Source organism: Acinetobacter guillouiae CIP 63.46 (assembly GCF_000368145.1).
GTDB classification, from domain to species: Bacteria; Pseudomonadota; Gammaproteobacteria; order Pseudomonadales; family Moraxellaceae; genus Acinetobacter; species Acinetobacter guillouiae.
The window spans coordinates 525,246-582,916 of record NZ_KB849282.1; the positions used below are offsets into that span (position 1 = coordinate 525,246).

Annotated in this window: 56 protein-coding genes, 2 tRNA genes and 1 rRNA gene (1 of these 59 only partly in view); 28 read left to right on the forward strand and 31 right to left on the reverse strand. The window is 38.5% G+C overall.

Translation table 11 applies throughout. From position 1 onward, the window contains the following. From F981_RS04725 to F981_RS04745, 5 genes are all read right to left on the reverse strand, one after another. Window positions 1-76, reverse strand: a tRNA-Ala gene (locus tag F981_RS04725). A gap of 44 nt (window positions 77-120) precedes the next feature. Next, window positions 121-197, reverse strand: a tRNA-Ile gene (locus F981_RS04730). Window positions 198-256: 59 nt separating this feature from the next. Next, window positions 257-1,795, reverse strand: a 16S ribosomal RNA gene (locus F981_RS04735). A 424-nt stretch (window positions 1,796-2,219) separates the two neighbouring features. Then, window positions 2,220-2,786, reverse strand: coding sequence for a peptidylprolyl isomerase (locus F981_RS04740; RefSeq protein WP_004718908.1), 567 nt, complete (start codon window positions 2,784-2,786; stop codon window positions 2,220-2,222). Between the two features lie 301 nt (window positions 2,787-3,087). Beyond that, the gene (locus F981_RS04745; protein WP_004718910.1) at window positions 3,088-4,155 is read right to left on the reverse strand and encodes an alpha/beta hydrolase; all 1,068 of its coding nucleotides are present in this window, start codon (window positions 4,153-4,155) and stop codon (window positions 3,088-3,090) included. A gap of 202 nt (window positions 4,156-4,357) precedes the next feature. Here F981_RS04745 and F981_RS04750 point away from each other — a divergent pair, with 202 nt between their 5' ends. The 3 genes from F981_RS04750 (at window position 4,358) to erpA (ending at window position 6,662) form a co-directional block, all read left to right on the forward strand. Continuing rightward, window positions 4,358-4,822 (forward strand): hypothetical protein, encoded by a 465-nt coding sequence (locus F981_RS04750; RefSeq protein ID WP_004718911.1) that lies wholly within the window; start codon window positions 4,358-4,360, stop codon window positions 4,820-4,822. 370 nt (window positions 4,823-5,192) lie between these two features. Beyond that, window positions 5,193-6,197, forward strand: a complete 1,005-nt coding sequence (locus F981_RS04755) for a putative solute-binding protein (RefSeq protein ID WP_004718914.1) — start codon at window positions 5,193-5,195, stop codon at window positions 6,195-6,197. Window positions 6,198-6,326: 129 nt separating this feature from the next. Beyond that, on the forward strand, window positions 6,327-6,662 hold the full coding sequence (erpA, locus tag F981_RS04760; protein ID WP_004718915.1) for an iron-sulfur cluster insertion protein ErpA: 336 nt from the start codon (window positions 6,327-6,329) through the stop codon (window positions 6,660-6,662). Between the two features lie 70 nt (window positions 6,663-6,732). Here erpA and F981_RS04765 read toward each other — a convergent pair whose 3' ends face one another. Together F981_RS04765 and F981_RS04770 are read right to left on the reverse strand one after the other, a co-directional pair. Beyond that, on the reverse strand, window positions 6,733-7,575 hold the full coding sequence (locus tag F981_RS04765) for an alpha/beta fold hydrolase (RefSeq protein ID WP_004718916.1): 843 nt from the start codon (window positions 7,573-7,575) through the stop codon (window positions 6,733-6,735). A 192-nt stretch (window positions 7,576-7,767) separates the two neighbouring features. Next, window positions 7,768-8,895 carry an anhydro-N-acetylmuramic acid kinase gene (locus tag F981_RS04770; RefSeq protein ID WP_035370790.1) on the reverse strand — a complete coding sequence of 376 codons (1,128 nt, stop codon included), beginning with the start codon at window positions 8,893-8,895 and terminating at the stop codon, window positions 7,768-7,770. 82 nt (window positions 8,896-8,977) lie between these two features. Between F981_RS04770 and tyrS the strand changes: the two genes are divergently transcribed. After that, window positions 8,978-10,192: a tyrosine--tRNA ligase gene (gene tyrS, locus F981_RS04775; RefSeq protein WP_004718921.1), complete on the forward strand. Its 1,215-nt coding sequence runs from the start codon at window positions 8,978-8,980 to the stop codon at window positions 10,190-10,192. Between the two features lie 63 nt (window positions 10,193-10,255). Here the strand turns inward: tyrS and F981_RS04780 are convergent, their stop codons facing one another. Continuing rightward, complete coding sequence (locus F981_RS04780; protein WP_004718922.1) at window positions 10,256-11,260, reverse strand: putative solute-binding protein; 1,005 nt, start codon at window positions 11,258-11,260, stop codon at window positions 10,256-10,258. A 468-nt stretch (window positions 11,261-11,728) separates the two neighbouring features. Between F981_RS04780 and F981_RS04785 the strand changes: the two genes are divergently transcribed. Continuing rightward, window positions 11,729-13,663 carry an ATP-binding cassette domain-containing protein gene (locus F981_RS04785; protein ID WP_004718924.1) on the forward strand — a complete coding sequence of 645 codons (1,935 nt, stop codon included), beginning with the start codon at window positions 11,729-11,731 and terminating at the stop codon, window positions 13,661-13,663. A gap of 1,004 nt (window positions 13,664-14,667) precedes the next feature. Beyond that, on the forward strand, window positions 14,668-15,675 hold the full coding sequence (locus F981_RS04790) for a putative solute-binding protein (RefSeq protein ID WP_004718925.1): 1,008 nt from the start codon (window positions 14,668-14,670) through the stop codon (window positions 15,673-15,675). A gap of 162 nt (window positions 15,676-15,837) precedes the next feature. Here F981_RS04790 and gyrB read toward each other — a convergent pair whose 3' ends face one another. The 4 genes from gyrB to dnaA all read right to left on the reverse strand — a co-directional run bounded on the left by gyrB (window position 15,838) and on the right by dnaA (window position 22,116). Further along, on the reverse strand, window positions 15,838-18,306 hold the full coding sequence (gene gyrB / locus F981_RS04795; RefSeq protein ID WP_004718929.1) for a DNA topoisomerase (ATP-hydrolyzing) subunit B: 2,469 nt from the start codon (window positions 18,304-18,306) through the stop codon (window positions 15,838-15,840). 52 nt (window positions 18,307-18,358) lie between these two features. Then, a complete protein-coding gene (gene recF, locus F981_RS04800) occupies window positions 18,359-19,441 on the reverse strand; it encodes a DNA replication/repair protein RecF (protein WP_004718931.1) in 1,083 nt (360 codons plus the stop codon). Between the two features lie 24 nt (window positions 19,442-19,465). Next, window positions 19,466-20,614 (reverse strand): DNA polymerase III subunit beta, encoded by a 1,149-nt coding sequence (gene dnaN / locus F981_RS04805; RefSeq protein ID WP_004718933.1) that lies wholly within the window; start codon window positions 20,612-20,614, stop codon window positions 19,466-19,468. A gap of 110 nt (window positions 20,615-20,724) precedes the next feature. Continuing rightward, on the reverse strand, window positions 20,725-22,116 hold the full coding sequence (gene dnaA, locus F981_RS04810; RefSeq protein ID WP_004718936.1) for a chromosomal replication initiator protein DnaA: 1,392 nt from the start codon (window positions 22,114-22,116) through the stop codon (window positions 20,725-20,727). A 692-nt stretch (window positions 22,117-22,808) separates the two neighbouring features. Here dnaA and rpmH point away from each other — a divergent pair. The 6 genes from rpmH (at window position 22,809) to F981_RS04840 (ending at window position 27,417) form a co-directional block, all read left to right on the forward strand. After that, window positions 22,809-22,943 (forward strand): 50S ribosomal protein L34, encoded by a 135-nt coding sequence (rpmH, locus tag F981_RS04815; RefSeq protein WP_000831329.1) that lies wholly within the window; start codon window positions 22,809-22,811, stop codon window positions 22,941-22,943. Between the two features lie 33 nt (window positions 22,944-22,976). Then, window positions 22,977-23,369 (forward strand): ribonuclease P protein component, encoded by a 393-nt coding sequence (gene rnpA, locus F981_RS04820; protein ID WP_004718937.1) that lies wholly within the window; start codon window positions 22,977-22,979, stop codon window positions 23,367-23,369. Between the two features lie 9 nt (window positions 23,370-23,378). Next, the gene (gene yidD, locus F981_RS04825) at window positions 23,379-23,699 is read left to right on the forward strand and encodes a membrane protein insertion efficiency factor YidD (protein ID WP_004718939.1); all 321 of its coding nucleotides are present in this window, start codon (window positions 23,379-23,381) and stop codon (window positions 23,697-23,699) included. A 5-nt stretch (window positions 23,700-23,704) separates the two neighbouring features. Beyond that, the gene (gene yidC, locus F981_RS04830; protein ID WP_004718941.1) at window positions 23,705-25,444 is read left to right on the forward strand and encodes a membrane protein insertase YidC; all 1,740 of its coding nucleotides are present in this window, start codon (window positions 23,705-23,707) and stop codon (window positions 25,442-25,444) included. Between the two features lie 89 nt (window positions 25,445-25,533). Next, on the forward strand, window positions 25,534-26,898 hold the full coding sequence (gene mnmE, locus F981_RS04835) for a tRNA uridine-5-carboxymethylaminomethyl(34) synthesis GTPase MnmE (RefSeq protein WP_004718943.1): 1,365 nt from the start codon (window positions 25,534-25,536) through the stop codon (window positions 26,896-26,898). A gap of 156 nt (window positions 26,899-27,054) precedes the next feature. Beyond that, window positions 27,055-27,417, forward strand: a complete 363-nt coding sequence (locus F981_RS04840) for a NirD/YgiW/YdeI family stress tolerance protein (protein ID WP_004718945.1) — start codon at window positions 27,055-27,057, stop codon at window positions 27,415-27,417. A 32-nt stretch (window positions 27,418-27,449) separates the two neighbouring features. Here the strand turns inward: F981_RS04840 and F981_RS04845 are convergent, their stop codons facing one another. Beyond that, window positions 27,450-28,631: an MFS transporter gene (locus F981_RS04845; RefSeq protein ID WP_004718946.1), complete on the reverse strand. Its 1,182-nt coding sequence runs from the start codon at window positions 28,629-28,631 to the stop codon at window positions 27,450-27,452. A 161-nt stretch (window positions 28,632-28,792) separates the two neighbouring features. Then, window positions 28,793-29,059: a metal/formaldehyde-sensitive transcriptional repressor gene (locus tag F981_RS04850; protein ID WP_004718949.1), complete on the reverse strand. Its 267-nt coding sequence runs from the start codon at window positions 29,057-29,059 to the stop codon at window positions 28,793-28,795. Window positions 29,060-29,146: 87 nt separating this feature from the next. Between F981_RS04850 and dmeF the strand changes: the two genes are divergently transcribed. Then, complete coding sequence (dmeF, locus tag F981_RS04855; RefSeq protein WP_004718950.1) at window positions 29,147-30,151, forward strand: CDF family Co(II)/Ni(II) efflux transporter DmeF; 1,005 nt, start codon at window positions 29,147-29,149, stop codon at window positions 30,149-30,151. Between the two features lie 156 nt (window positions 30,152-30,307). Beyond that, entirely contained in the window at window positions 30,308-31,009 is a 702-nt protein-coding gene (locus tag F981_RS04860) for a DsbC family protein (protein ID WP_004718953.1), read from the forward strand. Between the two features lie 69 nt (window positions 31,010-31,078). Here F981_RS04860 and F981_RS04865 read toward each other — a convergent pair whose 3' ends face one another. The 3 genes from F981_RS04865 to guaD form a co-directional block, all read right to left on the reverse strand. After that, window positions 31,079-31,330 (reverse strand): GlsB/YeaQ/YmgE family stress response membrane protein, encoded by a 252-nt coding sequence (locus F981_RS04865; protein WP_004718955.1) that lies wholly within the window; start codon window positions 31,328-31,330, stop codon window positions 31,079-31,081. A gap of 198 nt (window positions 31,331-31,528) precedes the next feature. After that, on the reverse strand, window positions 31,529-32,056 hold the full coding sequence (gene hpt / locus F981_RS04870) for a hypoxanthine phosphoribosyltransferase (RefSeq protein ID WP_004718958.1): 528 nt from the start codon (window positions 32,054-32,056) through the stop codon (window positions 31,529-31,531). A gap of 232 nt (window positions 32,057-32,288) precedes the next feature. Further along, the gene (gene guaD, locus F981_RS04875; RefSeq protein ID WP_004718963.1) at window positions 32,289-33,620 is read right to left on the reverse strand and encodes a guanine deaminase; all 1,332 of its coding nucleotides are present in this window, start codon (window positions 33,618-33,620) and stop codon (window positions 32,289-32,291) included. 243 nt (window positions 33,621-33,863) lie between these two features. On the opposite strand from guaD, the gene F981_RS04880 reads away from it, so the two are divergent. Beyond that, window positions 33,864-34,430 (forward strand): nucleotidyltransferase family protein, encoded by a 567-nt coding sequence (locus tag F981_RS04880; protein ID WP_004718965.1) that lies wholly within the window; start codon window positions 33,864-33,866, stop codon window positions 34,428-34,430. Here F981_RS04880 and F981_RS04885 read toward each other — a convergent pair. The 4 genes from F981_RS04885 to F981_RS04900 form a co-directional block, all read right to left on the reverse strand. Further along, on the reverse strand, window positions 34,427-34,828 hold the full coding sequence (locus tag F981_RS04885; protein WP_004718966.1) for a hypothetical protein: 402 nt from the start codon (window positions 34,826-34,828) through the stop codon (window positions 34,427-34,429). The two genes, F981_RS04880 and F981_RS04885, sit on opposite strands and share 4 nt — an antisense overlap. Before the next feature lie 82 nt (window positions 34,829-34,910). Next, window positions 34,911-35,876 (reverse strand): TerC family protein, encoded by a 966-nt coding sequence (locus F981_RS04890; RefSeq protein ID WP_004718969.1) that lies wholly within the window; start codon window positions 35,874-35,876, stop codon window positions 34,911-34,913. A 291-nt stretch (window positions 35,877-36,167) separates the two neighbouring features. Then, window positions 36,168-36,707: a cysteine hydrolase family protein gene (locus F981_RS04895; protein ID WP_004718970.1), complete on the reverse strand. Its 540-nt coding sequence runs from the start codon at window positions 36,705-36,707 to the stop codon at window positions 36,168-36,170. Window positions 36,708-36,942: 235 nt separating this feature from the next. Then, window positions 36,943-38,151 (reverse strand): sugar transporter, encoded by a 1,209-nt coding sequence (locus F981_RS04900; protein ID WP_004718972.1) that lies wholly within the window; start codon window positions 38,149-38,151, stop codon window positions 36,943-36,945. 172 nt (window positions 38,152-38,323) lie between these two features. Between F981_RS04900 and F981_RS04905 the strand changes: the two genes are divergently transcribed. The 3 genes from F981_RS04905 to F981_RS04915 are packed head-to-tail and all read left to right on the forward strand — an operon-like array spanning window position 38,324 to window position 39,383. After that, on the forward strand, window positions 38,324-38,611 hold the full coding sequence (locus F981_RS04905; protein ID WP_004718974.1) for a GNAT family N-acetyltransferase: 288 nt from the start codon (window positions 38,324-38,326) through the stop codon (window positions 38,609-38,611). Between the two features lie 53 nt (window positions 38,612-38,664). Continuing rightward, entirely contained in the window at window positions 38,665-38,949 is a 285-nt protein-coding gene (locus F981_RS04910) for a GNAT family N-acetyltransferase (RefSeq protein WP_004718976.1), read from the forward strand. Window positions 38,950-39,005: 56 nt separating this feature from the next. Further along, a complete protein-coding gene (locus F981_RS04915) occupies window positions 39,006-39,383 on the forward strand; it encodes a hypothetical protein (protein WP_004718979.1) in 378 nt (125 codons plus the stop codon). 43 nt (window positions 39,384-39,426) lie between these two features. Here F981_RS04915 and mpl read toward each other — a convergent pair whose 3' ends face one another. Further along, window positions 39,427-40,794: a UDP-N-acetylmuramate:L-alanyl-gamma-D-glutamyl-meso-diaminopimelate ligase gene (gene mpl / locus F981_RS04920; protein ID WP_004718982.1), complete on the reverse strand. Its 1,368-nt coding sequence runs from the start codon at window positions 40,792-40,794 to the stop codon at window positions 39,427-39,429. Between the two features lie 224 nt (window positions 40,795-41,018). On the opposite strand from mpl, the gene F981_RS04925 reads away from it, so the two are divergent. From F981_RS04925 to F981_RS04950, 5 genes are all read left to right on the forward strand, one after another. Then, entirely contained in the window at window positions 41,019-41,405 is a 387-nt protein-coding gene (locus F981_RS04925; protein ID WP_004718985.1) for a hypothetical protein, read from the forward strand. Window positions 41,406-41,458: 53 nt separating this feature from the next. After that, window positions 41,459-41,803, forward strand: a complete 345-nt coding sequence (locus F981_RS04930; RefSeq protein ID WP_034613299.1) for a DMT family protein — start codon at window positions 41,459-41,461, stop codon at window positions 41,801-41,803. Window positions 41,804-42,085: 282 nt separating this feature from the next. Further along, window positions 42,086-42,598 carry a 5-(carboxyamino)imidazole ribonucleotide mutase gene (gene purE, locus F981_RS04935; RefSeq protein ID WP_004718991.1) on the forward strand — a complete coding sequence of 171 codons (513 nt, stop codon included), beginning with the start codon at window positions 42,086-42,088 and terminating at the stop codon, window positions 42,596-42,598. Window positions 42,599-42,614: 16 nt separating this feature from the next. Further along, window positions 42,615-43,736, forward strand: coding sequence for a 5-(carboxyamino)imidazole ribonucleotide synthase (locus F981_RS04940; RefSeq protein WP_004718994.1), 1,122 nt, complete (start codon window positions 42,615-42,617; stop codon window positions 43,734-43,736). 695 nt (window positions 43,737-44,431) lie between these two features. Further along, entirely contained in the window at window positions 44,432-45,721 is a 1,290-nt protein-coding gene (locus tag F981_RS04950) for a lytic murein transglycosylase (protein WP_004718995.1), read from the forward strand. 51 nt (window positions 45,722-45,772) lie between these two features. Here F981_RS04950 and F981_RS04955 read toward each other — a convergent pair whose 3' ends face one another. Further along, complete coding sequence (locus F981_RS04955) at window positions 45,773-46,156, reverse strand: hypothetical protein (RefSeq protein ID WP_154130490.1); 384 nt, start codon at window positions 46,154-46,156, stop codon at window positions 45,773-45,775. 111 nt (window positions 46,157-46,267) lie between these two features. Beyond that, on the reverse strand, window positions 46,268-47,188 hold the full coding sequence (locus F981_RS04960) for a matrixin family metalloprotease (protein ID WP_004719001.1): 921 nt from the start codon (window positions 47,186-47,188) through the stop codon (window positions 46,268-46,270). Between the two features lie 152 nt (window positions 47,189-47,340). Between F981_RS04960 and F981_RS04965 the strand changes: the two genes are divergently transcribed. Continuing rightward, a complete protein-coding gene (locus F981_RS04965; protein WP_004719002.1) occupies window positions 47,341-47,940 on the forward strand; it encodes a hypothetical protein in 600 nt (199 codons plus the stop codon). A 9-nt stretch (window positions 47,941-47,949) separates the two neighbouring features. Here F981_RS04965 and F981_RS04970 read toward each other — a convergent pair whose 3' ends face one another. The 6 genes from F981_RS04970 to grpE form a co-directional block, all read right to left on the reverse strand. After that, a complete protein-coding gene (locus F981_RS04970; RefSeq protein ID WP_004719004.1) occupies window positions 47,950-48,465 on the reverse strand; it encodes a hypothetical protein in 516 nt (171 codons plus the stop codon). A gap of 2 nt (window positions 48,466-48,467) precedes the next feature. Further along, window positions 48,468-48,884: a hypothetical protein gene (locus F981_RS04975; RefSeq protein ID WP_004719005.1), complete on the reverse strand. Its 417-nt coding sequence runs from the start codon at window positions 48,882-48,884 to the stop codon at window positions 48,468-48,470. A 108-nt stretch (window positions 48,885-48,992) separates the two neighbouring features. Next, window positions 48,993-49,289: a putative quinol monooxygenase gene (locus F981_RS04980; protein WP_004719007.1), complete on the reverse strand. Its 297-nt coding sequence runs from the start codon at window positions 49,287-49,289 to the stop codon at window positions 48,993-48,995. A 49-nt stretch (window positions 49,290-49,338) separates the two neighbouring features. After that, window positions 49,339-49,701 (reverse strand): MerR family transcriptional regulator, encoded by a 363-nt coding sequence (locus F981_RS04985; protein ID WP_004719010.1) that lies wholly within the window; start codon window positions 49,699-49,701, stop codon window positions 49,339-49,341. Window positions 49,702-49,810: 109 nt separating this feature from the next. Continuing rightward, on the reverse strand, window positions 49,811-51,754 hold the full coding sequence (gene dnaK / locus F981_RS04990; RefSeq protein ID WP_004719012.1) for a molecular chaperone DnaK: 1,944 nt from the start codon (window positions 51,752-51,754) through the stop codon (window positions 49,811-49,813). Window positions 51,755-51,920: 166 nt separating this feature from the next. Beyond that, window positions 51,921-52,460 carry a nucleotide exchange factor GrpE gene (gene grpE / locus F981_RS04995; protein WP_004719014.1) on the reverse strand — a complete coding sequence of 180 codons (540 nt, stop codon included), beginning with the start codon at window positions 52,458-52,460 and terminating at the stop codon, window positions 51,921-51,923. Between the two features lie 824 nt (window positions 52,461-53,284). On the opposite strand from grpE, the gene F981_RS05000 reads away from it, so the two are divergent. Then, window positions 53,285-53,551 (forward strand): hypothetical protein, encoded by a 267-nt coding sequence (locus F981_RS05000; RefSeq protein ID WP_004719017.1) that lies wholly within the window; start codon window positions 53,285-53,287, stop codon window positions 53,549-53,551. 76 nt (window positions 53,552-53,627) lie between these two features. Here the strand turns inward: F981_RS05000 and F981_RS05005 are convergent, their stop codons facing one another. Next, complete coding sequence (locus tag F981_RS05005) at window positions 53,628-54,635, reverse strand: putative solute-binding protein (protein WP_004719019.1); 1,008 nt, start codon at window positions 54,633-54,635, stop codon at window positions 53,628-53,630. 362 nt (window positions 54,636-54,997) lie between these two features. Here F981_RS05005 and tauA point away from each other — a divergent pair, with 362 nt between their 5' ends. The 3 genes in view from tauA to tauC are tightly spaced (at most 18 nt apart) and all read left to right on the forward strand, a layout consistent with a single transcriptional unit that may run on beyond the window. Further along, a complete protein-coding gene (gene tauA, locus F981_RS05010) occupies window positions 54,998-55,987 on the forward strand; it encodes a taurine ABC transporter substrate-binding protein (protein WP_004719020.1) in 990 nt (329 codons plus the stop codon). Between the two features lie 18 nt (window positions 55,988-56,005). Beyond that, complete coding sequence (gene tauB, locus F981_RS05015) at window positions 56,006-56,830, forward strand: taurine ABC transporter ATP-binding subunit (RefSeq protein WP_004719023.1); 825 nt, start codon at window positions 56,006-56,008, stop codon at window positions 56,828-56,830. Next, window positions 56,830-57,671 carry the 5' portion of a taurine ABC transporter permease TauC gene (gene tauC / locus F981_RS05020; RefSeq protein WP_004719024.1) on the forward strand. It continues 1 nt past the right edge of the window, so only the first 842 of its 843 coding nucleotides appear in the window; it begins with the start codon at window positions 56,830-56,832; its stop codon straddles the right edge of the window (only 2 of its three bases are visible, at window positions 57,670-57,671). The genes tauB and tauC overlap by 1 nt, the downstream gene beginning before the upstream one ends.

Here is a 57,671-nt window from a genome sequence, read left to right on the forward strand (position 1 = left end):
TGGTGGAGACTAACGGAGTCGAACCGTTGACCTCCTGCGTGCAAAGCAGGCGCTCTACCAACTAAGCTAAGTCCCCAGCTTAAGATCTTAATATATCTGCTCTTCTGTGTTCAGTAGACTTGGTGGGTCTGACAAGACTTGAACTTGTGACCCCACGCTTATCAAGCGTGTGCTCTAACCAACTGAGCTACAGACCCTCAGATACATCAATGAAGAACAACTTGTTGTGGATTCTTACCAATCGTCAATCTTTCGTTAAGGAGGTGATCCAGCCGCAGGTTCCCCTACGGCTACCTTGTTACGACTTCACCCCAGTCATCGGCCACACCGTGGTAAGCGTCCTCCTTACGGTTAGACTACCTACTTCTGGTGCAACAAACTCCCATGGTGTGACGGGCGGTGTGTACAAGGCCCGGGAACGTATTCACCGCGGCATTCTGATCCGCGATTACTAGCGATTCCGACTTCATGGAGTCGAGTTGCAGACTCCAATCCGGACTACGATCGGCTTTTTGAGATTAGCATCCTATCGCTAGGTAGCAACCCTTTGTACCGACCATTGTAGCACGTGTGTAGCCCTGGTCGTAAGGGCCATGATGACTTGACGTCGTCCCCGCCTTCCTCCAGTTTGTCACTGGCAGTATCCTTAAAGTTCCCACCCGAAGTGCTGGCAAATAAGGAAAAGGGTTGCGCTCGTTGCGGGACTTAACCCAACATCTCACGACACGAGCTGACGACAGCCATGCAGCACCTGTATGTAAGTTCCCGAAGGCACCAATCCATCTCTGGAAAGTTCTTACTATGTCAAGACCAGGTAAGGTTCTTCGCGTTGCATCGAATTAAACCACATGCTCCACCGCTTGTGCGGGCCCCCGTCAATTCATTTGAGTTTTAGTCTTGCGACCGTACTCCCCAGGCGGTCTACTTATCGCGTTAGCTGCGCCACTAAAGCCTCAAAGGCCCCAACGGCTAGTAGACATCGTTTACGGCATGGACTACCAGGGTATCTAATCCTGTTTGCTCCCCATGCTTTCGTACCTCAGCGTCAGTATTAGGCCAGATGGCTGCCTTCGCCATCGGTATTCCTCCAGATCTCTACGCATTTCACCGCTACACCTGGAATTCTACCATCCTCTCCCATACTCTAGCTTCCCAGTATCGAATGCAATTCCCAAGTTAAGCTCGGGGATTTCACATCCGACTTAAAAAGCCGCCTACGCACGCTTTACGCCCAGTAAATCCGATTAACGCTCGCACCCTCTGTATTACCGCGGCTGCTGGCACAGAGTTAGCCGGTGCTTATTCTGCGAGTAACGTCCACTCATCTTGGGTATTAACCAAGAGAGCCTCCTCCTCGCTTAAAGTGCTTTACAACCATAAGGCCTTCTTCACACACGCGGCATGGCTGGATCAGGGTTCCCCCCATTGTCCAATATTCCCCACTGCTGCCTCCCGTAGGAGTCTGGGCCGTGTCTCAGTCCCAGTGTGGCGGATCATCCTCTCAGACCCGCTACAGATCGTCGCCTTGGTAGGCCTTTACCCCACCAACTAGCTAATCCGACTTAGGCTCATCTATTAACGCAAGGTCACAAGTGATCCCCTGCTTTCCCCCGTAGGGCGTATGCGGTATTAGCATCCCTTTCGAGATGTTGTCCCCCATTAATAGGCAGATTCCTAAGTATTACTCACCCGTCCGCCGCTAGGTCAGTTACCGAAGCAACTTCCCCCGCTCGACTTGCATGTGTTAAGCCTGCCGCCAGCGTTCAATCTGAGCCATGATCAAACTCTTCAGTTAAAAATCATTAGTGACTTAAGGTCACAATTCTGGCTCATCAATGTACTGACAAATTCTCTCAAATAAACTTCGAGTAATTTAAACCAATCAATCAATGATAATATTTCGATCAATCAATCAGTAAAAATCCACACAAGTTGTTCTTCATATTCTCTTAATGATTAATTTATCACTTCGTCAGTGATAAATAAGACGCAATAAACATTTAACAACTTAACCCTCTAAGCTAAGTTCGTTTGCTGTATCGCGTCGGGATGAGCTCATTATAGGGCAATTTCTTACACACGCAAGTGCTTTTAACTGATTGTTTTATTGAGTGTTGTATTTTTATGCACTATTTTGGTTCATTTTTGGGCTTTTTGTCGCGTAAGCTTTTAATATTAAAGCAGAAATATGAACAAAATATTTCTGTTTTATTTTTTAACTATTTTTTCACATTTGTTTTTATTGTTTGAATACTGATGATTTTTACAGCTTGTTTAGGTACATCTTGGTGCATACCCACTGTTTGTGTTGGTGTCTGTACGATTTTATCGACGATATCCAGTCCTTGTGTCACCTTACCAAATACGGCGTACCCAGGGTTTCCAGCAGACTTATTTAAAAAGTCGTTATTTGCAACATTAATAAAGAATTGACTGGTTGCAGAGTTTGGCGCATTAGTCCGTGCCATAGCCAAAGTCCCACGAACGTTCTTTAAGCCATTGCTAGATTCATTCTGGATCGCTGGTTGAGTAGCCTTCTCTTTCATGTTGCTATCAAAGCCACCGCCTTGAATCATAAAACCAGGGATAACACGATGGAAAATGGTGCCGTTGTAAAATTGACTATTTACATAGCTCTTAAAATTTTTTACTGATATCGGTGCTTGATCATCATAAAGCTCTATATTGATGTTGCCTAAATTGGTTTTAATTTGCATATCTGTATTGGCGAACGCTTGATTCACCAAAACCACTAAAGCAAGACCGATGCCTATTTTTTTGATCATTCTCTTTTCCTTAAACATTTTAAATTAATAAGCCTCTCATAGTAGTCTGCTTTTATTCTGTTGAAAAATGACATTTAAACACGTTTACCAATACTCAACTGTATTCACGACTATATCTATATAGCTGTCATAAGCCTTACTGGTTGTTGAATATGTTGATGATGCTTTATCAACAAAAGAACTGTATGGATAAATCCGTGTGCTTAGCCTTTATAGAACAATTATTGTTATTTGATTATTTTTTAATCAATCACTTTTGTTCCACGTGAAACAAAAGTGACTTGTACAAGTGGATATTATGTTATTGCTTATCCCAGAATTTACGGAACTCTTTACTCATCTCTATAACGTATTTTTTAGCTTTACGTGAAACAGGGGTTAAGTTAATAAATCCGTGGGTTTGATCTTCATAATCCTGATAATGAACCTTTACGCCATTTTGACGTAACTTATAAGCATAGATTTTACCTTCATCATGCAAAAGATCATGTCCAGCCGTTACTACAAATGCAGGAGCAAGTTTCTTTAACTGCCCATTGGTCGGTGAAATGATTGGATCATCCAATGCCATATTAAAACGTGTTGCATAATAGTCGGTCACATAATCAATATCTGAGCCTGTCAACACCAAGCCATCTTTATAAGCAAAGAAAGATGGATGTCGACTCTTAAAATCAACAGCAGGATAAATCAAGAACTGGGCTTGAGGTGCAAACACTGTATTGACTGTGCGTTGTGCAACAACAGCGCTAATATTTCCGCCCGCGCTATCTCCTGCAACCGCAATACGATTTTTGAGAATTTTAAATTGACGGCGATTTTGATACACCCAAGCCAAAGCATCTTCACAAGATTGAATTAAGTCACGTGGGCCAACCTCAGGTGCGAGTGGATATTCAATACTTAAAACCTGAACTTTTGCATGAGCAGCAATTAAGCGACACACTTCATCATGGGTGTCTACACTACCTACCACAAAACCACCGCCATGATAAAATACAATCATTGGCAATTTTTTATTTGGTGCAGGATGGTAATGGCGTGCATAGACGCTGCCACTTTGTAGCGGAAGACGAATATCTTCAACAAATTGGATATGGGTCGGTTTGTTTATAATAGATTGCATTTGTGATTCAAATTGCTTTCTAGAGCGCTCTACATCTGCGCCAATAAAACCCACTTTGCCCTGTTTAAGTTGAGCTGCCATCAAACATTTGGTGAAACTATCCAATTGAGGAAACTGGTACGGGTAACCCAATAACTTGGTTAATGACTCTTGAGCGAATGTAGGCAAACGATCTAAAGCCCTACCTGCCGAACCCTGCCCTTTTTCGACTAAATCATGAATACTACGTTGAAAAGCAACCATTACGATTCTTCCTTAAATGTTCAAATTCTTCATATTGTCTACATGATCAGGCATCGACTGACTATAATCTTATACAAGTCTCATCATCGATATACAAATATAATTTTTAAATACGCTAATCTGAGTTAAATGACTTGTCATTGACTATTTTGCTATATCTGAATTTTTTTTTGCTATTTTGCTTGTTAAATGGAGACAACTTATGGCTATAAAAGCATTAATTGTTTCATTCATAACATCTATTATTGCTGTTGGTTGTGTTGCATTTCCTGAAGATGGTTATGACTCTCGCGGCTATGGGCAACCCGTATATCGAGATTATGGCTATGGACAACGCTATGATCCAAGATATGACCGAAACAATGATCGCCAACGTTGGGAACGCGAGCGAGCTTATCGTTTACAACAAATGCGCATTGAACAAGAACGGCGCCAAAACAACCGGGATAAACAACGTTGGCAATATGAACAAGCCAAACGTGATCAAATGAAAAAGCAGCAATGGGAACAACATAGAAAAGATTGGAACAATAAATCAAATCGTGACCATCGCTGGGACAATAGACCTGATCAAAAACAGTGGCAACAGCATGATCGTCAAAATCAACAACAGCAACGTGATAAAAGACGTGATGAGCGAAAAAACAGAGATCAAAACAAAGATTAATCTTCAAGAATTTGGGGCTAACCCAGATTCTTTTGTCTTTTTAGCAAACAATTTATTCATTTATAAAAGCAAAAGTAATGATTTTCCTCAGTAATTAATAGCTTCTGACATTTCTTCTTTGCTGAGGAAATTTTGTCATTTGGGTCATTGCGAACCGACTCATTTCAAGTAATGATTTCAATAACATCAATTCATCATTGAACTCGAACAATTGATTTGGAAAATCGATTGTTCAGAATAGATCATGTTGGGTTTAGCAATAAACGATTTTCTAAACTAGATACATTTTTGATGTCACAAAGTTCTATTGGTCGAAGCTCTTCGATTCAATTGAACATGAATAATATTGATCATGGAAAGGAAAAAAATAATGAAATGGTCTAATGCTCTCATTGCTGCTGCGGGTCTTTTGCTTGCAACATCTGTCACTCAAGCAAAACAAGTCATGTGTGTATTTGATTTAGTAGGCAAAAATGGTGATGTGTTTACCTTAATGAAAGATTATCAACTTGCAGCGAAAAACTGGGGTGCGGATCTGGAATTAAAAGTGAATTCAAATGAATCTGTTATTGCAGAAGATTTTAAAGCGGGTAAATGTGATGCTGTCAGTATCACAGGTATGCGTGGCCGCCAATTTAATAGTTTCACCGGTTCTTTAGATGCAATTGGTGCGATTCCAGATCTCAATCTCGCGGTAAAAGTCATGCAAGGCTTAGCAAATCCAAACTTTGCAAAATACATGACCAGCGGAAAATATGAAGTTGTTGGTGTTATTCCAGTAGGTGATGCTTTCCTGATGGTCAATGACCGCAATATCAATACCGTTGCAAAAGCAGCGGGTAAAAAAATTGCGGTACTCGACTATGATCAAGCACAAAAAATTATGGTTCAACAAATTGGTGCTCAAGCAGTTGCCGCGGATGTTACAAATTTTGGCAGTAAATTCAATAATGGTCAGGTTGATATTATTGGTGCACCTGCAGCGGTATTTAAACCTTTAGAGCTGCATAAGGGTTTAGGGACTAAAGGCGCTATTGTGAATTACCCACTGCTACAAGTCACAGGTAATATCATCATTCGTCCAGATAAATTCCCTGCTGGCTATGGTCAAAAATCTCGTGATTGGATTAAAACGCAATTGCCTCGTGCAAACACCATCATTGGAAAAATGAAAGCAGATATTCCAGCGAAATACTGGATGCAAGTTCCAGATGGTGATAAACCTGGTTATCAAAAACTCATGCGTGAATCTCGTATCAGCTTGACCAAACAAGGCGTTTATAACAAACAAATGATGAAAATCCTTTGGCAATTCCGTTGTAAAAACGATCCGAAAAACTTTGAATGTGCGCTACAAGATGAGAACTACAAATAATTCTAGATTAAATCCGATAAATTTAGTCTGAATTTACTTTAAAGTTCACTCACTGACCATATATTGAGTATGTTATACTGAATATATGGTCTTTTCATTTAAGCCATTTGAAATCTGAGGAACAATATCATGACCGCCCAAGCACTTGAGCTGACTGACAATGCTGCAAATAAAGTTCGCCAACTTCGTGATAGCGAAGGTAATCAAGATCTGATGTTACGTGTCTATGTAACGGGTGGCGGCTGTTCAGGATTTTCTTATGGTTTTAACTTTGCCGAAAGTATGAATGAAGATGATGCTGAATTCATAAATGGTGATGTAAAAATGTTGGTTGACTCGTTGAGTTATCAATATCTCGTCGGTTCTAAAGTTGACTATATTGAAGGCTTAGAAGGTTCACGTTTTATTGTAGAAAACCCGAATGCAACAACAACTTGTGGTTGTGGTTCATCATTCTCCATTTAATTCAAAGCATATTTTGAATCAAATCATGCCCTCTTCTTATGAGGGCATTTTTATGGTTAGGACATCAAGGTTAAATCGTTTCTAAAATATATTGGCTCAATTGTTTTGCATTCTGCACTGGTATCCAATGCGTCGCATCCATCACAATTTCTTTATAAGCTGCTTTTACATAATGATGATTTAAGGCGACGCTTTTAGAACCGATCGCTGAGTCATGTTTGCCCCAAATAAATAAAGTCGGCACACAAACTGGTTGGGTTAAATTTTTATTTGAACTAAATGGAAGTCCCCGATACCAATTTAATGCAGAACTTAGACGCTTTTCCACCACGATGTCTTGTTGGAAATCTTCGAGTTGTTTTGCGGTCATTCCTGAATCTTTTAATAAGCCCAGACCCAACTTTGGTAATTTCTCAAATAATAATTCTGGAATTTTGGGTAATTGGAATAAACCAATATAGTAAGATTTTAACAATTGATTACTGCTTAACATCGAACGCATAAATGCTGCTTTATGCGGTACAGAAATCGTAATCAAATGTTTTATTTTTTCAGGATAACGTTGTGCAACATCCCAAGCAACCACTGCCCCCCAATCATGTCCAACTAAATAAACCTGTTGTTGGATCATATCGATTAAAGCATTTACATCTTCAACCAAAGCAGAACTTCTATAATCACGGCGGTTTTGCGGTTGTGCACCTAAACTATAACCACGTTGATTGACAGCAAAAGTACGATAACCGTTTTGATTCAGAATCTCTGCAGTTTCTTGCCAGCTTTTATTGGTTTCAGGAAAACCATGTAACAAGACAAAAGGCTGCCCATCCAAAGGACCCGAATCTATCACATCAAAGCTAAAACCCTCTCTTTGAAATGATTCTATGCGCTGTTTCTGTATCGCTAAGTTCATTGTGATCTCAGTTTTAATTTTTATTGATAGTGGAAGCTTATGCGCTATTTTTTAACAGCAGTAAAGGACAATCTCAGCGCTAAACAGGTCGATCATTGTTCTACAAAATATCTCACACTGCTATACCGCACTTGTTCTTGTGTAAATATTGATTACTAAGGTGTATCACTCACCTTAGCAATCATTTTATTTTTAAACTGCTGTAATCGTGCCTAAGATACGATAGCCTTTTGCCCCCGTAACAGCAGGTAGGTTGCCACTTAACTGTTGGTCAAAGCGCATGGCGAGCCATGCAAATGCAGTTGCCTCTACCCATGTCGGTGCTAAGCCCAGTGCGGAAGTCGATTGTACAGACCAATTGTGCTTACGTAGACGCCAACGGAGTTGTTCAAGTAGATGTGAGTTATAAGCACCTCCACCGCAAACATAGACCTCACCCGTATCTAGAGGTGAACGATAAATAGCTTTCTTGATGGCACGTGTCGTGAGTTTCATCAACGTTGCCTGAATATTTTCAGGGGTATCTTCTAATTCATCATATTCTAAATCATTGCGCCAATCTAAAATCTGCTCATCTAACCATTCCAAGTTAAAGTCTTCACGCCCTGTACTTTTTGGCGGTTCTTTAGAGAAGTATTCATTTGCTTGAAGGCGATCTAACAATGAACGTATCGGTTGACCATAAGCTGCCCAATTGCCATTTTCGTCATAAGGTTGCCCAGTATAACGATGACACCACGCATCCATAAGAATATTGGCAGGACCTGTATCAAAACCATAAACATTCTGCTCATCACCAGCAGGCAGCATGCTGACATTGGCAATCCCCCCTAAATTGAGAATCACTCGATGAATGGTTGAATGTTGGAATAAAGCTTGATGAAACGCTGGAACTAGAGGAGCACCCTGCCCACCTGCCGCCATATCACGACGACGAAAATCTGAAATCACAGGAATTTGAGTAATTTCCGTAATAATATTTGGATCACCAATTTGTAAAGTAAACCCGTGTTCTGGACGATGCCGAATAGTTTGTCCATGACAACCAATCGCTTTAATTTGGCTTTTATCTAAATTATTTTCTTGTATGAGTTGGTTAATGCCATTGCCAATCATGGTTGCAAGAGCGACATCAGCCTTACCCATTCGATCGATTTCATTATCATCAGGTAAGGTCAATGCCATCAATTCATCGCGTAAATGAGGATCAAAAGCGACTGTAAGCGTGGCATGGATATGTAAAGGATCAAATGAAGCAGCAACAAAATCGACGCCATCCATGCTGGTTCCAGTCATTACGCCAATATAGATTGTTGTCATGAGATATTCTTCGCCTGCATTATGCTGAAAAAATGTTAGTATATCGCACAAATAGTCTAACTGAAGTATTTGGGTTTTTGTAATGTCAAATTTCCTGCCGGCTGAAGAACAACTTGCCCTCATTCGCCGAGGCACTCACGAAATTATTTCTGAAGAAGATCTTCTGAAGAAACTAAAAGAAAATCGTCCTTTAAAAATTAAAGCTGGATTTGATCCAACTGCCCCAGATTTACATTTGGGTCATACTGTTTTAATTAACAAATTAAAAGCGTTTCAAGATCTTGGTCATGATGTCACATTCTTGATTGGTGATTATACCGCCATGATTGGTGACCCAACAGGTAAGAGTGCGACTCGTCCACCACTATCGCGTGAACAAGTTTTAGAAAATGCCAAAACATATCAAGAACAAGTGTTTAAAATTCTTGATCCAAATAAAACCAAAGTTCGTTTTAACTCTGAGTGGTTTGCAACAAAAACCGCTGCTGATTTGATTCAATTGGCTTCGCAGCAAACTGTTGCGCGTATGCTAGAACGTGATGACTTTACTAAACGCTATAATAGCCATCAACCGATTGCTATTCATGAGTTTTTATATCCTTTGGTTCAAGGTTACGACTCTATCGCGCTTGAAGCCGATGTTGAGCTTGGTGGTACAGACCAGACCTTTAACTTACTTATGGGACGTACTCTTCAAGGTCGTTATGATCAAGAAGCTCAAGTATGTATTACCGTACCGATCCTAGAAGGATTGGATGGCGTCAATAAAATGTCGAAGTCTTTAGGCAACTATATTGGTGTATTTGATGCCCCTGGCGCAATGTACCAAAAAGTATTGTCTATGCCTGACAGCTTGATTGAACGCTATTTTGAATTACTCAGCTTTAAGTCTATGGACGAAATTGACGTTCTTCTCAAAGAAATGGCTGAAGGTCGTAATCCGCAAGACATTAAGAAAATTCTTGCACTTGAGTTGGTTGAACGCTTCCATGGCGCAGAAGCTGCTGAACATGCACATAAAGGTGCGGGTAACTTAATCACAGAAGGCGAGCTACCTGAAGGTACGCCTGAAGTGACTATTTCTCGTGGTGAATACAATGGAGAAATCTCGATTGTATCTATTTTACGTGCCGCAGGCTTAACCAAGAATTCAGCACAATCTAAAGATGCTGTTTCACGTGGAGCCGTAAAAGTAGATTGGGAAGTTGTGGATGCAAACTTCACTGTGAAAGAAAATGTTACTTTGGTTATTCAGGCAAGTAAAAAAGCCATTGCAAAAGTGACCTTTACCGATTAATCCCGTGTAAGCCAATAAAACCAGAAAAGCCATCAACATTGATGGCTTTTTTATTGAATAAATTTATTCACCTGCAAGTGAACATTCAAAGTTGGTGCGATCTACCGTACAGCGTGCTTTTTTCAGTACCGACATCATCACAGGATCGTACACCCCTCTTTTTGTTAACTCAATCCGCCCTTCTCGCAATAATTTCTGATAACGGAGTGCATCGTCCTTGGACACATTTAATTTATATTTTGCTGGGATCTCAGCTTCCATTTTTTCTATTTTCTTAAATGAACTTGGTAACTGCTTCACAGCCCACTCACGTGACTTAATACCAAAACCTTCTGGAAACTGCTCAGGTTTAATAATTAAATCGGCAGTCACATTCACTACGGGATAAGTAAACATTGCACCATTGCTACCTAAACCTTTATAAATTTCCAATGGTTTATAGGCATAGGCTGGCGAAGCAATCGCATCCACCTCACCATCATTAAATTTTTTCACAAAATTAAAAATATCAGAAGGAACCCCGATTGCCCCTACACGCTCAACGGCAACCTTTTGTGCAAGATCGTAATGCAGATAGGCAAACTTTTTACCTTTGCCCTTTTCCAAAGTATTCATTGCGCGATCTTTAACAAAGATATAAGCAATACCAATCGGGGTAATCATTGCCAATTCATATTTGACCCCATTTTTTTCAGAAACCAATCTTTTTGCATTGCGTTTATCCAAGGCATAATTGATCGCTCTTCTGGCAATTTCATTGTTGGGAATTCCTCCCAAAGCATCAATAGATCCACCAAATTTATTGTATTCACGTGAACGCATCGTGGTCATTGCAGCGGCATCACATTTATTGGTCTTAAAATTTTTATCCACGGCTTCTTCTGACTGATACACGGTTAAATTAATATCAGCGCCCCATGCTTTGGCTGCTAAAGCCCATTCTTCCATGAGTTTATAAGATTCACCCGCTTTACCCAGTAAATCAAACACACACACATTTTGTTTTGCCTGTAGCAGAGGTGAAAAAAAAACTGAAAAAACAATCGGTAAATATCCTATTTTATTCATCATCTGACGTCCATATTTTTATAAATAGATTTATCCTTGTAGATGTAAAAGCAATCCAAGTCTTTTACTTTAACTACACATTTTTAGGTGATACTGTGATTAATTCTACATAAATTGGATATTTTTTGTTAGTTTTTTAACCAACTTTTAGATAAGATAAAAAATTCAGGACAAATTTCTGATAAAAATAAGCGGCTGAGCTGATTTCATTGAGCTGTTTTTTATTGAGTGGTTGTAAAATTAAAATATTCTAATGATTGCTGTTGGTTTGGGAGATATACGCATTTTTTTATTGAAGCATTCACAATAAAGCATTGTTTGTTTTTTTGAATTGATCCTATTTACCCAATTTATTGTGCATTTCACTCAAGAAAAGACATTTTGTCACTTCTTTTATCAAATACATTTTTTGAACTCTACCATTTATCCTTTACTATACCGCATCCGATATTCAATAGTCAGTTTCCTATGATTCAGTTAGACCAACTTTCAATTCGCCGTGGTGGACGCATTTTATTCCAAAAAGCGTCTATGCAACTTCATCCTGGTTGGAAAATTGGTTTAACAGGTGTAAATGGTGCGGGTAAATCCACATTGTTCTCAGCACTTTTGGGTGGAATGGAGTCAGACAGCGGTAGCTTAACCCGTCCAAATATATGGACCGTTGCCCATATGGCTCAGGAAATCAAAGCCTTAGATATGAAAGCTATTGATTTTGTGTTATCTGGTGATGAAGAATATTGGCTGATACAAGACAAACTAAACCATTCTGAAGATTTGAGTAATGATGAGTTAGCGCATTTATATAGCCGTTTTGAAGAAATTCATGGCTATACAGCTGCATCTAAAGCATCTCAACTGATGGCTGGTTTAGGTTTTTTTGAGCATCAATCAGAACTCTTGGTTTCAAGTTTCTCTGGTGGGTGGCGGATGCGTTTAAATCTTGCTCGTACTCTGATGAGTCGCTCAGACTTACTATTACTCGATGAACCGACCAACCATTTAGACTTAGATGCAATTTTATGGTTAGAAGATTGGCTCAAGGCATATGAAGGCACGCTCATTTTAATTTCACATGACCGCGATTTCTTAGATGCAATCACAGATCATATTTTACATATCGAAAATCAAGTACTGACTTTATATACTGGTAACTATTCTACTTTTGAAACCACACGTGCTGAGCGATTAGCACAACAACAACAAGCGTTTGAAAAGCAACAAGAAGCTAAAGCACACTTACAAAAATTTATTGACCGTTTTAAAGCCAAAGCGACTAAAGCACGACAAGCGCAAAGCCGTATTAAACAACTTGAACGTATGCAAGAGCTTGCCCCTGCGCATGTCGATAATCCATTTACCTTTAGTTTCCGTGAACCAAGCAAAATGAGTTCACCGCTGCTCACACTCGAACATGCAGATATTGGCTATGGCGATAAATTAATTGTCACCAATGTAAATTTACAGATTACACCAAGCAGTCGTATCGGTTTACTGGGAATGAATGGTGCAGGTAAATCGACCCTAATTAAATCTTTAGTCGGTGATTTACCGCTGATTCAAGGTTTACGTAAAGATTCTGAGTTACTCAACATTGGTTATTTTGCCCAGCACCAAATGGATGCTTTAGATGGCAATGCCAGCCCGATGTTACAACTTTCTCGCATTGCTGACCCAAAGATCAGTGAAGCAGCATTACGCTCCTTTTTAGGAAGTTTTGGCTTTAGTGGTGAACGTATGGACACCCCAAGCGAAAGCTTCTCTGGCGGTGAACGTGCGCGTTTGGCTTTGGCTTTAATCGTCTGGCTGCGTCCAAATGTTTTAATTCTCGACGAACCGACTAACCATTTAGATTTAGATATGCGCCATGCACTTACGATGGCTTTACAGGATTTTGAAGGTGCTGTGGTTTTAGTTTCCCATGAACGTCAGCTGATCGCTTCAGTCTGTGATGAACTTATTTTGGTTCATGCAGGTCAAAGCAAGGAATTTGACGGGGATTTACAAGATTATGCAACGTGGTTACGTCAAGCACGTATCGATATGATCAAGAATGGACAACAGCCTAGTGCACCTGTTCAATCTCAGGTGATTGAAAAGCCAAGTATTTCAAAACTCGATAAAGAAGCACAACGTAAAGAAGCTGCTCGTCAACGTGAACTGAGCCGTCCTATTCGTAAAAATATCGAGAAAATTGAAAGTCAAATTGGAAAAATTCAACCTAGACTCGTAGACATTGAAGCATTACTTGCAGACACAGCCCTTTATGAGGCAAACCGTAAAGATGATTTACTCAAACTCATGAATGAACAGACAGAGTTAAAAGTAAAATTAGAACAAGCTGAAGAAAAAATGCTTGAACTGATGATGGAACTAGAAACATTAGAAAGCTCTTTCGATTAAAAAGTGCTTTTAAATACAGTAAGCCTCTCAAATTAGCTAGAAATAGGCAAATGCCTTTTCTAGCTTTTTAATAAAATATATTTAAAAATCAACAAGTTAATTTATAAAAACTATTTTATTTAAAGTTCTAAACGCAACTTCATCGCCTTAACAAAATTTAAAGCTCTATACCTCTTCTCATAAATCATCAGAAATTCAATACATAGCCACGCTATGCAAACACGCTCAAGTGTTGTTTCTCATTACTCTAGATTCCCCCAGATCAAAAAGAAGGCTTTTTAGCACAATAATCCAATAAAAATCATAAGCTTATTTTATTTAACACCCAAACCACATCCAACAGCCACGTCCAAGCCTAAAAGCATCTTTAAATCGACAAAATACAATCATAACTTTTATTTATAATAGGCAATTTCCACCGTGGAACATATTAGCTTAACTAAATAATAACTAAAAAGGCTTTAAAAGGGACAGTTCATTTGAATTTAAAAATGTTTTTTATCAATTGCATGTGGATAAGTTAAAATTTTAAAACAGTTCTTTTGACTCATTCTTTGAGAGCATTTTTTAATGATTTTGAAGTTTTATATGCAAATAAATCAGTCTGTATTGATCGAATTTAGGCTTGATTGAAAAGTTACCCACATACTTATCAACATCATTTTGATTAATAATAGAACAAAATTCAAGTGCAAAATTTAACCGTTCGTCGCTTTTTATAATGAACATTCATCTAATTTTTTTGATTTCAGCAAAATTATTTAAAATTACATAGATCATGAATTTCGAACAATTTGTAATGAAAAAGCATAACTCGGGCTTAAAAAACTGATTTATTTATAAAAAGATTGCCGATGAAATGAGAGTTAAGTCGCTAATTCACAATAATTGTCAAAAAAAAAATAATAAATGGAGTAAATGCTCTATTTTTTTCAAACAAAGCTGATTAATATTGCGCTTATGGAAAAGTTCCTAAAGATGGATAAATAGATAAGGACGAAAATATGAAAAAAATTGCATTCGCTATTGCTGCAACTTCAATCGTTGGATTTAGTTCAGCATCTCAAGCTGCGACAGATGTCTGCGTATTTGACTTATTAGGTAAGTCAGGTGAGTCATTTCAAATGGCGCAAGAATGGGCATTATCAGCAAAAAGTTGGGGCGCTGATATCAATCTCATTCCAAAACAAGATGAGGCTGTAGCAGATAACGACTTTAAAGCAGGCAAATGCGATGGCGTATTTATGACTGCAATGCGCGCGCGTCAATACAATAAATTTGTGGGTTCAATCGACTCTATTGGTGGTGTGCCAAGTAATGCGATTGCACAAAAAGCCATTACTTTTGCCTTAGATGCACGTAATGCTGCAAAAATGACCACAACCTTGGGTGGTAAAAAATACGAAGTTGCTGGTATTGCACCACTTGGTTCAGCATTTATTTTTGTACGTGATAAAAATATCAACTCGATTGAAAAAGCCGCTGGTAAAAAGTTTGCTGTGTTAAGCTATGACAGCGCTCAAAAAATTCTAGTACAACGTGTTGGTGCACAAGCAGTTCCTTCAGATATCACCAACTTTGTTGCAAAATTCAACAATGGTCAAGTTGATATGGTCGGTGCGCCTGCTTATGCCTACAAACCGCTTGAAATTCAAAAAGGTTTAGGTGCAAATGGGGCAATGTTTAACTTCCCTGTATTACAAGTAACTGCTGACTTTGTCATCCGTCCTGAAAAATTCCCTGCAGGTTTTGGTCAAAAATCTCGTGATTATTTTGTGAAAAACTTGCCAAAAAGCTTTGCTATGATTAATCGCCTAGAAGCGACTATTCCAGCAAAATACAAAATGAATTTAACCGCTGAAGATAAGCTGAAATATCAAAAGTTAATGCGTGATGGCCGTTTAGAACTGACTAAACAAGGTATTTATGATGCAGGCATGATGTCTGTGTTGAAAAAAGCACGTTGTTCAGTAGATAAAGCCAACTTTGAATGTACGCTAGGTGGTGAATAATACTTTAGATGAAATAAGCTAAAGTCTACAAAAAAACCAGCTTTGAGAAGCTGGTTTTTTTGTTTTAAATAGAAGCAGTAGCACTATCAAAATTAAAATAAGGGCTATAAAAAAGGGAATAAACCGAGGTTTATTCCCTTTTATTGATTAAAATGAGTTTAATTAAGCATCAATATCTGCATTTAATGCATTTTCTTCAATGAAAGCACGACGTGGTTCTACATCATCGCCCATTAAACATGCAAACATACGATCAGCTTCAATCGCATCATCAATGGTCACTTGCAGCATATTACGGTTTTCAGGATCCATTGTGGTTTCCCAAAGCTGTTCAGCATTCATCTCACCCAAACCTTTATAGCGTTGGATCATCATGCCGCGACGTGAATCTGTCAAAATGTGTTGCCAAACCTGATGGAAAGTCGAAACGTTGATTTTACGTTCGCCTTTTTGCAGATAAGCACCTTCTTCTAACAAGGTGAACCAGCTCTTCGAGTTCTGCAATAAACGCTTATATTCGCCCGATGCCAATAAACCCGCATCTAATAAATAGCTATGCGGTAAATTGTGCACATAAATCGTTATACGCGGGAAATAAATCGTCGTTTTAAGCCCATCAGCAGTTTCTTTATCAAAGGGTTCCAAGCTCAACACTGGACGTAAACTCGGTTGCGTTGTTTCAATCGCAGCACGAAGTTTCTCACCCCATTGTTGTACATAATCTTGGTCATGATTTTGATCAAGTTTAAAATGCTCAAGACTCAATAAACCATCCAGCAAGGTCGCAGGATAACGTACAGTTAAACGCTGCAAACTCTTTTGGGAGGTTTGATAATCAGCAATTACTTTCTCTAATGCTACGCCACGAATTGCAGGCGCTTCAGCATTGACACGTAATTCAAGTTCATCAATCGCATTTGAAATCAAATAAGTTTCTAAAGCATCATTGTCTTTAATGTACTGCTCTTGCTTACCTTTTTTCAGTTTATAAAGTGGTGGTTGTGCAATATAAATATAACCACGTTCCACAAGTTCTGGCATTTGACGGAAGAAGAAAGTCAAAAGCAGGGTACGAATGTGTGAACCATCCACGTCAGCATCGGTCATGATAATGATTTTATGATAACGCAACTTGTCTGGGTTATATTCTTCACGGCCAATACCACATCCTAATGCAGTAATCAGCGTACCCACTTCCTGTGATGAAATCATTTTATCGAAACGTGCACGTTCCACATTCAGGATTTTACCTTTGAGCGGAAGAATGGCTTGCATTTTACGGTTACGGCCTTGTTTTGCAGAACCGCCCGCAGAGTCACCCTCGACCAAGTATAATTCTGAAAGTGCTGGATCTTTTTCCTGACAGTCTGCCAACTTACCTGGAAGACCGGCAATATCAAGCGCACTCTTACGACGTGTCATTTCACGTGCTTTACGCGCAGCATCACGCGCACGTGCAGCATCAATGATTTTGCCTGCAATAGATTTTGCAGCCTGAGGATTTTCTAATAAATACTCAGAAAAGGCTTTGTTCATTGCCTGCTCGACAGCAGGTTTAACTTCACTCGACACCAATTTTTCTTTGGTTTGAGATGAGAATTTAGGATCAGGTACTTTAACTGAAACAATTGCTGTTAAGCCTTCACGCGCATCATCACCAGTAACTGCAACTTTCTCTTTTTTGAGTAAGTTTTCATTTTCCATGTAGCTGTTTAAGCCACGTGTCAACGCTGCACGGAAACCAGCTAAATGCGTTCCACCATCTTTTTGTGGAATATTGTTGGTAAAGCAACGAACATTCTCTTGATAGGTATCATTCCATTGCAAAGCAACTTCAACACCTATGCCATTTTCAGCTTGAGTGGTGAAATGGAAGATTTCATTGAGATGGGTTTTACCTTGGTTAATATATTTTACAAACTCAGATAAACCACCTTCGTAATCGAAGACATGTTCTAAGGCAACACGTTCATCACGTAGGACAATACGAACACCCGCATTCAAGAATGAAAGTTCACGTAAGCGACGTGCCAAAATATCGACATTAAAAATCGTTTGGCTAAACGTTTCAGTACTTGGCCAGAAACGAACAATGGTCCCTGTGGTTTCGACATCACCCACAATTTTTAACGGATAAACCGGATCACCATGTTTATATTCTTGTTGATGAATATGACCAGCACGATGAATCGTAAGTTCAAGTTTGCTTGAAAGTGCATTAACTACAGATACACCTACGCCGTGCAAACCGCCTGAAACTTTATAGCTATTATCATCAAACTTACCACCTGCGTGCAGAATAGTAAGAATTACTTCTGCAGCAGAGACACCTTCTTCTGGGTGAATATCAGTTGGAATACCACGTCCATTATCTGCAACGCTGACTGACTCATCTTCATGAATAGTCACTAAAATTTCATCACAATGACCAGCTAAAGCTTCATCAATCGCGTTATCGACGACCTCAAATACCATATGGTGTAAGCCTGAACCATCATCAGTATCACCAATATACATACCTGGGCGTTTACGAACTGCATCTAGACCACGTAATACTTTGATACTAGAGGAATCATAAGCCTTTTCAATGGTTGGTTCTGTTTGAGAAGCTATTTGATCTTCTGAACTCATGGTTTCTCCCTAGTGAAAAATAGGTCTTTCCAAAATTGGCTAAAATCTAAAATCATGTTGCAACAACACTTACCTGACCTTGGTCAACATTGAATAACTGGTAGGAAATAGACAAATCATGTAAATGTTTTTTTACTGATTCATGGTCTAGTGTGGTAATAAAAACTTGACTACCAAGTTGGCTCAATCGCTCAATTAAACGTTGTTGTGCGCTTAAATCTAATTCTGCTGTCACATCATCTAATAATACCACAGTTTCTTTATTACAGGCATGTAACATGGCAATTTGTGATAGTTTTAAAGCCATTATCAACAACTTTTTCTGCCCTCTAGACAGTACCACATCCGCTTCGCCTAAAGGGGTTTTTAATCGGATATCTGCACGATGCGGCCCATACTCGGTATAACGTCGATCAACATCTTTTTGGTGATATTGAATCAGGTCATTGGCCAAACCATGTTCCACATGGAACCCTGCACTGTATTCCATTTCAATCTTTAAATCGGGTAGCAACTGCGCCAAATCTTCTTGCAAATATAACTTCCATTGCTCAACAATCTCGACCCGTTGAGAATGTAACATTTCACCATAATCACTGAGCATTTTGTTCCACGGCTCTAAATCGAGCAAAGTCAGATTACGTTTGGTTTTAAGTAAGCTATTTCTTTGCTTTAAAGCGCGTGAATAATATTGCCATGCATGATAGAAATCTGGTTCCACGTGAAACATGAGCCAATCCAACAATTGGCGACGTGGTTTTGCCCCATGATCGATAATATCGGTACTTAATGGGTCAATCAGTTGCAATGGCAAGATTTTGGCAAGCTGCCCTTGGGTTGCAACAGTATCACCATTGACTTTAATTAACTGCTCACCACTTTGCAGCTTTTGCATACCAATCTTTTCAGTCAAAGATTGGGCAAAAACAATGGCGTCTGATTGATTATTTTGAATGTAATTTTTCGGGATATGTGTTCGAAAAGATCGACCTGTTGCCAATAAATGAATAGCTTCTAAAATCGATGTTTTACCTGAACCATTTTGTCCATAAAAAACATTAAACGGTTGCAACTCATGCAGAGCAACCGTCTTGAGGTTTCGAACACGTTGTATATTTAAACGCGTAATATGCATGGCTATGATTTAAAAATAAATCAATTAAACACGCATCGGCATCACAACATAAGTTTGATTAGATTGGGTTGGATCTTGTACCAATACCGACTGATTAGCTTCCGACATGGTCATTGCGACATCATCACCATCTAAAACGCTTAATACATCTAAAATATATTGCGCATTAAACGACATTTCCATCGGCGCATTGGCATATTGAATAGCTAAATCTTCAATCGCTTCATCTTGCTCAGGGTTATTGGCACGTAATTGCAAAGAATCAGCATTAAAGTTTAAGAATACACCACGTAATTTTTCATTACTTAAAATCGCAACACGTTGTAAGGATTGCTTAAATACATCATGTGGAATATTTACAACTTTGTCACCGCCACGTGGAATCACACGACGATAATCAGGGAATTTCCCATCAATTAATTTTGTTGTGAAACGTACCGTAATATCGCCTTGTTCTTTGTCGCGGCTAGAGGTTTGAATGGTAACATTTAACAATTCACGACCAATTAACAAGGTCAGTTGCTCATCTTCAATACTTAAAAGACGTTGTAACTCACCGACTGCTTTACGTGGAACAATGGCTTGAACCAATTGTGCAGCGGTTGAAGACGCTAATGTTTCACACAATGCTAAACGGTGCCCATCGGTAGTGACTGCGCGTAATTGATTTTCATCAATTTCCAATAATGTACCTGTCAGGTAAAAACGTACATCTTGCACAGCCATGGCAAATGAAGTTTTTTCAAATAAACGTTTTAATTCACGCTCAGTGACTTGAACTTGAGTGCCTTGGCTATTTTCATTGGTTAACAATGGATAATCTTCAGCAGGTAAGGTTCCTAAAACAAAGCGGCTGTTTCCAGATTTTAAAATACAGCGTTGATCTTCAGTGATCTGCAAATCAATCAAAGCTGCTGCTGGTAAAGATTTACAAATATCGACCAACTTACGTGCAGGAACTGTGGTTTCCCCTGCTTGTAAACATGCACCTTCAGCTAGAGTTGTACTTGCCACAAGCTCCACTTCCAAATCTGATCCTGTAATCGTAAGGGCTTGATTTGTAGCTTGAATTTTCACGTTTGAAAGAATGTTTAAAGTATGGCGACGTTCAACTGCTCCAACCACATGGGACAAAACATTAAGTAAGCTCTCTTTCGCGATTTTCAAACGCACGGTGGAATTCCTCTAACTAAATATGACAAAAATGTGGGTAATAAATTTTTTTTAATGACGTACTATGCGGCAGTTTATGCCGCATTGCAAGCGCATAATTTGTACAAATTTTAACTTTGTAACAGGCGCATGAGGTTTTTATAATCCTCATTAAAAATTGGATCTTCATCGCGTAAACTTTGCACTTTTTCACAGGCATGCATGACCGTACTGTGGTCACGACCGCCAAAAGCCATCCCAATTTCAGGGAAACTGTCTCCAGTAAGCTCACGCGCAAGACCCATCGCCAACTGACGTGGTCGTGCGTAAATACGTGTGCGTTTTGGCCCCACCAACTCTTTCAATGGTATACGGAAGTATTCGCTCACTACGCGTTGAATATTTTCAGTACTGATGGTACGGGCACGAATCGCCAAAACATCTTTCAATGATTCACGAACCACTTCTAGATCAATTGCAGCCCCCTTAAAGCGTGAGATTGCCACAACTTTGTTTAAAGCGCCTTCAAGCTCTCGCACATTGGCAACAACCTGTTGTGCAATAAATAAAGCGCAATTTCGAGGCAGATCGATGCCACTGCTTTCGGCTTTTTTCAGCAAAATTTCGATTCGTGTTTCAATATCTGGTGGTTCAACCCCAACCGATAATCCCCATGAAAAGCGCGAGACTAAACGCGGATCCAATTCGGTTAATTCTTTTGGATAACGGTCAGAGGTTAAAATAATTTGTTTAGATTCATCCAATAAAGCATTGAATGTATAGAAAAATTCAACAAGACTGGCTTCTTTACCCGCCAACAAATGAATATCATCAACCAACAATAAATCTAAAGAACGGCAATTCTTTTTAAATTCTTCAACCTTGCCTTTTTGCAGAGAGCTGACAAAGTCTTGGACAAAGCTTTCCGCAGTCATATACATCACACGCGCATTTGGCTTTGCTTGTAATAATGCATTACCAACGGCTTGCATTAAATGCGTTTTACCTAAGCCTGTAGGGCCGTATAAAAAGAGTGGATTATGTTGAGATTCACCCAGTTGTGTTAAAACTTTGCGGCAAGTTTCAGCCGCCATTTGGTTTGAACGACCTTCAACAAATAAAGCAAAGTTAAATAATGGGTTAAGTTGTCGTTTCTTCACATTTTTTGCAGAAACAACTTCATATTCTTTGTCTTTTTTGGCTTTGAAATGCTGTGTAGGCATTGGAGAACTTTCAAGCGCTGCCGTTGTGGTAGCAGGCTGTTCAGCAGCAGAAAGAATTGCACCAGGACGCGAGTCGACTAAAATTTCGACTTTACGAATACGACCTTCAGATAATTGTTCTGCCAAAATAGAAATCAGTTCTAAATGATGTTCTTGAATGTAGCGAGTCCAATATGGATTGGGTGCATACAGTTTTAAAGTATCTTCGACTTCTTCTGCAACCAAAGGACGAATCCACATGGCAAAGACATTATCAGAGAGCTCTTGTCGCAAGCGAGTTAAGCAGTCCGTCCAAAGCATGTGAAACCCCTTCATTCAATTTTAAATTCAAAAAAGACTATTTACCCCTACCCTGTAGGTGAAGGGGTCGCCATTCTAACCAAGTTATCCACATCTGTCATGGTTAATTCAATCTAATTCGCTCAAAAAAGCAACCTTCTGTAAATAAATTCAAATTCAAAGCAGTTGTGGATAAGGTTTTCCACAAGCTGTGGATAAATTATCACAGAAAGTTATCCACAATCCATCAAATTAATAGAAACATGGATACTCACAGGGTAAGTTATTATTATTTATCTTAAAAAAGCGGTTTTCCACAGAAAAAATGCTCCCTAATAATAATAAATATAAATTTTAAATTTGAATTTATTTATAAGGATCAGGATTTCTGTGGATAAAGCTTCAGTTATGAATTTAAATTCAAAACAACACGATTTTTAAATTTAAAATTGAGAAATTAAATTTAAATTGTGAATCAGCCTATGGATAACTTTGAGGATATATCTGTGTGTAACTCTTATTTGCATTATAAAAGAATAAGTTATGCTGTGAATATATATTTTTGATAATTTATTCAATTTAATCTATATAAAGTTGTTGTCTGGGTAAAAATAAAGCGTCTATATAAAAGAAATGTGTATATTTATTGACAGAATAAAGAATGCACAATACAATCGCGAACCTTTAGAAAAGATCAATTTTGGAGTTTCGATATGAAACGTACATTCCAACCATCTGAATTAAAGCGCAAGCGTGTTCATGGTTTCCGTGCTCGTATGGCTACTAAGGCTGGTCGTCAAGTATTAGCTCGCCGTCGTGCAAAAGGCCGTCATAGTTTAACTGTTTAATTTTTTAGACAGTTGATAGACGACTTGGGTGTTATGTCTCTTTATAGTTTCAGTCCAGAGGTGAGAATCCACTGCGCTGCTGATTACAAAGATGTATTTGATGGTGCGCTTTTTAAAGTGCATCAACCCCATTTTATATTCTTAGCAAAAGTTACCGAACAGCCTAAAAGCCGTTTGGGTATTGTTGTTGCAAAGAAGAAAGTGCGCCGTGCGCATGAAAGAAATCGAATAAAACGTTTAACGCGTGAAAGTTTTCGCTTAAACCAGCAAAATATAGATTTATTGGATATTGTGGTGATGCCTAAAGTAGGTATAGAAGCAGTTCCAAATGCTGAGCTTTTTCAGCAATTACAATTTGCTTGGTTGAAATTGCAGCGCATCGTTAAAAAGCACCATAAAATAGCTCAATCTTCCCCTCAAAAATAGAGGATACCAATGATTCGTTTATTGCATTGGTTGATTCGTTTCTATCAAATTGCGATTAGTCCTCTCATTGGACCTCGTTGTCGTTATATTCCGACTTGTTCTCAATATTCGTTAGAAGCGATCCATACGCACGGCGCATTAAAAGGTAGCTGGTTAGCGACCAAACGCGTGTGTCGTTGTCATCCTTGGGGTGGGTATGGTTATGATCCTGTGCCAAAAAAAACAATTCGTTTTATTTCATTTCAGCAAATAGATTCTCAAACGCTTCATGTTCCTGTACCCTTGCGTGAACGTTTATTGAACCAAAATCACTCTAACCACTTGGGGTAATAGATATGCAACAATGGGCCAGGTTTGCAATCCTTGGGGCCATGTTAGTCACCGCATATTTGCTCATTTTGGCTTGGCAAAAAGACTATGGTCATGACAATACATCGAAGGCTGCGACACCGCAGGCTGTTGTAGCGCATGATGTGTCTGCCGATCTGCCAAAAGGTCAAGCAACTGCGGCCACTAGCGATGTTCCACAAGCAAATATAGCTGCTGCACAACAGAATACAGCTGCACCAGCCACAGCAAATCAACAATTGATTTCAGTACAAACTGACCTTTATCATCTTTGGATTAGTCCTAAAGGTGGTGATATTGTTCGTATTGAATTACTGAATCATGACAAGAGCAAAGACAGTGATCAGCCTTTTGTTATGCTTGAAAGTGATGCAAAACGTACCTATGTTGCGCAATCTGGGTTAATTGGATTGAATGGTCCGGACAGTAAGCCAGATCGTCCAAACTATGCGTTTGAAAAAACTGCTTATACTATTGCAGATGCCAAAGCAGCCAAAGACAAAGATGGCAAGACATCTCAAGTTTTAGCTGTACCAATGGTATTTAAAACAGCAGATGGCGTTGAAATCATCAAAACATTTACCTTTAAACAAGGTCAATATCCAATCGATGTAAGCTATCAGGTTGTCAACCGTAGTGCGCAAAATTGGCAAGGACAAATGTTTGGTCAAATTAAGCGTGATAACTCAGATGATCCAGGAAAAACCTCTCAAGGGATTTTTACACTTGGAACATATTTGGGTGGCGCTTGGGGTACACCTGATGAGCATTATAACAAGCTAAAATTTGCAAACTTTACTGATGAAAAACTCAACACTGAAGCAAAAGGCGGATGGGTTGCGATTGTTCAGCATTATTTTGTAAGTGCTTGGATGCCTGGTCATTTTGGCGGTCAAGAATACACAGCAAAATTGGAATCTCGTAAATCTGCAGATGGTATGAATATCATCGGATTTACTTCTCCAACCATCAATGTTCCAGCTGGAAAAGCAATGAGCATTGATGCAACGTTCTACTCTGGTCCAAAAATTCAATCTGAATTAAAAGACTTGGCTGTTGGTTTAAACCAAACTGTAGACTATGGTTGGTTATGGCCAATTGCAAAATTATTATTTGCTGGCTTACAGTTCTTCCATAATCTTGTAGGTAACTGGGGCTGGTCAATTATCTTATTGACTGTATTGGTTAAGCTTATTCTTTGGCCATTGTCGTCTAAGAGCTATCGTTCTATGGCGAAAATGCGTGTGATTGCACCTGAAATGCAACGCATGAAAGAAGAGTTTGGTGAAGACCGCATGCGTTTCTCACAAGAAATGATGGCGCTTTACAAACGTGAGCAAGTCAATCCACTTGCGGGTTGTTTACCATTGCTGTTGCAAATGCCAATCTTCTTAGCATTATATTGGGTATTGATGGAATCTGTAGAGCTTCGTCATGCACCATGGATGCTTTGGATTCAAGATTTATCTGCAATGGATCCTTGGTTTATTTTGCCGTTGATCATGGGTGTAACGATGTTTGTTCAACAAATGTTGAACCCACAACCTACTGATCCAATGCAAGCTAAAGTCTTCAAAATCATGCCGATCATGTTTACAGTATTTATGCTGTTCTTCCCTTCTGGCTTGGTTTTATACTGGATTGTGAACAACTCGATCACGATTCTGCAACAATGGTTTATCAACAAAAATGTTGCTAAAGCCAAAGTCGCAAGCGAAGTGGTTTAATCTTCATAGATTAAGCAATAGCTGAAAAAATCCGCTTAAGATGGTAATCTTAGGCGGATTTTTTTATTGTCAAAGTTTGAGTAATTTAGATGAGCAACCCTGTAAGCCAAACCACAATTGCAGCAATTGCGACTCCACCTGGACGTGGTGGTGTAGGTGTGATTCGTCTATCTGGTCCTAAGGCTTATGCGATTGCACAAGCTTTAACTCAAAAAGTGCTTCCCCAAGCGCGCTTTGCTGGTTTTCGTCAGTTTTTTGATGAAAAAGGTGAAGTGATGGATGAGGGCCTAGCAATTTGCTTTCCAAATCCAAACTCGTTTACGGGTGAAGATGTGGTGGAATTGCAGGGACATGGTGGCCCTGTAATTCAAAATGCACTTCTTGCACGATTGTTTGAGCTGGGTGCTATCGCCGCCAAAGCAGGCGAGTTTTCCATGAGAGCCTTTGAAAATGGCAAAATGGACTTGGTTCAAGCTGAAGCGATTGCAGATTTAATTGATGCGACCTCACAAGCAGCTGCACGTTCAGCAGTACGTTCTTTGCAAGGTGCATTTTCCAATAAAGTGAATACTGTATTGGAAAAACTGATTCATTTACGTTTGCATGTTGAAGCGGCTATTGATTTTCCTGAAGAGGAAATCGACTTTTTGGCAGATGGAAAAATTCTTCATCTGCTTGAAGATGTGCAGGCTTCAGTCTCTGCTGTACAACACTCTGCGCGTCAGGGGCAATTATTACGTGAAGGTCTGCAAGTGGTGATCGCAGGTAAGCCAAATGCGGGTAAATCTTCGTTGTTGAATGCCTTGGCGGGAAATGACCGTGCCATTGTTACGGATATTGCAGGAACGACGCGTGATGTACTGCATGAGAAAATTACTTTAAATGGCTTACCCATCACACTGACCGATACTGCGGGCTTACGTGAGACAGGTGATGTGGTCGAAAAAGAAGGCATCCGCCGAGCAATCAAAGAAATTGAGCAAGCGGATTTATTACTTTTGGTTTATGACCTCAGCCAAGGTGAAAATCCTTTAGCACTTGCTCAGCGCTATTTTGAAGATCATTTAGAAACTAAACGCTTGATGTTGATTGGTAACAAATGTGATTTAACTGCGCAATCACCTGAATTAAGTGATTTTCAAGGTTTTCGCCATGTTAGCGTGTCGGCCAAACAGGAAATGGGCGTACAAGCGCTTATAGATGCGATTACAGCGCATGCTGGCTTCCATCCTGAAGAAGATACCTTTATTGCACGGACACGCCATTTAGAAGCAATGAAGCGTACTCAGCACTATCTTACAGAAGCACATGAGCAACTTGAGGTCTATCATGCGGGTGAACTGGTCGCTGAATCGTTACGTTTAGCACAGAATGCCTTAGCTGAGATCACAGGCGATTTTAGTGCAGATGATCTATTAGGGGTAATTTTTGGCTCGTTCTGTATTGGAAAGTAATTTGTATTGGAAAGTAATCCTTTACTCTAACAGCTTAAAAGCGGACATAAGTCCGCTTTTTTTGATGAAAAGTTGTGCTTTTGTAAGCTGAATTTACATCAATCTTAGAATTGTTTACTGTAAGATCAATTACATATTCAACAAAGGCTTCTTTTCATGAAAAAAACTCCTTTATTGCTTGCGATTGCTGTTTTAGTGATGACGTCAAATGTTTGGGCGGGTAAAGATGATCATGTGATTATTCAAGAAGCTGCCAAAAACAAGATCACCATTGGACAAGCAATACGTGCCAATGATGAAACAGCTGTCACCTTGACGGGGACAATTGTTCGTCAAATAAAACATGAACATTATCAGCTAAAAGACAGCACGGGCACCATTGGGATCGAAGTGGATGACGATCTTATCGATTTAAAAAAGTTAAAACCGGGTACCAAAGTTAAAGTTGTGGGGGAAGTCGATACTCACCGCTATAAACCCACTGATATAGAAGTGGTTAAAATTGAGATTATTCAATAATTGCTTTTAATAAATATCTAGGTGCTGTGCGCCTAGATATTTGATCCAACTTTAATTTTTAAATGACTGATCAATAAATAAATACATAAGATACCAATTCCTGCACAAAAGCCTAAAACACCAACCATTAAACCGAAATGATCAGATAAAAAGCCTGCGCTAATGATCGGCACAATGGTGCCAAAATAGGCAATAAACAAATAAGTGGAAACCACAGCTGCCCGATTTTCAACATTGGTCATGTGGTGAATCAATGCAAAAGCACTCAGTAACGTTAAACCATGCCCCATTCCGACCAAAACCACACTCAAAAAGAATAAGAAACTCCAATGCATGGTCATACAGATCGATAAAATAATATAGCTGGAAATCAATAAGACTAAGCCTGTATTCAATGCTTTATGCATATCAAAAGACTTTGCTATAAATTGGACGATCGCAGAAACCATTAAGATACTGGCAATGGTTGCACCACTGACCAATGGTCCATGCCAAGGAATCACATCTCGAATAAAGGAAGGTGCTAATGAAGCAAATAAACTAAATGAGCCAAAAGCACAGAATGCGGTAAAACTGGCGATATAAAACAGTTTTTTAAATTGAGCTTCTGGCAGTTGTAAGTGGGGTGCAATAGAAAATGGCTGCCTTTCAAACCTCATGGTTTTAATCGTAAATAAACTCATCAAACTGATGATTGCTGCAACAATTACGGGTAAATAAGGTGTGACAAGTGGGCGATCAGAAAATTGTGCGATTGCGCCACCAATAAACGGGCCCAGTCCAAAGCCAATCACGGTAATAATTGAACTTAACTGTGCGGCATTCTGCTTATGTGAGTCAGGAATGGTATAAATCAAACCTAACATTGCAGAGGTGCTGATCAACCCAGAGGCAATGCCAATGATAAAGCGGCCAAATCCAAGCAAATAGGTGGTTGATGCAAACACCGACAGTGTTAGGCCAATCACAGCAAACAATAGCCCGATTTGTAAGGTACGAATAAAACCAAAACTATTACTGCTACGTCCTAAAAATAATAATGTGGTTAAACAACCAAACATATAGGCCACGAAAATATAGGTGATCTGGCTTGGGAGTAATTGCCAAAGTTGTTGATAAATTGGATATAAGGGGCTAGCAAGCGCCGTACCAATCGTACCAATACATAAGGCTAGGCTGATCATTAAAAATGAACGCCATGATTGTTGATTCATAAATATAGGACTTCAAATGCAAATGTTTTGCAGATAAAAATGCCAAACCTGTTCAATACAAAGTTCGGCATGGAAGGAATTGAGTATGGAAAGATTAAAACTTAATCAGTAAAGGGTCAATGGAAACTTGAACATTCAAGCATAGATGACTGTGAATTGAGTTATGAATAGCGTTTGAGCAGCTTTAAAAATTCTTGTAATTCAGCTTCATCTACGGCTTGAGTGTCTTTAATCACATGCTCAGTTAAATGCTGCTCAATCAATTCATTCATTAAGCCATTCACGGCACCTTTAATTGCTGCAACTTGCTGTAAAACGCTGATACATGAGCTGCTCTGATCAACCAAAGCTTCTTCAATCGCATGAATTTGCCCTTTTAGTCGTTTCACTCGATTGAGGACTTTTTTATCTTGATGTAAATGACTCATAAATTAATCCGCTATTTAACATACTCCCTTATAGTATATTTTAAATTGAAATTATATACTCATGGGGAGTATATAGGATCACGCCTCATGCAATTCAAGACCATTCAGCGAAAGCATAGCCATCAATTTGATCAAGGTAATCCTTTAGCACAAAAGAAAATCTTATGGGCGACCATTTTGACTGGATTGATGATGATTTTTGAGATTGCGGGAGGCTGGATTTTTAATTCCATGGCCTTACTCGCAGATGGTTGGCATATGAGTTCGCATATGCTGGCATTAGGTTTGGCTTATGCTGCTTATCGAGCTGCTCGTTATTATGCGCAGGATTCTCGTTTTAGTTTTGGTACATGGAAAATTGAAATTCTTGCTGGCTATAGCAGTGCAATTCTATTGATGGTGGTGGCCTTATTTATGGCCTTCCAGTCGCTAGTGCGTTTATTTCATCCTGTGCAGATTCATTATAATGAAGCGATTTTGATTGCTATTTTAGGTTTATTGGTCAATTTGGTTTGTGCATGGCTATTACACGATCATGCTGACCATCACCATCACCATCACCATCACCATCACCATCACCATCACCATCACCATCACCATCACCATCATTCACATAGACATAATGACCATCATGGACATGATTTAAATCAAAAAGCTGCGTTTTTACATGTGGTTGCAGATGCACTGACCTCTGTCTTGGCGATTATTGCTCTTTTTGCTGCAAAGTATTTGGGTTGGGACTTTTTGGATGCCGTATTGGGTATTGTTGGGGCAATTTTAGTCGGACGTTGGTCATATGGTTTAATCAAAGAAACGGCGCAAACATTATTAGATGCGGAAATGGATCATCCTGTAGTCGATGAAGTACGTGAAGTGATTGAGCATCTAAATGCTGAAGCAAAAATAACCGATATTCATGTATGGAAAGTCGCTAAAGCCAAATTTTCAGTAATTTTAGCGCTTGAATCCAATGATAAAAATTTAAATGCTGATCAGGTACGTCACGCTTTATCTATTCATAAACAATTGGTGCATATTTCTGTTGAAATCAACAAAACCGCGATGTTTAGTTGGGTTTCACGTGAAACCTGAGCAAGAATAAAGTACAGCTTTTTTAACAGTTCAAGGTACTGTGATCGGTAGAGAACAATTGCAAATAGAGATAAGGATCAATCACAGTTTTTAAACAAGTCAGCTGATGAATTATGCTTTAATGCATCTCAATATTTATTTTGATTTTATCGATTTATGTTAAAGCAATTTATCGCATTGAGCTTAAGTCTGGCTTTTTGTACAGCTGGTTTTGCCAGTGTTGAGACTGTGAAAGCAAAATTAGCACAGCAGTATCCCAATGTAAAAATTAATAATCTGCAAACAACAGAAATGCAGGGTTTATATAGTGGGACCTTGGATAGTCAAATCGTTTATGTCAATGAGGATGCCCAGCATTTATTTATTGGTTCAATGATTCGTTTGAAAGATCAGCATAATTTAACCAAAGATTTAGCAGTTAAAGAAAATACGATAGATTTTAAAGCATTACCTTTGAATGATGCTGTAAAAACAGTCAGGGGGAATGGTAAGCGTCAGCTTGCAATCTTTTCTGACCCAAATTGCCCATATTGCAAGACGCTTGAAGGGAATTTAGCCAAGCTCAATGATGTGACAATTTATACATTTATCTATTCCATCAAAGCGCAATCAATTTTGCCATCTAAGCAAGTATGGTGTTCTGCAAATAAAGAATATGCATGGAAAAATTTGATTCAAAATGGGATTAAACCGACAGCACCAGCAAATTGTGCAACGCCAATCGAGCGTAATTTGGAATTGGGTAAAAAATTAGGTTTGCATGGAACACCAGCAATTATTTTCTCAAATGGTTATAAGGTGATGGGTGCCTACCCTGCCGAAGAAATTGAGAAAATATGGAAAAATTTTGGATTATAAACAAGCGCTTAGAAACTGATAGCGTAAAAAAGCACCCATCGAGGGTGCTTTTTATATTGAGGAGAAAATTTAAGTACGTTTGGCAATCATGTTATAGATAAAGAGTACCACTATTGCACCAATGACTGAGGCAATAAATCCAGCTGATGCACCTTTTGGATATAGGCCGAGTAATTGACCTCCATAGGTTGCAACCAATGAACCTACAATACCGAGTGCTGTTGTTACAATGAAGCCAGCTTTATCATCACCTGGGTGAATTGCACGTGCAATCAAACCTGCAATAAAACCAATCACAATTGCACTAATCAGTGACATCATAATCTTTCTCCTTTTTCTTTATTTTGTCGTGAGTTACTGCATCAAATTAGTTTAATAATCAAATATTCTCTAGGGAAGTAAAAGCGCTTATTTGCTACAAGTTGTTGCATTTTTGTTCACTACAATAGCTAAAAAAATAAAAAAAGCGACCGAAGTCGCTTAACTCATTTTAGTTAAAATGATGTGATGAGGTCTCAATTAAAGACCAATTTCTCCAATAAATGGAATATGACGATATTTTTGATCATAGTCTAAGCCATAGCCCACAATGAATTTATCTTCAACTTCAAAGCCAAGAAATTTCACATCTAAGTCGATTTCACGGCGAGACGGTTTGCTGACTAAAGTACACAGCTCGATCGAGTTGGGATGACGTGTACTTAAAATTTCCAATACTTTGCTTAAGGTATTGCCAGAGTCAATAATATCTTCCACGACTAAGATATCCTTACCGCGAATTTCGCCGTCTAAATCTTTGAGGATTCTGACATCACGAGAAGATGTTGTACTGCCACCATAGCTTGAAACGGTCATAAAATCGAGTTCATGAGTCTTACTGATTGCACGACATAAATCAGCCATAAAAATCACTGAACCACGCAATAAACCAATTAAGACAAGCTCTTTATCGCTATTGGCATAATGCGCATCAATTTTTTTACCAAGTTCCTGAACTTTTGCATGAATTTCTTCAGCAGAAATCATCACTTTCATTTCAATAGTCATGGGAAATACCTAAAAACCTAAACATCAAATTCTAAAATTAAAAAAGGTGTTGACTAGCAACACCCTAAAAGATGGCATAATTTTAAAACATATCAGATCAAGATGCATCTTTTTTGACATTTGAAAATGTAAATGCCCTAATTTAAGCCGAAATGATCAATGTGCATCACGTTTTAAAACGAACGCACAGATCACAAAAACTGTACCAATCAAAATCAGTTTTTTCTTTGATTTACGCGGTTTTTGTTTGGTTTTGCTCATAGGCTTTTTGTCCATAAATATAGGTGGCTTGAATATTGCGATCATCCCCCATGGTAAATAAGGCAAATAATGCATCGTCTATGTTTTTAGCACGTTCCTGACGCAGTTGTTGTAGCGCCGTTGCTTTTAAATCTAGCACAACAAAATCGGCTTCTTTACCGATATTGAAATTGCCCAATTGCTCATCTAAATGCAGCGCTTTCGCCCCACCAAGCGTTGCATGGTAAAGCGATTCCATTGCCGAAAGTTTATCACCTTGGAGTTGTTGCACTTTGTAGGCTTCATTGAGGGTTTGTAATTGGCAAAATGCTGTTCCTGCACCAATATCTGTTCCTAAGCCGACTTTCACCTGCTTTTCCCAGGATTTTTTTAATGGGAATAAACCACTTCCCAAAAATAAGTTTGAAGTCGGGCAAAATGCAATCGCTGAATCAGTTGCATGCATGCAATCCCATTCATGCTCTTCTAAATGAACACAATGTGCAAAAACAGAACGCTCTCCTGTTAAACCATAGTGGTGATAGACATCCAGATAACCTTTCTGCTCTGGGAATAAGTCTTTGACCCATGCAATTTCATTTTTATTTTCACTGAGATGGGTATGCACATATACCGTTGGATACTCTGCTTTTAACTGCCCTGCTTTTGCCAATTGCTCAGGTGTAGAGGTTGGAGCAAAACGCGGAGTAATGGCATATAGGTTACGACCTTTACCATGCCATTTTTCAATCAGTGCTTTAGAGTCAAGATATGCGCTTTCAGCAGTGTCTGTCAGTGCTTCAGGTGCATGACGATCCATCATGACTTTACCTGCAATTAAACGCATCTGATGCTGTTCTGCCGCTTCAAATAAGGCATCGACTGATTGGGGATGTACTGTACAAAAAACCAGTGCTGTTGTGGTGCCATTTTTAAGTAATTCTTGGACAAAAAACTGTGCGATTTTGTCGGCATAGTTTTTATCTGCAAACTGAATTTCTGTTGGAAAAGTATAGGTATTTAACCATTCTAAAAGTTGTTCACCATATGCACCCACCATTTCTGTTTGTGGAAAATGAATATGGGTGTCAATAAAACCAGGCACAATCAGTTGTTCTGGGTAGTGATCAATTTGAATATCATCTGTCAGGTGAGACTGAGCATCTTCCCAAGGGCCAAACCATGTGATTTTGCCTTGCTCTGTGATCAGTAAACCATCTTCGATATAACGAACTTGATCTAATATTTGAGTTGCTTGAGAAACGGTATTTTTAATATCAAGAAAACGCCCACGAACCGCTGTTTTCTGTACAACACAAGACATGTAGAACCTGCAATTTATCCTTTTTTCGATTGATTGTACCTGAAATTTGTATCAGGTGCTGTATGCAGTTTTGCGCGAAAGCATTCTAAAAAATTGAATAACGTTATTTTTTATTGTTTTAGTGCAGGGAAATTTTTATCGAAATATAACTAAAATTAGTGGCTAAAGGCATATTCTATATTGTGAGTTTATCTTGATAGCAACAATCACTACAGTCTTGGAAAATGGTGAAATAAGACAACAATGGACAATACTAAACAGTTAAAACAGATCATCTATTCATGCCCTGAATTGATGCTTCGGTTACAGTATTTGCGAGATATTCATGCACATGCATACTTGAGTGCAGGTGTAATTCGTAACTTGGTATGGTCTATTTTACATCATCAGGGTTATGGGTTTGATCAGATTGAAATCGATGTCATTTTCTATGATTTAAATGATCAACAAGGCCTTAAAGAGCAACGTTTGACTGAATTGTTAAAGAAAAAATTTCCTAATAATGAATGGGATGTGGCCAATCAAGCCTATGTGCATTTGTGGTATAAAACAGATGATGGATGTTCTATCTCTCAATACCAATCCTTATTTGATGCTTTATCCGTATGGGTTGAAACGGCAACCGCAATTGCAGTACGTTTACTTGAAAATGATGATATCGAAATCATTGCGCCGTTTGGGCTAAATGATTTGTTTGAATTAAAATTGAGATGGAATAAACGTTTGGTCAGTTATCCAGTTTTTTTAGCACGGATTCAGGCTAAACAGTTTTTAACCAGATGGGAAAAGCTGCTTGTTGTGGATGATTAGGGGATCAGATTTAAATTAATCAAACCATAGTGAAGATCATACTCCAAGACAACAGATGACCATGGGGTGTCTAAAATTGAAATCTTCGTTTGATGTTGTATTTGGAGATTGAGTTGATGTTTATTTTTCAGTTTCTTAACAATATCAGAATCCAATAAATGACCATCATGTGCCGCTAAAATAATTGAAAATGCTAAACCTCGCCTATACTGATGGATAAAGATTTCATTTCCATAATGTCCAAATAATGTAAATCCTAAAGTTATTTTCCACTCTGTTTTTTGTTGATCAAATTGTGCATGAAATTCACCTTGCTGCAGCATTACTAGACCAATGACTTTGCCGTCTATACAGACACGTTTTGTTTTAAAATTGATGGTTAAACATGCATTGCTCATTTTGGTCCTTTTAATCTGATTTAAATCGTTGAGTATTATTGGTCATAAAAAAGCCTTCCAATTGGAAGGCTCGATCTAGTGTTTATAAAGTTGTTTCATGATGTTTTTTGCTATGGCGAATAGAAAGCCAAGCGGTAATTGCCAAGACAATCACAATAAAACCTAACGAAATCCAAATCGGCATATGGAAGACATCCAGCATTAACATTTTAAAGCCAATGAAGACTAAGATGATGCCTAGGCCATAAGGCAAATAATGCATCTTAGACGCGGCACCCGACAACAAGAAGAACATTGCACGTAGACCTAAGATCGCCATTAAATTTGCAGTTAAGACAATAAATGGGTCACTGGTCACCGCAAAAATCGCTGGAATAGAATCGACCGCGAAGATCACATCGGAAGCTTCAACTAAAATTAAGACTAGGAATAACGGGGTTGCCCACAACACGCCATTTTGACGAACAAAGAATTGAGCACCTTCTAATTTTGGGGTGATTCGCATGTGTTTACGCAACCACTTTAGAATAGCCATATCTTCGATATTGGTTTCTTCTTCATCCTGTCCTTTAAGGAATTTATAGCCTGTATAAACCAAGAAAGCACCAAAGAGATAAAGCACCCAAGAGAATTCTTGAACGAACCATGCGCCAATAAAAATAAAGATGGTACGTAAAATAATTGCACCTAATACACCATAGAGCAGAATTTTACGTTGTAAGCCTTGTGGAATCGCAAATGCAGCAAAGATCATCAACCAGACAAAGACATTGTCGATCGCTAATGATTTTTCAAGTAGATAACCTGCAAAGTATTCCATGACTTTGCTATTGGCAATTGAAACACCCGCGGTTTGTTGTAGATACAGCCATAAACCACCACCAAATAACGCTGCAACACTGACCCATGCAATGCTCCAGTAGGCAGCAGTTTTAATTTTGACTTCTTGCCCTTCTTTTTGTTTAAAGCCTAAAAAGTCGATCAGTAGCATGACAATAACAATAGCGAAGAACGCTAGATACAGCCATGGATTGCCAATAGTTTCCATAAAACTCTCCGAATCTGGCAATCAGGCATAAAAAAACCTTGACCTGTTGCCAGATGATTAAACATCTGTGTCAACATGATCAAGGTCTTGCCTACATTTGAGTTATGTACATCAATCTCAAATGCTCAGATACCGGCTTTTTTCAAAGCGTAATGACGATATTCTGATAAAGGAGGCTACTCCCCTTGTTCAATATACTGTGTAAGAAATCTTTCATTTCTTAATATCTAGTGAGAATCGCATATTTATTAAAAATGTGCAAATTTTGAATGTATTTTTATGTAGTTTATTTTATGTACAAAATTCAGCGCTGGTTTTTAGTGCAACAAAAGCTTGATTGAGCGTTGAATTATGATGCTGAATAATACGGTCAGCATTGAGAACCTTTGAATCTATTGTGCTGTGCGCATCTGAAATTAATGTCACTTTATAATTTAAGTCTTTTGCTGCACGGCTTGTGCTATCGATACAAAATTCAGTTTTTAAACCACAGATGATCACTTCTTCAACATTTAAAGATTCTAATTGTTGTGATAAATCTGTTTGGAAAAAGCAATTTGGCCGTGTTTTTTCTAAGATGTAATCTGTATTGGGATCAATATTTAATTCAGCAATGAGTTGAGTCATTGGACTATTTGGTGCGAGTCCTGTGCCAGCTAAACCAACATGACGTATCGCAAAAATCGGAATGTGTTTAACACGCGCATATTCAATGAGCTGATTGACGTTTTTCAACAATTGATCAGCTTGAAATGGAGGATGCTGTGCATGAAATAGGCCATTTTGTAGATCAATAACGAGTAAGGCTTGTTTATTGTGATATTCAGACATGAGTTTCTCCGTAAATATTGACCAAATCACGGAGCAAAAAATAACCCCGCTCATTGGCAGGGTTGGTTTATACATTTTATTTTAAATGTATACGTCCACACTGCCGATGCAGTGTGGTGGTTAATAATTTAAATAAAATGATTGGTTGCATTGATGATCATTGTTTTATCAAAGTACTTTAATTAAGTTAAAGTTTTTAACTCAGCATGTCACTTTAAAACTTGTAAAAAGATATTTATATTTTTTGAATAAAATCTTTACGTTGTACAAGCACTAAAGCTAACAGGGTCCCAAGAACAGCGATTATACCGCCAACGATGCCGATATGATTGAGCCCATAACTGGTGGTCACTAGGCCACCAAGCAAAGCGCCGCCACCAATACCCACATTATAGAGCCCTGAATAAATCGCCATTGCGACATCAGTGGCATCAGAAGCTAAAGCTAAGGTTTTGGCTTGTTGAGCTAAGCTAAAGCAAATAATCGCCATGCCCCAAAATAAACTCAGTAGACTAAAACTGGTAAAATCAGTACTCAGTGAAGTCAACAATAACATCGAAACAGCCAATATCGCACTACTTAACGGTATCGGAAGTTTTGGATATTTTTTGGCAAATTTACCGAATAAATAAGAGCCAAAGAAACCCGCTGCGCCATAGATTAATAATAAGGTTGTGGTCTGTGTCGAGCTAAAATGCGCAACATTCAAAGCAAAAGGTTCGATATAACTGTATGCGGTAAATTGCGCGGTAATCACAATAATGGTTAGAGCAAAAACAATCATCAGGCTTGGGCGTTTTAAAAATACCTTTAAACTACTCAGAGAGCCTGAATTGACGCTCGGTAAGCGTGGCAATGTTTTGGCTAAGATGACGCAAACTATAGCCGCACCAATTGCAATTAAAGCGAAAGTATTACGCCAACCATAAGATTCACCAATCATTCGTCCAAATGGAATACCTAAAACCATCGCCAATGCTGTACCTGTGGCCAATAGCCCCAAAGCTTGAAACTCCTTACCTTTGGGTGCGACTCGTACTGCCAGTGATGCAGTGATTGACCAAAATAAAGCATGAGAAAATGCGATACCAATTCGACTGATCAGGAGTACATCGAAACTCCATGCAAAATAAGATAATGCATGACTGGCCACAAAAACCATAAATAGAATGATCAGTAAAAAGCGCCGTTCAATATTTTTGGTTAGTAACATGATCGGCAATGAAATGGGTGCAACAACCCATGCATATAGAGTAATCATGATACCAACATCAGTTGCAGGCATCGCAAAGCTTTTTCCAATGTCACTCAGTAAAGCCACAGGAACGAATTCTGTGGTATTGAAAATAAATGCTGCGAAAGCAAGGCTAATCACACTGATCCATTGCTGGGATTCACTGGGGGCAGATTGTGGTGCTGGAGTTTGGGGAGATAAGGCAGACATGGTCAATATTAAAAGAGGTTAGCACTAAATTTTAGGCTGAATTGTGGATAAAGTTAAGCTAAGTTTGTTGTATCAAAAATAAAACTGTCAGACAAAATTTAACAATAATTCAAATATAGTTATGGCATTTTGAATAGGCCTATAAATTTAAACGTATATAAGAGTAAATAAAATGTTAGAAATCAGACATAAAGATGATGGTAAAAAAGGTGAATTTTATATTGGTGAAGAAGGTCACCATTTGGCTGAAATGGCGTACACATGGGCGGGTGAAAATATGTTGATTATTGACCATACAGTTGTAGAAGATGAATTGCGTGGTCAAAGTGTAGGTCGAAAATTATTAGATCAAGTTGTAGAAATGGCTCGCTCAAAGAATGTGAAAATTATTCCACTCTGCCCTTTTTCAAAATCAGTGTTTGATAAAGATCAATCGATTCATGATGTTTTGAAATCTTAAGTTTGCTTTGCTACAGTGGAATTGTGTTATAGAACATCCATGAGAAAGAATATATGCAATTCCAACATGTAGATAATCAACAAAAAGGTGAATTTTACTTCGATAATGAGCAAGGTAAGCGAATTGCTGAGATCAGTTATTTATGGCATGGTGAGCATCAGATCATTGCGAACCATACTTGGGTAGATGACTCCTTACGTGGTCAAGGAATTGCGCGTCAGTTGTTGGATACTTTGGTTGAATTTGCACGTGAAAAGCAGCTTAAAATTGTACCAACTTGTTCCTATGTCGAAGTCATGTTTAGACGGGATAAAAGTTTTGTTGATGTGAAAGCTTAGCTTTATTGTGTGCCCAATGCTCATTGGGTCATTCAGATTCGGTTAGAAGATTAAACATGTTTAAAAAAATGATAATCACTGTATTGTTATTGAGCAGTTCATCGTTCAGTTTAGCAATGAGTTGTTTTGAATTAAATTTACAAAGCTATAAAAAAGAGCAAGAAATACAGCCCCGTTGGGAGTTGTTAGGCAAATCTAAACATCGTATTTATTTTTATTCAGCACCCAAAAACATCTGTAAGATGAATGATACTTTTGTGCTTCAAAATGATAATGTCACGGCTTATTCAATCTATAAAGACAGAAAAAAACAAGACTGGGTTTATGTGATATTTAATGATCCAAATCAAAATATAGAAGATGATCTAGTCGAAGGCTGGGTCAAGCTTAAGGATTTTAAATTTATTGAAAAGACACCTACAGTAAATCAATAAAAAACCCACAAAAATTTGTGGGTTTTTTACACTTTATTTTGGCTTATTTTGCTTTTAATGCTGCAATCAATTTTTGATGTAATCCACCAAAACCACCATTGGACATAATCACCACAGCATCGCCCTCACCTGCTTGTGTAACAACGGTACTGATAATGTCATCCAGTGTACGAGCCACAACGGCTTTATTGCTTGCAGCGTCAATGACCGGCTGTAAATCCCAGTCCAAACCTTCAGGTTGATACCACATCACTTCATCTGCAAGACGTGCAGAATGTGCCAAGCCATCTTTATGACTGCCCATACGCATGGTGTTTGAACGAGGTTCAATAATCGCCCAAAGCTTACGCTCACCTAAACGTTTACGTGCACCTTCAAGCGTTGTATCAATCGCAGTTGGGTGGTGGGCAAAGTCATCATATATCTCAATACCATTTACAGTATCAAGTAATTCCATTCGGCGTTTCACCCCACCAAAATTCGATAAGGCTTCACATGCTGTTTCAATTGAAACACCGACATGTTCAGCTGCTGCAATGGTTGCCAAAGCATTGGCAACACTGTGCTGCCCTGTCATATTCCACTTCACTTCACCTTTTACTACGCCGTGTTGAAGCACTTTAAAATGTGAACCATCTGCAGAAAGCTGTTCAGCATAAACTTCAGCACTGTTATTGGCATCAAGTGAAGTCCTTATGACAGGTGTCCAACAACCCATTTGCAACACTTCATCGATATTGGTTTCGCTAATTGGGGCAATAATACGACCTTCACTTGGAATAGTACGAACTAAATGATGAAACTGTTTTTGAATCGCTGCTAGATCATCAAAAATATCGGCATGGTCAAATTCAAGATTATTTAAAATCGCAGTTTTTGGATGGTAATGTACGAACTTAGAGCGTTTATCAAAAAAAGCAGAGTCATATTCATCTGCTTCTACACAGAAGTATTTTCCACCACCTAAACGTGCGCTTTCACTAAAGCCTAAAGGTACACCACCAATTAAAAAGCCAGGATTTAAACCCGCTTGATCCAGTACCCAAGCCAGCATTGTTGTTGTTGTGGTTTTACCATGGGTGCCTGCAACACCAAGCACATGTTTGCCTTGTAATACATGGTCAGCAAGGAATTGTGGACCTGAAATATATGCTAAACCTTCATTGAGCATATATTCCACTGCATCTATACCACGCTTCATTGCATTGCCTACGATGACAAGATCTGGATGTGGTTTTAAATGACTACGGTCATAGCCTTGCATTAAGGTAATGCCAGCATTTTCGAGTTGGGTCGACATCGGTGGATAAACGTTCGCATCTGAACCGGTGACCTTATGTCCTAAATCACGCGCCAATAGCGCCAATGAACCCATAAAGGTGCCGCAAATACCCAAAATATGCAGATGCATTCGTGTTAACTCCAGTGCTTTTATAGACACATCACTTTGTTGTTGTGGTGTAGCCGTTTCATTTGATTTGAAAGCAACGATAGCAAGGGTTAAGGCGAAAAGATAGTTTTTCTTGTTACGATTTTAAAGGTGGGTTTTTATTGAAAATAATGAACTCTGACTTGGTATTTTTATTCTTCTATCAATGCTAATATTGATTGAACACTCTGAATTATCTATTAAAAATGGATATACATGATTTTATCTTTCTGCTGATTAAAAATATCGCTTATTTTATTTTTTTGATTATTGTTTCTGCTTTGATAGCAGGCATTGCAAAAATAATATCCATACCTTTAATGGTCGCAGCTGTAATTTTAATCTTCTTCCAATATTTTGCGTTCATTTGGATGGGATACCTCAATACAAAAGACTCAAAAGATCACAAATTAAAAAATGGATTAATTTTTCATCTCATTTGGGTTACTTTAATTGGTATATTGAGCTCATTTTATGATGATCAATCGCTATTGAAACAAGTATTCGATACGGTATTGTTGCTTGGTACTTTGGAAATAGGCTCGCTCATTTATTATTTCAAAAAACGTAAAAAAATTGCCTTAGCGCTTTAATGTTCAGACATTGAATGTTCAAAATATATCTTGATAATTTAATTGGTATCAATATGGCTTTATCTCTCCCCCTTTTATTACTAATTATCTCCAACTGCTTTATGACCTTGGCTTGGTATGGGCATTTAAAATTCTTACATGATGCACCTCTGTGGCAAGCGATCTTGTTTGGTTGGATCATTGCCTTACTTGAATATAGCTTTATGATTCCCGCAACACGTCTATTGGCGCAACATGGTTGGTCGTTGGGGCAAATGAAAATCACCCAAGAAGTGGTCACACTGTTGGTGTTTGTTCCATTTATGATTTTCTTGTTTAAACAACCATTTAAATTAGATTATTTATGGGCGGGTTTATGTTTGATGGGCTGCGTGTTTTTTGTGTTTAGAAGCCAGTAAATGAGTTGCCATGGTGTGAATTAACAAGGATTTTACTCAGACAGCATATTCATCTCATGTCCCAATCTTCAGCAATTTCCTGCTGTTTATGAGTTTGAGATCATAATTATTCTCAAGTCAAACGGCTTTTAGGCTGCTCCTTTAAAAAAAAATTGACTTCCTACGTCTGTTAAATTTTCGTGAGATGAAAAATCAGTCTATAATAGCGAGCTTCTTGATATTCATTTAAACACTGATCACCAGTATTTAAACTTCCTTACATTCGTTTATGGAATATATGCAATGAATGCGGCCGCTGTACAAGACGCTCCTCTCGTTGGAATTATTATGGGTTCTCAATCAGACTGGGCAACTCTCGAAAACACTGCCAATATGCTGAAACAGCTTGGTGTTCCTTTTGAAGCCGAAGTAGTTTCTGCGCATCGTACGCCAGACCGCTTATTTGAATATGCTGAAACAGCACGTGAACGTGGTATTCAGGTGATTATTGCTGGTGCTGGTGGTGCAGCACATTTACCAGGAATGTGCGCAGCAAAAACAGATTTGCCTGTGCTGGGTGTTCCTGTGAAATCTTCAATTTTAAATGGCGTTGATTCATTGTTGTCTATTGTACAAATGCCTGCAGGTATTGCAGTTGGCACATTGGCAATTGGCCCTGCGGGTGCAACCAATGCCGCAATCATGGCCGCTCAAATTTTAGGTTTAACTCGCCCTGAAATCGCAAAAAATGTTGCAGATTTCCGTGCCGCTCAAACCGATAAAGTGGCAAGTAAAAATATTCCGGGTCAAGCTTAAAAACGGGACACAGGTTATGAATAAAACCATCGGTATCTTTGGTGGTGGTCAACTCGGCCGTATGATGGCGCAAGCTGCGCTCCCATTAAATATCCAATGCACATTTTTTGAAGCTGATGCGGATTGCCCATCTGCAATATTGGGACACGTTTTTAGCACCAAAGCTGAAAATGGGTTACAAGATTTTATTGCTAGTGCAGATGTTTTTAGTCTGGAATTTGAAAATACGCCATTGATTGATGTTGATGTATTAACCAAGCAAAAAGATCTGTATCCGCCACGCCAAGCTTTAGCAATCGCACAACATCGCCTTTCTGAAAAAGCTTTATTTGATGAGCTGGAAATTCCTGTTGCGCCGTATAAAGCAGTCGATTCATTGGAGACGCTTAAGCTTGCAGTGAGTGAATTAGGCTTACCGATCGTACTTAAAACTGCGACAGGTGGTTATGATGGTAAAGGTCAATTTGTACTGCGTTCAGTCGATCAAATTGATCAGGCATGGGCTGAGTTGGGGCCAGCAGGATCATTAATCGCTGAAAGTTTTGTGATTTTTTCTCGTGAAGTGTCAATTATTGCGGTGCGTGGTATTGATGGTGATGTAAAAACTTGGCCTTTGGCTGAAAATCATCATCACAATGGTATTCTCTCGCATTCAATAGTTCCTGCTCCAAACAGTGCTGATTTACAGCCCGTTGCGCAGGAATACATCACCCGTTTGTTAAATCATTTGAACTATGTTGGTGTGTTAACACTTGAATTGTTTGTGACTGAAAAAGGCTTATATGCCAATGAGATGGCACCACGTGTGCATAACTCTGGGCATTGGTCAATTGAAGGCGCAGTATGTTCGCAATTTGAAAATCACATTCGCGCAGTGGCAGGTTTACCACTCGGTTCAACCGAAGTGGTTCGGCCAACAGTGATGGTAAATATCATCGGGCAACACCCTAAATCCGAAGATGTTTTAGCGTTAAAAGGTGCACATTTACACCTTTATAATAAAACAGAACGTGAAGGTCGTAAAATTGGTCATATCACCCTGATGCCAAATGATGCTGCTGAATTAACGACTTTATGTCGTCAATTGGCGAAGATTTTACCGAATCCATTGTCATTAAGCGAAGATATGAACATTTAAGCTTGATTTTGTATGTAAAAAAAGCGGTCAAACTCTTGCCCGCTTTTTTCTACTCTGCTGTTCTGTATCATGACGCTCCCCCTATTTTATCGCTAAGCAATGACCCAAAAATGGATCATTTTCTGGGGCTATAAAAACAAGAATGATGATAAAAACAGCTTCAATAAACAGAAAGACAAGCATCTATTTTTAAATTCAAAATTAGACTTTAAAGGGTTTAGAACATTTGAATTCAAAAGTATTAACAGCAAAACCCAAAAAGTTATCCACTTTGAATTTAAATTAACTTGAGGGTATTTTTTGAATTTAAAACTTTAAATTTAAACTTTTGCTTGCTCGAAGTGAAAATAACGACTGTGGATAAGTTTTGACTCACCAATCCAAAATCCAAATTGTGGATAAAAATAAACACTTAAGCGAGTTTTGATGGGATTGAGTGGAATTTTAAATTTAAATCTAAGGTTGCTAAAATAATGATGTTTTTGAATTCAAATTTGTGTGAAAGTTTTGAATTTAAAAAATGATAAGTTTACTGGGGTGTGGGTAACTATATTTAAATTCAAAACAGTGAACTGGGAATTATGAATTTAAAATCAAACAATGAATTCAAAATTTACGTTTTTACATCTGTCATTTTATTCACAGACTGCTATGGTATTCACATAATTTAAATTTAAAACCATTTTGTGGATATTATGCGTCATTTAACTTTGATTTGTGGATCTGTTTTGTTGGCAGCATCGCATGCCAATGCTGAATTAATCATTAACGGTCAGGCTGTATCTAGCTCACCAATCACAACAACACCGAATACAAGCTATACACCCAATTCTAATTTTCAAAGCTGTATTGCAAATTTACGTTCGCAAGCGATCAGTTCAGGTGTTAGTGGCACAACCTTTGATCGTTATACGCAAAATCTAACGCCTGATTATTCGGTCATCAGCAAACTGGATTATCAACCTGAGTTTTCAACACCGATTTGGGATTATCTTTCAGGTTTGGTCGATGAAGAGCGGGTAGAGAAAGGCCGTCAAATGCTGGCTCAGCATCGTGAAGTTTTAAACCGTGTCTCAGCGGCGTACGGTGTTCCAGCAGAAACGGTTGTTGCTGTTTGGGGTGTGGAAAGTAATTTTGGTGACATTTCAGGAAAATATCCTTTATTGCAAGCGTTGGGAACTTTAAGTTGTGAAGGGCGTCGACAAAGTTATTTTCGAGGTGAATTCTTTGCCACAATGCGTATTTTACAGCGAGGTGATTTACGCGAAGAACAGTTAAAAGGTTCATGGGCAGGGGCATTTGGTCATACTCAATTTATGCCTTCAACGTATGAAGAGTTGGCCGTAGATTTTGATGGTGATGGTCGACGTGACTTGGTTTCAAGTACTTCGGATGCTTTGGCATCAACAGCAAATTTTTTGAAAAAACGTGGCTGGCAAACGGGAATGCCGTGGGGCTTTGAAGTAAAAATTCCAGCTGGTGCCTCTGTAGGTGGAGAAAGTCGTCGTAATAAAAAATCGTTGAGCACTTGGGTAAATCGTGGTTTTACTCGTGTTGATGGTACTCCAATCATTCAAGGCAATTTATCGGAAGGCGCTCAGGCCGGTTTAATGATGCCTGCGGGTGCAAATGGTCCAGCATTCTTGGTGTTTAAAAACTTTGATGCAATTTATTCGTACAATGCTGCGGAAAGTTATGCACTGGCAATTGCACATTTGTCTGATCGTTTACAAGGCAAGGGCGGTTTTCAAACCGCATGGCCAACTGACGATGCAGGAACATCTCGTACAGAACGCCGAGAAATTCAAAATTACTTATTGAAAAAAGGCTATGCGATTGGCGATGCAGATGGTTTGATTGGCGATAAAACGCGTCAGGCTATTCAGCAAGAGCAAGTGAAGTTAGGGTTGAGCCCAACAGGTCGAGCAGGGCAACAGATTTTAAAAGCTTTTAGAAATGAAGCGGCAAAGAATATGATGCAATAAACGTTTGATCTCATTTAAAAGGTCTGCATAAGCAGACCTTTTTTATGTGGATTATTCAATTGCGAAAGGGTCAATTTTGACTGCTTCTAAGACATCTAAAATGACAGCGGTAACATCCTGCGTATGATCACGATCATTAAAGATTTCATAGGCTGTAATGGTTACATCGGTATCGCTAGGTAACTGTTTTTGTTCTTCTTCAATTAAATGCTGAATCGGCAATAAGGTCTGTTTAATTTCAAGGTGTAAAACATCTTTAAACTCGACATTGTCGTCTTCTAGTTCAATGATTTGTTCGTTGAAATAAGGCAGCAGAATTGAATGGAGATAAGGTTGAAGTTCAGTAATATCAAAAATTTCAATATCACGAGTTTGCTCAATCGTGCTGATATGATCATTTACTTCTAAAATAATATGATAATAGCTCACAGTCATCTCCTCAATTTATTGCTTCAGGGATTCACAATAACATGATTTTGCATAAAACTGATTTAAATACATAAATAAATTATGGATTTAAAATTGATAATCATCGCTAAATTTTGCTTATCGTTGTCTTGAGTTTAGCATGGCTAAATCCGCTGTGGTTAATCTAAAATTTTTCAAATCTTGTTCTTTCATCATTGGGTACATAAGTGCTTTAGGATCATTATTGTGTGCTAAGCCCAAAGCATGCCCAAGTTCATGTGCAATCGTGACACGCAAGTCTGCATCCGAAGCAAATTCATAGATATTAATGGTTTTACCATCGAATACGCCTTTATCAAATTGGTGTGGTTGGAAACGGCTATTAAAGTGATCCACAGATTGATTGTATTGTTGATTGACAGCGTTGAGCTGTCCAACTTGACGGTTTAATTCATAGACTTTTTGATTATAAATATCTAACTGTTGTTTGAGTTGATTCTGCTCGATAATCAGTTGATTTTTCTGCTGATCTAACTGCAATCTTGCTGTGGCATCTAAATTTTGATGGGATTGATTAAGGGTGTTGATCAACTGATTATACTGGTCAACTTTACTTTGATAATTGGTTTTTTGCAGATCCAATTCATCATTGGTACGATCTAATTCAGCGTGAAGTTGCTGAATTTTTTGTTTTTCACTTTGTGTATATTGTTGAGTATTTTGCAAAATACGCAACTCTTGGTTTCTGGCGCTAGATTCCGCTTGGCGTTCATCATAAATTAAGTTAATCGTCAGTTTGGCATGATCATCATAAACAAAGAGACTTTTCATGGTTCCTAAATGCCAAATATCGGTAGCTTGTTGTGCCAAATTTTGTACTTGCTGTTTACTGACATGAAAACGCGGATCTATTTCGCCAATACGATAACGTAAACGGGTATCTAAAGGATGCGTGATACGATCAATGGCAGAATTATGATTCAATTGCGGATACATCATGCGTTGTATCGCAAAATAAGCAGTAAAGGCAATTACACAGAGTAGAATCCAAAAACGCATGATTGATTTAAAAATAATTGTTGTAGTGGATAATTTATCTGAAAATATAAGAATCGCAAATGCTTAAGCAAGTAAAGCTTGCGTGATCAATACAAATATTGATTTCAATTGATGATGTTTTTAGAAGTCAGCTTTAGGTGGAAAGCAGTAATATGAATGGAACGCTGATTTTAGGCTGGATTTCTCTAATCCTTGGTATCGCTTTTTTGATAAGGGCTTTCTACAGTCTATTTCTTATATTTCGATCACGTTTAGTGCTGGACTTAGCCTTAAATCAAAAAATTAAAAATTTTAAAATCAGCAAAAAGGGTGGCTATGCAATTTGGCAAGAGGGTCCATTATTTAAACTTGCACCTATGCTATTGATTCATCCACAAATCACCAACACAGATCTTCAGCAGATTGTGAAGCTATCACCAAGTATTGCAAGAGCAAGTAAAAATGGTTTTTCTCGTGCTTCAATGCTAATGTTTTATTGTGAGTTGGATGTTGGACACTATTGTTTAGAGGTACTCGACGGTTCGTCATTAAATCCTATCGAAGATAAAATTTCTCAGGCGATCACCGATCATTTATCCATTCAAAAACAACCTGACAGTCTATACAATTTACAGATACGTGAAAGCCTGAGCAAAAAGCAAAGAATCATCATGATCATTTGCATATTTGCAGGATTATTTTTGTTGATGAAAGGATTATTTACCATCATAACGCTGAGTTTGGGCATCGCGATGGAAGGTTCATTCACATAATCAGTTGATTTAAACGTTAAACAGGACTTGGATATCAATAAATAAGAGAATAAAAGCAAAAACACTGAGTAATCGATTCATCCAAACAGATCTTTTTAAATATTCAGGGCTGATATATAAAGCTTTGAATTGTAAAGGATGCAACATGATATAGCTGATTTTCTGTTTAAATACCGGAGTGACAGATTGTTGTTGTTGCTTTAAAACCACTTGGCGCAGAATAAAAGCATTTAGCCACCAGAGTATAAACAGAATGAGTAAAATAATGCTGATACTCAATGTCAAACGAATCCAACCATTCTGTTCAAAATAGGCAATTTCAGTATAGAAATGGCTCATCAATACAATGCTGACCAGTAACATGGTGCGATAAAAAGTTTGCCGTGTAAATTCAAGATGCAGAGGATGATTGAGTTTTTGTTTATCCGCTTTACTCACGATTTTCCCTGCAAAAAATGCAAAACCATGACATAGAATCTCTAAAAAGAGATATAAGCCAATGCTGATGGCAAGCGTTTTATACATGATTAATCATGTTCAAAAATAGGTCGATATAGTGATGGAGTCACTAAAATCATCAATAGAATTCCAGAACAAACAAAGGCCAGATCGTTAAAAATAGCTGCATAACTGGTCATGTAAATCCAGTGCATAAAGGGCATAAAATAAATCAGAAATATTGGGAAAAATGTATAGAGATAAGCTTTTCTTGCCCATTCTTTTTTTAAACATAAACCAAAAGTGATGATGAGGATGATTAAACCTGCAATCGACATCACTCCCAATTCCCAAGCTTGCGGGTCTTGGTAAAGTGTTTTATCCAGAAGTTCTAACTCGGGTTCAGTACTGTATATATCGATGACTGCTGCAATGATAGGCAATATAAATTGCGCTATGATCAAGCTGTAATACACTGTATTGGATACAGCAGGAGAGTTTTTCATCATTTGACTCATTATTATTGTGATAATTAAGATAAAAGATTTAGTGAAGATTGGCAATTGATCAATAAGAAAAACCACTCAATGACTTGAGTAATTTTTCGAGCTTTTTTATAGCACAATATCACTGACGAAATGTTGCACCACTTCGGTTAAATCTTTGGAAAGGTAGTGTTGTGTATAGGGCTGTTTAAAATGGGCATGGTAAGCCTGTTCCGAGTCGAAGCGTTCCCAAAGTAGTAAACGAGTTGGCTCTTGTTGGCATTGATGCATTTGAAATAAGCTACATCCCGGTTCTTGTTGAAGAGTGAGCTTACATAATGCTTGTAGGGCTTCACGGGTTTCTAAGATTCTGTCTTTATCTTTAATTTTTAATTCTGCGGTGATGTAAAAACCTGAACTTAACATTGCCTACTCCTAACTCAAATTGTGAGTCAAAAATATTAACTGCTCGAGTTCACTCTAGCTCAAGCATTTTTTGTGCATATACTTCAATTTTATAGTCCACAATACTTTGTTCTTGCTTGAGTCTTTGAATTTCTTGTTTTAATTGAACGGAATGGGCTATAAGAAGAGCTTGTCTTTGTTTTAAGGTTTGCTCTCCTTGTAGTCGAAATTGGGCAAAATCTTGCATTTTTTCTAGAGGCATGCCTGTTGATTTTAAGCGTTTTACCCATTCAAGCCATTCCAGATCAAGTTTGGTATATACACGTCGCCCAGATTGATTACGATGGATATTTTTCAGCAAGCCTATTTGTTCATAATAACGAAGGGTATGGATAGAGAGTCCAGTTTTTTTAGAGATATCAGAGATAAACAAAAGTGACTCCATAGCTTTATGGATAAAAATAGATCATAACGGATAAAAATAGATTATATAAAAAAACCGCTCAATCTCTTGAGCGGTTTTCTAAGATTAAAGTGACAAATTATTTTTTGTCATCTTTAACTTCAGTGAATTCTGCATCTACAACGCCATCATCAGCTTTTTGCTGTTGTTGACCTGCATCACCACCGAATTGGTTAGGATCGAAGCCTTCAGCGCCGCCTTGACCTTGAGCTGCTTCATAAGCACGTTGAGTGATCGGCATAATGATGTTTTGTAAAGCTTCAGTTTTTGCTTTAATTGCATCAACATCATTTTCTTTTGCAGTCACTTCTAACTCAGAAACTGCTGCTTCAATTGCAGTTTTTTCATCAGCAGTGACTTGTTCGCCAAGATCTTTCACAGCTTTGTTTGCAGAAGCAACTAAAGCATCAGCTTCGTTACGTGCTTTTGCAAGCTCTTCAAACTTACGATCTTCTTCAGCATTTGCTTCAGCATCTTTGATCATTGCTTCGATTTCAGCATCAGACAAACCAGAGTTTGCTTTGATCTGGATCGATTGTTCTTTACCAGTGCTCTTGTCTTTTGCTGATACTTTTAAAATACCATCAGCATTGATGTCGAACGATACTTCAATTTGTGGCACACCACGTGGCGCAGGTGGAATGTCGCCTAATTGGAAGTTACCCAACAATTTGTTTTGTTGAGCCATTTTACGTTCACCTTGGTAAACTGAAATATCTACCGCTGGTTGGTTATCTGCTGCTGTAGAAAACACTTGAGATTTCTTCGCAGGAATCGTGGTGTTTTTCTCAATAATAGCAGTTAATACGCCACCCATGGTTTCGATACCAAGTGTTAATGGTGTTACGTCAAGTAAAAGTACGTCAGTTTTGTCACCAGACAATACCGCACCTTGAATTGCCGCACCAATCGCAACAGCTTCATCCGGGTTCACATCTTTACGAGGTTCTTTACCGAAGAACTCTTGTACTTTCTGTTGAACCATTGGCATACGTGATTGACCACCAACCAAGATCACGTCAGAGATGTCAGAAGTCGAAAGACCTGCATCTTTAAGTGCGATACGGCAAGGCTCAATTGTACGCGCAACTAAATCAGCAACTAAACCTTCTAGTTTGGCACGTGTTACATTCATCACTAAGTGTTTAGGACCAGTTGCATCCGCAGTGATGTATGGCAAGTTAATTTCAGTCGAATTAGATGAAGAAAGCTCAATTTTAGCTTTTTCAGCTGCTTCTTTTAAACGTTGTAATGCAAGTGGATCTTGTTTCAAGTTGAAGTTTTGCTCTTTCTTGAACTCTTCAACCAAATAGTCGATCAATGCATTATCAAAGTCTTCACCACCAAGGAATGTATCACCATTGGTTGACAATACTTCGATTTGTTGGTCGCCATCTAAGTCAGCGATTTCAATGATTGATACGTCAAATGTACCACCACCTAAGTCATATACAGCAACTTTACGGTCGCCTTCTTTTTTGTCCATACCGAACGCAAGTGCAGCAGCAGTTGGTTCGTTAATGATACGTTTAACTTCTAGACCAGCAATACGACCAGCATCTTTTGTTGCTTGACGTTGTGCATCATTGAAGTAAGCAGGAACAGTAATAACAGCTTCTGTTACTGTTTCACCTAAATAATCTTCCGCGGTTTTTTTCATTTTTTTCAAAATTTCTGCAGAGATCTGTTGCGGTGCAAGTTTTTTGTCGTTTACTTCAACCCAAGCATCACCATTATCAGCTTTGATGATTTTGAATGGTGCAATACCGATATCTTTTTGTACCGCTTGGTCTTGATACTTACGACCAATTAAACGCTTGATTGCGAATAATGTATTCTTAGGGTTAGTCACTGCTTGACGTTTAGCAGATTGACCCACAAGAATTTCGCCATCTTTATATGCAACGATAGAAGGTGTTGTACGTGTACCTTCAGCATTTTCAATTACTTTAACTTTATCGCCTTCAAGTACAGCAACACATGAATTCGTTGTACCTAAGTCAATACCAATAATTTTAGCCATAAATCAAATTCCTCTAAATTCTTTTGAATCCCTTGTTTCCTCTTTTTGCAAAGGGGAGTTAAAAGGGATTTTCTTGTTATCCGATATGAGAGCCATTCAAAAATTTTCAAGTCATGATTTGTGAAAATTCATGAAAATATTTTTAAAAAGCTCCTATTTACTACGCTTATTGACCAACCATCACCATTGCAGGGCGAAGTAGTCGACCATTTAAGGTGTAGCCTTTTTGCAAAACTGTGCCAATTTGGTTGGCTTGTGCATTTGGGTCGATCCCGACAGCTTGATGTAAGTCCGCGTTAAAACCATTGGTTGTGTCTGCTTCAACAACACCAAATTTTTCTAAAGTGGTGAGAAGTGATTTCAAGGTCAGTTTTACGCCTTCGAGTACAGGTGTTTCTTCATCACCACCTGCGAGAATCGCACGCTCAAGGTTGTCGACAGAATTTAATAATTCTTTCGCAAACTTTTCTAACACGATGTCTTTATGCTTTTCAGCATCACGTTGAATACGTTCTACACTTTTTTGTGCTTCATAAACTGCATTTGCAGTACGTGCTTTTTCGAGTTTTAAGCTCTCTTCAAGATGACTGATTTGAGCCTGTAAAGCTTCAACGGTAACTTCAACCTGTTCATTTTCAGCCTGAGTTTGCTGTTCGGCTTGCTCGTTTTGAATATCTTGGGCTTCTTGATTCTGCTCAGTTGCCATTGATTTACTCCGTTTAAATGGGTTCTTAAACATGTACAGTCCTTATCGGCAGCAGTTTTGCACTGTGTTCATTTTTGAACTGCCATGATCGTTTAATTCATTAATGAATAAGAAATGTGGGCGAGCCGCTAAAATTCAAGCAGTTTTAGACATTATTTAATGAAATTCAGTAAAAAAAGCGGATCTAAGAGAGGAATCCCAAAATTTAAAGATATTTTTGCTGGAATAATCATCAAATCAATGATTTTTTTTTAGATTAAAAATTTAAATTTATGAGGAATTGATGCGGTTATTGCTTAAAAATGATGAGTAAATTCAAAAATTAAAATTGAATGAATAGATCAAAATACTTAACTCACATGTAAAACCGATTAAACTTATTGAAAATAAGGCTTTGCGAAAAAGCAATAATTTAATTATCATGCTTCATAGATTCTATGGCTGTAGTTTCTTTTTTTAGTTTGAACAACGTTTTCATAGCTTATCCAATCTTCTTGGGTAAGCTTTTTTTTGTCTTGTAAAAACCATTAACAATGTAAGTAATGCGAAACTTTTATGGTAAAAGTCTATCTTTTATTAGATAGACTTTTGCCTAACCGCATTCAATCCCATCAAAAAATCCAGCGAAATGAAACAAGTATAATGAAAAATAAAATCGGTCAATCTAAATCATTGATTTAATAAACTTTGCATAACTTATACGGCAATACCTTAAAAGTCTAACCAAGCTTCAACGAAGTTTGCAGAAAAAATAGCAATCATAGTCAGCACGACAACGCAGTCCTGTGTTGCCGTTTTTTGATAGAGTGATAAAGGAATTTATGATGAAAAAATCAGGTCTTATTTTTATGCTATTGGCTGGTGTTGCGGTCATGAGTACGGCGTGTACATCAAGTGAAACAACACAAGCACCTGAAACGACCCAATCAGCACCAATGAGTTCTGCAGATCAACAACAATCGGCACAAACTTCGACGGTAGATCCGACTCAACAAGGTACTGCTGTTGAGGGCGATGCGACGATTCAGCAATCACAACCTGCTCAAGCAACCAATGACCCAAGTTTAGTTGAACAACCTTCAGCTCAGTAAATTTTAAAATAAAAAATCAGGCAATTTATGGATGCCTCCATTGCCTGATTTTTTATCAATAACTTTTGAAGAGATGTTATTCACCCGCCAAAGAACATTCAAAATTGGTTCGATCTACAGTACAACGTGCCCGTTTAAGCACTGACATCATGGTCGGATCGTAAATACCTTGTCGGGTTAAATCCATACGTCCATCTCGTAACAGCTTTTGATATTTTTCAGTATCTACTTTACTTAAATTCAAACGATATTTAGCAGGAATGCCTTCTTCTAAACGTTTGACCATACTGAATTGACGCGGAAGTTGCTTGATAAACCAGGTTCTAGAATCATTGCCAAAAGTAGCTGGGAATTTTTGAGATCTAAACACCAGATCAGCAGTAACATTAAGCACTGGAAAATTGATCAATGCACCTTTAGAGCCAAGCCCTTTTTCCATTTCTAAAGGTTTAAATGCATAGGCTGGTGCCCCCACCATTGGTACTTCACCTGTATTAAACTTCTTAATAAAATTGGAAATATCGGATGGAACAGGAATTGCTCCAACACGTTCAACCATTGCAATCTGTGCTTTGTCATACGCCAATACCGCAAATTTTTTACCTTTACCTTTTTCAATGGTATTGATGGCTCGATCATTCACAAAGATATAGGCAGGGCCAATTTGACCGATTCCACCAATTTCTATTTCTTCATTGTCTATCTTGGTTTTTAAGCGTTTTACATTACGTTTATCCAAGACAAAGGTAATCGCTTTGAGCGCAATGGCATTGGTTGGAACACCACCCAACGCATCAATCGATCCTGCGAATTTATTGTATTGGCGTGCACGCATTGTGGTGATATAGGCAGCATCACATTTACCATTTTTAAAATCTTTATCAGCAAGCTCTTCATTTTGGTAAGCAATGAGCTGGACATCGGTATTCCATGTTTTTGCAGCGAGTGCCCACTCTTCCATCATTTTATAGGATTCACCAGCTTTCCCTAATAAATCAAAAACACAGATTTCTTGTTTTGCTTGAGAGGTGCTTGATATTCCTAATAATACGATTGTAGTAAGGGCAAGAAATTCCTTTTTCATGTTATATCCTTATACTTAAAACGCGTTTTATTTATACTAAATATAGTAATTTTATTTGAATAAAAATAGAGTTTTTACTCTATTTCCGATGAATAAACCATTGAATAGCTTACTTAATGTGATTTATTTATCTTAATAAAATATTATTGTGATGTTGTTATGGTTGTTGGTGTGGGTTTAGTGGCTTAATTAAAATCTTGTTAATTTTGATCGATCTAGAAAAATAAAATAGATTTCAAGTTTTGTTAATCAATAAAACATATAAGTAAATCTAAAAAACGTATTTTTAATAATATACAAAAAAACCGTACCATGAGGCTGATTCCCATCTCTTTTTATTTATTCTAGTCCACACATTGATCATGAAATTTCAGCAACTGATTTTGCTTTGCTCAGCTATAAGTTTATATAGCTATAGTGGTTTGGCAAATGCTCGCCCTATCGTCATTGGTTATCAAACCAACATAGAACCTGCCAAAGTTGCACAGGCTGATGGTGTGTATGACAAAGTGATTGGGGAAAAACTGGATTGGCGCTTATTTAATAGTGGCGCAGAAGTTTTAACTGCATTGGCTTCTGGTTCTGTAGATATCGCACTTATTGGTTCAAGTCCGTTAGGGGCAGCTGTTGCCAATAATTTACCCATAGAGGTGTTTTTAATTTCTACTGATCTGAAAAGTGCGGAAGCCTTAGTAGTGAGAAATGGCTCAGGAATTAATAGTCCTCAGGACTTGATTGGGAAAAAGGTGGCCACCCCATTTGCTTCGACTTCCCATTACAGTTTATTGGGGGCTTTGCAGCATTGGAATATTAAAACCAATCAAATACGGTTGTTGAACCTAAAACCAGCTGAAATTAATGCAGCATGGCGCAGAGGCGATATAGATGCAGCTTTTGTCTGGTCACCTGCACTTGCCAATATTAAGAAAACTGGCAAGGTTATGACGGATGCAGGGCAGGTTGGGCAATGGGGTTCGCCTACATTTGAAGTTTGGGTGGCACGTAAAGATTTTGCACAGAAGCATCCTGAGGTCTTAACAAAGTTTTCTACAGTGACACTGAACTATTACCAATCTTATAACCAGAATAAAAGTCGTTGGACGGCCAATTCAGATGAAGTGCAAAAAATTGCCAAAATTACCGGCGTAGATGCTCAAGATGTGCCAGCGCTTCTTGCTGGTGCCGCCTATCCAGATCGTCAGGCGCAATTAAGCACTCAATACCTTGGTGGGCGGACCACACAAAATATTGTCAACTCAGTGAACTTTTTAAAAGCACAAGGTCTGGTGAGAAAGGTTTCTCCAAATTATCAACAGTTTATTAACACGCGTTTTATTCAAACATCGAAATAGAGATCGGAAGTATTCATCATGGCTGTATTGACTGTAGAACATGTACAAGCACAGTATCCGGGTGCTGAACAACCGGTACTGAAAGATGTGTCATTTCAGCTGGGCTCTGAGCAACTGATGGTTGCATTAGGTGCTTCAGGCAGTGGTAAAACAACCTTATTAAATTTGATTGCTGGATTTACTCAGCCACAAGCAGGCACTTTAAAACTGGATGGTGAAGCAATCATTGCACCTAGCCGAGACCGTGGTGTGGTGTTCCAAGATGATGTTTTATTGCCTTGGCAAAATGTAGAAGACAATATTGCTTTTGGTTTAGAGCTTGCAGGGGTTGATAAAAAAACACGTCAAAACCGTGCACAAGCATTACTTAAATTGGTGAATTTAGAAGGCTTTGGGCAACGCCATATCTGGGAACTTTCAGGCGGGCAGCGTCAACGGGTCGGTTTAGCACGTGCTTTGGCTTCTGACCCTAAAATATTATTGATGGATGAGCCTTTTGGTGCTTTGGATGCGTTTATTCGTGAACAAATGCAGTGCTTATTATTAGATGTTTGGAAGAGTACGTCCAAACCTACTTTCTTAATTACCCATGACATTGAAGAAGCTGTTTTTCTGGCTACAGATCTGATTATTCTTGCACCAAATCCTGGGCGAATTGTGGAAAAGCTGGAGTTGGATTTTGCTAAACGCTATGCCAATGGCGAGCCAGCACGAAGTATTAAATCAGATCCCAAGTTTATTGAAATGCGAGAGCATGTGTTGAGTTGTGTATTCACTCAAAATAATCAGGATCAATACCATGTTGCTCAGAGCGACCAAGCTCAAGTGGAAAAGGTGGAGTAATGACAGCACAATTAGACCCTAAATTGATCCCTCGTACAGTTGAATCTCAGACTGTGGCGGTGAAGGTTCCACGTGAAGTCAATATTACTTTGATCAGTAGTATCACGATCATTACTTTGATTGCAATTTGGTGGCTGGTCACCACTTTAGGCTGGATTGATGCTTTATTCTTACCATCACCAACCGCCGTGTTGCAGCGTCTCAATGATTTGTTCAGCAATGGCTATATGAGTATTAGCTTGTGGAGTCATATTGGTGCAAGTTTGGGGCGTATTGGTACAGCGTTGATTGCTGCGGTTATCACTGCTATCCCAGTGGGGATTGCGATTGGTCGCAATAAAATTGTGCGGGGTATTTTAGATCCCATCATTGAGTTTTATCGTCCGATTCCACCACTGGCGTATTTACCCTTGATTGTAATTTGGTGTGGTATTGGTGAATTGTCCAAGGTGCTACTGATTTATCTGGCAATTTTTGCACCGATTGTTATCGCAACAGCAACTGGTGTCCGCTCAGTCGACCAAGCCAAAATTCGTGCTGCACAGTCTTTGGGTGCAAGCCCAATGCAAATTATTAAACATGTGGTTTTACCAAGCTCTTTACCGAGCATTTTAACTGGTATCCGTATTGGTCTTGGGGTGGGATGGTCGACTTTGGTGGCAGCAGAATTGGTTGGCGCTTCAGAAGGTTTAGGCTTTATGGTGCAATCATCTTCACAGCTTTTGGCTACAGATGTGGTGATTGTCGGGATTTTAATTATCGCTGTGATTGCCTTTATTCTGGAAATTGGTTTACGTCGTTTGCAAAAGAAATTGGTCCCTTGGGATAAGCAATCTCAGTA

Bases quoted from the DNA above. Each gene is read 5' to 3' on its own strand.
- F981_RS04740 (WP_004718908.1), bottom strand. From the start codon at position 2,786: ATGATCAAAAAAATAGGCATCGGTCTTGCTTTAGTGGTTTTGGTGAAT.
- F981_RS04745 (WP_004718910.1), bottom strand. From the start codon at position 4,155: ATGGTTGCTTTTCAACGTAGTATTCATGATTTAGTCGAAAAAGGGCAG.
- F981_RS04750 (WP_004718911.1), top strand. From the start codon at position 4,358: ATGGCTATAAAAGCATTAATTGTTTCATTCATAACATCTATTATTGCT.
- F981_RS04755 (WP_004718914.1), top strand. From the start codon at position 5,193: ATGAAATGGTCTAATGCTCTCATTGCTGCTGCGGGTCTTTTGCTTGCA.
- erpA (WP_004718915.1), top strand. From the start codon at position 6,327: ATGACCGCCCAAGCACTTGAGCTGACTGACAATGCTGCAAATAAAGTT.
- F981_RS04765 (WP_004718916.1), bottom strand. From the start codon at position 7,575: ATGAACTTAGCGATACAGAAACAGCGCATAGAATCATTTCAAAGAGAG.
- F981_RS04770 (WP_035370790.1), bottom strand. From the start codon at position 8,895: ATGACAACAATCTATATTGGCGTAATGACTGGAACCAGCATGGATGGC.
- tyrS (WP_004718921.1), top strand. From the start codon at position 8,978: ATGTCAAATTTCCTGCCGGCTGAAGAACAACTTGCCCTCATTCGCCGA.
- F981_RS04780 (WP_004718922.1), bottom strand. From the start codon at position 11,260: ATGAATAAAATAGGATATTTACCGATTGTTTTTTCAGTTTTTTTTTCA.
- F981_RS04785 (WP_004718924.1), top strand. From the start codon at position 11,729: ATGATTCAGTTAGACCAACTTTCAATTCGCCGTGGTGGACGCATTTTA.
- F981_RS04790 (WP_004718925.1), top strand. From the start codon at position 14,668: ATGAAAAAAATTGCATTCGCTATTGCTGCAACTTCAATCGTTGGATTT.
- gyrB (WP_004718929.1), bottom strand. From the start codon at position 18,306: ATGAGTTCAGAAGATCAAATAGCTTCTCAAACAGAACCAACCATTGAA.
- recF (WP_004718931.1), bottom strand. From the start codon at position 19,441: ATGCATATTACGCGTTTAAATATACAACGTGTTCGAAACCTCAAGACG.
- dnaA (WP_004718936.1), bottom strand. From the start codon at position 22,116: ATGCTTTGGACGGACTGCTTAACTCGCTTGCGACAAGAGCTCTCTGAT.
- rpmH (WP_000831329.1), top strand. From the start codon at position 22,809: ATGAAACGTACATTCCAACCATCTGAATTAAAGCGCAAGCGTGTTCAT.
- rnpA (WP_004718937.1), top strand. From the start codon at position 22,977: ATGTCTCTTTATAGTTTCAGTCCAGAGGTGAGAATCCACTGCGCTGCT.
- yidD (WP_004718939.1), top strand. From the start codon at position 23,379: ATGATTCGTTTATTGCATTGGTTGATTCGTTTCTATCAAATTGCGATT.
- yidC (WP_004718941.1), top strand. From the start codon at position 23,705: ATGCAACAATGGGCCAGGTTTGCAATCCTTGGGGCCATGTTAGTCACC.
- mnmE (WP_004718943.1), top strand. From the start codon at position 25,534: ATGAGCAACCCTGTAAGCCAAACCACAATTGCAGCAATTGCGACTCCA.
- F981_RS04840 (WP_004718945.1), top strand. From the start codon at position 27,055: ATGAAAAAAACTCCTTTATTGCTTGCGATTGCTGTTTTAGTGATGACG.
- F981_RS04845 (WP_004718946.1), bottom strand. From the start codon at position 28,631: ATGAATCAACAATCATGGCGTTCATTTTTAATGATCAGCCTAGCCTTA.
- F981_RS04850 (WP_004718949.1), bottom strand. From the start codon at position 29,059: ATGAGTCATTTACATCAAGATAAAAAAGTCCTCAATCGAGTGAAACGA.
- dmeF (WP_004718950.1), top strand. From the start codon at position 29,147: ATGCAATTCAAGACCATTCAGCGAAAGCATAGCCATCAATTTGATCAA.
- F981_RS04860 (WP_004718953.1), top strand. From the start codon at position 30,308: ATGTTAAAGCAATTTATCGCATTGAGCTTAAGTCTGGCTTTTTGTACA.
- F981_RS04865 (WP_004718955.1), bottom strand. From the start codon at position 31,330: ATGATGTCACTGATTAGTGCAATTGTGATTGGTTTTATTGCAGGTTTG.
- hpt (WP_004718958.1), bottom strand. From the start codon at position 32,056: ATGACTATTGAAATGAAAGTGATGATTTCTGCTGAAGAAATTCATGCA.
- guaD (WP_004718963.1), bottom strand. From the start codon at position 33,620: ATGTCTTGTGTTGTACAGAAAACAGCGGTTCGTGGGCGTTTTCTTGAT.
- F981_RS04880 (WP_004718965.1), top strand. From the start codon at position 33,864: ATGGACAATACTAAACAGTTAAAACAGATCATCTATTCATGCCCTGAA.
- F981_RS04885 (WP_004718966.1), bottom strand. From the start codon at position 34,828: ATGAGCAATGCATGTTTAACCATCAATTTTAAAACAAAACGTGTCTGT.
- F981_RS04890 (WP_004718969.1), bottom strand. From the start codon at position 35,876: ATGGAAACTATTGGCAATCCATGGCTGTATCTAGCGTTCTTCGCTATT.
- F981_RS04895 (WP_004718970.1), bottom strand. From the start codon at position 36,707: ATGTCTGAATATCACAATAAACAAGCCTTACTCGTTATTGATCTACAA.
- F981_RS04900 (WP_004718972.1), bottom strand. From the start codon at position 38,151: ATGTCTGCCTTATCTCCCCAAACTCCAGCACCACAATCTGCCCCCAGT.
- F981_RS04905 (WP_004718974.1), top strand. From the start codon at position 38,324: ATGTTAGAAATCAGACATAAAGATGATGGTAAAAAAGGTGAATTTTAT.
- F981_RS04910 (WP_004718976.1), top strand. From the start codon at position 38,665: ATGCAATTCCAACATGTAGATAATCAACAAAAAGGTGAATTTTACTTC.
- F981_RS04915 (WP_004718979.1), top strand. From the start codon at position 39,006: ATGTTTAAAAAAATGATAATCACTGTATTGTTATTGAGCAGTTCATCG.
- mpl (WP_004718982.1), bottom strand. From the start codon at position 40,794: ATGCATCTGCATATTTTGGGTATTTGCGGCACCTTTATGGGTTCATTG.
- F981_RS04925 (WP_004718985.1), top strand. From the start codon at position 41,019: ATGGATATACATGATTTTATCTTTCTGCTGATTAAAAATATCGCTTAT.
- F981_RS04930 (WP_034613299.1), top strand. From the start codon at position 41,459: ATGGCTTTATCTCTCCCCCTTTTATTACTAATTATCTCCAACTGCTTT.
- purE (WP_004718991.1), top strand. From the start codon at position 42,086: ATGAATGCGGCCGCTGTACAAGACGCTCCTCTCGTTGGAATTATTATG.
- F981_RS04940 (WP_004718994.1), top strand. From the start codon at position 42,615: ATGAATAAAACCATCGGTATCTTTGGTGGTGGTCAACTCGGCCGTATG.
- F981_RS04950 (WP_004718995.1), top strand. From the start codon at position 44,432: ATGCGTCATTTAACTTTGATTTGTGGATCTGTTTTGTTGGCAGCATCG.
- F981_RS04955 (WP_154130490.1), bottom strand. From the start codon at position 46,156: ATGACTGTGAGCTATTATCATATTATTTTAGAAGTAAATGATCATATC.
- F981_RS04960 (WP_004719001.1), bottom strand. From the start codon at position 47,188: ATGCGTTTTTGGATTCTACTCTGTGTAATTGCCTTTACTGCTTATTTT.
- F981_RS04965 (WP_004719002.1), top strand. From the start codon at position 47,341: ATGAATGGAACGCTGATTTTAGGCTGGATTTCTCTAATCCTTGGTATC.
- F981_RS04970 (WP_004719004.1), bottom strand. From the start codon at position 48,465: ATGTATAAAACGCTTGCCATCAGCATTGGCTTATATCTCTTTTTAGAG.
- F981_RS04975 (WP_004719005.1), bottom strand. From the start codon at position 48,884: ATGAAAAACTCTCCTGCTGTATCCAATACAGTGTATTACAGCTTGATC.
- F981_RS04980 (WP_004719007.1), bottom strand. From the start codon at position 49,289: ATGTTAAGTTCAGGTTTTTACATCACCGCAGAATTAAAAATTAAAGAT.
- dnaK (WP_004719012.1), bottom strand. From the start codon at position 51,754: ATGGCTAAAATTATTGGTATTGACTTAGGTACAACGAATTCATGTGTT.
- grpE (WP_004719014.1), bottom strand. From the start codon at position 52,460: ATGGCAACTGAGCAGAATCAAGAAGCCCAAGATATTCAAAACGAGCAA.
- F981_RS05000 (WP_004719017.1), top strand. From the start codon at position 53,285: ATGAAAAAATCAGGTCTTATTTTTATGCTATTGGCTGGTGTTGCGGTC.
- F981_RS05005 (WP_004719019.1), bottom strand. From the start codon at position 54,635: ATGAAAAAGGAATTTCTTGCCCTTACTACAATCGTATTATTAGGAATA.
- tauA (WP_004719020.1), top strand. From the start codon at position 54,998: ATGAAATTTCAGCAACTGATTTTGCTTTGCTCAGCTATAAGTTTATAT.
- tauB (WP_004719023.1), top strand. From the start codon at position 56,006: ATGGCTGTATTGACTGTAGAACATGTACAAGCACAGTATCCGGGTGCT.